This is a genomic window from Acinetobacter yuyunsongii (assembly GCF_041021915.1).
Taxonomy (GTDB): Bacteria; Pseudomonadota; Gammaproteobacteria; order Pseudomonadales; family Moraxellaceae; genus Acinetobacter.
The window spans coordinates 576715-634385 of sequence record NZ_CP157435.1 but is presented as its reverse complement, the minus strand read 5'-3'; the positions used below and the strand labels follow the sequence as shown (position 1 = coordinate 634385).

51 protein-coding genes, 4 tRNA genes and 2 pseudogenes (1 of these 57 running past the window's edge) are annotated in these 57671 nt (G+C 39.9%); 12 read left to right on the top strand and 45 right to left on the bottom strand.

Annotation, left to right across the window (positions count from 1 at the left end; all coding sequences use genetic code 11):
- From nuoM to ndhC, 12 genes are all read right to left on the bottom strand, one after another.
- A protein-coding gene (gene nuoM / locus ABLB98_RS03040) for an NADH-quinone oxidoreductase subunit M (protein ID WP_348882827.1) crosses the window boundary here: on the bottom strand, nucleotides 1–831 show its 5' portion. Its footprint begins 768 nt before the window's first position; the window shows 831 of its 1599 coding nt (coding positions 1–831); its start codon is at nucleotides 829–831; its stop codon lies off the left edge, out of view.
- Between the two features lies 1 nt (nucleotide 832).
- Nucleotides 833–2728 carry an NADH-quinone oxidoreductase subunit L gene (gene nuoL, locus ABLB98_RS03035; RefSeq protein WP_348882828.1) on the bottom strand — a complete coding sequence of 632 codons (1896 nt, stop codon included), beginning with the start codon at nucleotides 2726–2728 and terminating at the stop codon, nucleotides 833–835.
- Nucleotides 2725–3033, bottom strand: a complete 309-nt coding sequence (gene nuoK / locus ABLB98_RS03030; protein ID WP_004638057.1) for an NADH-quinone oxidoreductase subunit NuoK — start codon at nucleotides 3031–3033, stop codon at nucleotides 2725–2727. Before nuoK ends, nuoL begins: the two co-directional genes overlap by 4 nt.
- Nucleotides 3033–3551, bottom strand: a complete 519-nt coding sequence (gene nuoJ, locus ABLB98_RS03025) for an NADH-quinone oxidoreductase subunit J (protein WP_171063546.1) — start codon at nucleotides 3549–3551, stop codon at nucleotides 3033–3035. Before nuoJ ends, nuoK begins: the two co-directional genes overlap by 1 nt.
- On the bottom strand, nucleotides 3551–4093 hold the full coding sequence (nuoI, locus tag ABLB98_RS03020) for an NADH-quinone oxidoreductase subunit NuoI (protein ID WP_004663751.1): 543 nt from the start codon (nucleotides 4091–4093) through the stop codon (nucleotides 3551–3553). The genes nuoJ and nuoI overlap by 1 nt, the downstream gene beginning before the upstream one ends.
- Before the next feature lie 18 nt (nucleotides 4094–4111).
- Complete coding sequence (nuoH, locus tag ABLB98_RS03015) at nucleotides 4112–5128, bottom strand: NADH-quinone oxidoreductase subunit NuoH (RefSeq protein ID WP_004663752.1); 1017 nt, start codon at nucleotides 5126–5128, stop codon at nucleotides 4112–4114.
- A gap of 3 nt (nucleotides 5129–5131) precedes the next feature.
- Entirely contained in the window at nucleotides 5132–7816 is a 2685-nt protein-coding gene (gene nuoG, locus ABLB98_RS03010; protein ID WP_348882829.1) for an NADH-quinone oxidoreductase subunit NuoG, read from the bottom strand.
- An 11-nt stretch (nucleotides 7817–7827) separates the two neighbouring features.
- A complete protein-coding gene (gene nuoF / locus ABLB98_RS03005; RefSeq protein WP_348882830.1) occupies nucleotides 7828–9156 on the bottom strand; it encodes an NADH-quinone oxidoreductase subunit NuoF in 1329 nt (442 codons plus the stop codon).
- A complete protein-coding gene (nuoE, locus tag ABLB98_RS03000; protein ID WP_004675093.1) occupies nucleotides 9153–9662 on the bottom strand; it encodes an NADH-quinone oxidoreductase subunit NuoE in 510 nt (169 codons plus the stop codon). The genes nuoF and nuoE overlap by 4 nt, the downstream gene beginning before the upstream one ends.
- A 12-nt stretch (nucleotides 9663–9674) precedes the next feature.
- On the bottom strand, nucleotides 9675–11462 hold the full coding sequence (gene nuoC, locus ABLB98_RS02995; protein ID WP_348882831.1) for an NADH-quinone oxidoreductase subunit C/D: 1788 nt from the start codon (nucleotides 11460–11462) through the stop codon (nucleotides 9675–9677).
- Between the two features lie 85 nt (nucleotides 11463–11547).
- Nucleotides 11548–12225 carry an NADH-quinone oxidoreductase subunit B family protein gene (locus ABLB98_RS02990; protein ID WP_004638049.1) on the bottom strand — a complete coding sequence of 226 codons (678 nt, stop codon included), beginning with the start codon at nucleotides 12223–12225 and terminating at the stop codon, nucleotides 11548–11550.
- A gap of 6 nt (nucleotides 12226–12231) precedes the next feature.
- Complete coding sequence (gene ndhC / locus ABLB98_RS02985) at nucleotides 12232–12783, bottom strand: NADH-quinone oxidoreductase subunit A (protein ID WP_004663758.1); 552 nt, start codon at nucleotides 12781–12783, stop codon at nucleotides 12232–12234.
- A 410-nt stretch (nucleotides 12784–13193) separates the two neighbouring features.
- On the opposite strand from ndhC, the pseudogene ABLB98_RS02980 reads away from it, so the two are divergent.
- Both ABLB98_RS02980 and ABLB98_RS02975 read left to right on the top strand, forming a co-directional pair.
- Nucleotides 13194–13373: pseudogene (locus ABLB98_RS02980) on the top strand (GGDEF domain-containing protein); the annotation flags it as partial.
- A 122-nt stretch (nucleotides 13374–13495) separates the two neighbouring features.
- Entirely contained in the window at nucleotides 13496–13852 is a 357-nt protein-coding gene (locus ABLB98_RS02975; protein WP_005158632.1) for a hypothetical protein, read from the top strand.
- A gap of 88 nt (nucleotides 13853–13940) precedes the next feature.
- Here ABLB98_RS02975 and bfmS read toward each other — a convergent pair whose 3' ends face one another.
- Complete coding sequence (gene bfmS / locus ABLB98_RS02970) at nucleotides 13941–15581, bottom strand: sensor histidine kinase BfmS (protein WP_005158651.1); 1641 nt, start codon at nucleotides 15579–15581, stop codon at nucleotides 13941–13943.
- A gap of 40 nt (nucleotides 15582–15621) precedes the next feature.
- Nucleotides 15622–16338, bottom strand: coding sequence for a response regulator transcription factor BfmR (gene bfmR, locus ABLB98_RS02965; RefSeq protein WP_004655457.1), 717 nt, complete (start codon nucleotides 16336–16338; stop codon nucleotides 15622–15624).
- Nucleotides 16339–16883: 545 nt separating this feature from the next.
- Here bfmR and ABLB98_RS02960 point away from each other — a divergent pair.
- The 7 genes from ABLB98_RS02960 (at nucleotide 16884) to ABLB98_RS02930 (ending at nucleotide 25534) form a co-directional block, all read left to right on the top strand.
- Complete coding sequence (locus tag ABLB98_RS02960; protein ID WP_348882832.1) at nucleotides 16884–19718, top strand: ribonucleoside-diphosphate reductase subunit alpha; 2835 nt, start codon at nucleotides 16884–16886, stop codon at nucleotides 19716–19718.
- 71 nt (nucleotides 19719–19789) lie between these two features.
- Nucleotides 19790–19918, top strand: a complete 129-nt coding sequence (locus ABLB98_RS02955; protein ID WP_005158656.1) for a hypothetical protein — start codon at nucleotides 19790–19792, stop codon at nucleotides 19916–19918.
- A gap of 24 nt (nucleotides 19919–19942) precedes the next feature.
- The gene (locus ABLB98_RS02950; RefSeq protein ID WP_004682967.1) at nucleotides 19943–20407 is read left to right on the top strand and encodes a hypothetical protein; all 465 of its coding nucleotides are present in this window, start codon (nucleotides 19943–19945) and stop codon (nucleotides 20405–20407) included.
- A 41-nt stretch (nucleotides 20408–20448) separates the two neighbouring features.
- Nucleotides 20449–21732, top strand: a complete 1284-nt coding sequence (locus ABLB98_RS02945) for a ribonucleotide-diphosphate reductase subunit beta (protein ID WP_348882833.1) — start codon at nucleotides 20449–20451, stop codon at nucleotides 21730–21732.
- Nucleotides 21733–22082: 350 nt separating this feature from the next.
- The gene (gene mqo / locus ABLB98_RS02940) at nucleotides 22083–23723 is read left to right on the top strand and encodes a malate dehydrogenase (quinone) (RefSeq protein WP_348882834.1); all 1641 of its coding nucleotides are present in this window, start codon (nucleotides 22083–22085) and stop codon (nucleotides 23721–23723) included.
- 75 nt (nucleotides 23724–23798) lie between these two features.
- Complete coding sequence (locus ABLB98_RS02935; RefSeq protein WP_348882835.1) at nucleotides 23799–25040, top strand: MFS transporter; 1242 nt, start codon at nucleotides 23799–23801, stop codon at nucleotides 25038–25040.
- Between the two features lie 38 nt (nucleotides 25041–25078).
- Entirely contained in the window at nucleotides 25079–25534 is a 456-nt protein-coding gene (locus tag ABLB98_RS02930; protein WP_348882836.1) for a hypothetical protein, read from the top strand.
- A gap of 196 nt (nucleotides 25535–25730) precedes the next feature.
- Here the strand turns inward: ABLB98_RS02930 and ABLB98_RS02925 are convergent, their stop codons facing one another.
- The 15 genes from ABLB98_RS02925 to rpe all read right to left on the bottom strand — a co-directional run bounded on the left by ABLB98_RS02925 (nucleotide 25731) and on the right by rpe (nucleotide 36383).
- A complete protein-coding gene (locus tag ABLB98_RS02925) occupies nucleotides 25731–26366 on the bottom strand; it encodes a nuclease-related domain-containing protein (RefSeq protein WP_087547903.1) in 636 nt (211 codons plus the stop codon).
- A 140-nt stretch (nucleotides 26367–26506) separates the two neighbouring features.
- Nucleotides 26507–26583, bottom strand: a tRNA-Pro gene (locus ABLB98_RS02920).
- A 4-nt stretch (nucleotides 26584–26587) separates the two neighbouring features.
- Nucleotides 26588–26663, bottom strand: a tRNA-His gene (locus ABLB98_RS02915).
- Nucleotides 26664–26699: 36 nt separating this feature from the next.
- Nucleotides 26700–26776, bottom strand: a tRNA-Arg gene (locus ABLB98_RS02910).
- A gap of 68 nt (nucleotides 26777–26844) precedes the next feature.
- Nucleotides 26845–26921: transfer RNA gene (locus ABLB98_RS02905), tRNA-Pro, on the bottom strand.
- Between the two features lie 143 nt (nucleotides 26922–27064).
- Nucleotides 27065–28129, bottom strand: a complete 1065-nt coding sequence (gene nadA / locus ABLB98_RS02900) for a quinolinate synthase NadA (RefSeq protein WP_348882837.1) — start codon at nucleotides 28127–28129, stop codon at nucleotides 27065–27067.
- A gap of 143 nt (nucleotides 28130–28272) precedes the next feature.
- Nucleotides 28273–29493 carry a bifunctional glutamate N-acetyltransferase/amino-acid acetyltransferase ArgJ gene (argJ, locus tag ABLB98_RS02895; RefSeq protein WP_348882838.1) on the bottom strand — a complete coding sequence of 407 codons (1221 nt, stop codon included), beginning with the start codon at nucleotides 29491–29493 and terminating at the stop codon, nucleotides 28273–28275.
- A gap of 349 nt (nucleotides 29494–29842) precedes the next feature.
- Nucleotides 29843–30331, bottom strand: a complete 489-nt coding sequence (locus ABLB98_RS02890; protein WP_125271985.1) for a methylated-DNA--[protein]-cysteine S-methyltransferase — start codon at nucleotides 30329–30331, stop codon at nucleotides 29843–29845.
- Nucleotides 30332–30394: 63 nt separating this feature from the next.
- Nucleotides 30395–30712, bottom strand: a complete 318-nt coding sequence (locus tag ABLB98_RS02885) for a multidrug efflux SMR transporter (RefSeq protein WP_004952367.1) — start codon at nucleotides 30710–30712, stop codon at nucleotides 30395–30397.
- 167 nt (nucleotides 30713–30879) lie between these two features.
- Nucleotides 30880–31425 (bottom strand): hypothetical protein, encoded by a 546-nt coding sequence (locus ABLB98_RS02880; RefSeq protein WP_348882839.1) that lies wholly within the window; start codon nucleotides 31423–31425, stop codon nucleotides 30880–30882.
- Between the two features lie 86 nt (nucleotides 31426–31511).
- Complete coding sequence (locus ABLB98_RS02875) at nucleotides 31512–31934, bottom strand: cobalt transporter (protein ID WP_348882840.1); 423 nt, start codon at nucleotides 31932–31934, stop codon at nucleotides 31512–31514.
- 82 nt (nucleotides 31935–32016) lie between these two features.
- Complete coding sequence (locus ABLB98_RS02870; RefSeq protein ID WP_348882841.1) at nucleotides 32017–32916, bottom strand: copper resistance protein B; 900 nt, start codon at nucleotides 32914–32916, stop codon at nucleotides 32017–32019.
- Entirely contained in the window at nucleotides 32903–34843 is a 1941-nt protein-coding gene (locus ABLB98_RS02865; protein ID WP_348882843.1) for a copper resistance system multicopper oxidase, read from the bottom strand. Before ABLB98_RS02865 ends, ABLB98_RS02870 begins: the two co-directional genes overlap by 14 nt.
- 68 nt (nucleotides 34844–34911) lie before the next feature.
- Nucleotides 34912–35331, bottom strand: coding sequence for a hypothetical protein (locus ABLB98_RS02860; RefSeq protein WP_348882844.1), 420 nt, complete (start codon nucleotides 35329–35331; stop codon nucleotides 34912–34914).
- Between the two features lie 365 nt (nucleotides 35332–35696).
- Nucleotides 35697–36383, bottom strand: coding sequence for a ribulose-phosphate 3-epimerase (gene rpe, locus ABLB98_RS02855; RefSeq protein WP_005158714.1), 687 nt, complete (start codon nucleotides 36381–36383; stop codon nucleotides 35697–35699).
- 178 nt (nucleotides 36384–36561) lie between these two features.
- On the opposite strand from rpe, the gene ABLB98_RS02850 reads away from it, so the two are divergent.
- Complete coding sequence (locus tag ABLB98_RS02850) at nucleotides 36562–36864, top strand: DUF2218 domain-containing protein (protein ID WP_348882845.1); 303 nt, start codon at nucleotides 36562–36564, stop codon at nucleotides 36862–36864.
- 11 nt (nucleotides 36865–36875) lie between these two features.
- Here the strand turns inward: ABLB98_RS02850 and ABLB98_RS02845 are convergent.
- The 8 genes and pseudogenes from ABLB98_RS02845 to ABLB98_RS02810 form a co-directional block, all read right to left on the bottom strand.
- Nucleotides 36876–37808: pseudogene (locus ABLB98_RS02845) on the bottom strand (IS5 family transposase).
- Between the two features lie 103 nt (nucleotides 37809–37911).
- Nucleotides 37912–38757, bottom strand: a complete 846-nt coding sequence (gene fghA / locus ABLB98_RS02840) for an S-formylglutathione hydrolase (protein WP_348882846.1) — start codon at nucleotides 38755–38757, stop codon at nucleotides 37912–37914.
- On the bottom strand, nucleotides 38726–40171 hold the full coding sequence (locus tag ABLB98_RS02835; protein WP_249571080.1) for a C13 family peptidase: 1446 nt from the start codon (nucleotides 40169–40171) through the stop codon (nucleotides 38726–38728). Before ABLB98_RS02835 ends, fghA begins: the two co-directional genes overlap by 32 nt.
- A gap of 202 nt (nucleotides 40172–40373) precedes the next feature.
- Nucleotides 40374–41183: a class I SAM-dependent methyltransferase gene (locus ABLB98_RS02830; protein ID WP_348882854.1), complete on the bottom strand. Its 810-nt coding sequence runs from the start codon at nucleotides 41181–41183 to the stop codon at nucleotides 40374–40376.
- Nucleotides 41183–42004 (bottom strand): undecaprenyl-diphosphate phosphatase, encoded by an 822-nt coding sequence (locus tag ABLB98_RS02825; RefSeq protein WP_348882847.1) that lies wholly within the window; start codon nucleotides 42002–42004, stop codon nucleotides 41183–41185. Before ABLB98_RS02825 ends, ABLB98_RS02830 begins: the two co-directional genes overlap by 1 nt.
- Before the next feature lie 8 nt (nucleotides 42005–42012).
- Entirely contained in the window at nucleotides 42013–42711 is a 699-nt protein-coding gene (tsaB, locus tag ABLB98_RS02820; RefSeq protein WP_249571077.1) for a tRNA (adenosine(37)-N6)-threonylcarbamoyltransferase complex dimerization subunit type 1 TsaB, read from the bottom strand.
- A 145-nt stretch (nucleotides 42712–42856) separates the two neighbouring features.
- Nucleotides 42857–43384, bottom strand: coding sequence for a gamma carbonic anhydrase family protein (locus tag ABLB98_RS02815; protein ID WP_249571108.1), 528 nt, complete (start codon nucleotides 43382–43384; stop codon nucleotides 42857–42859).
- A gap of 36 nt (nucleotides 43385–43420) precedes the next feature.
- Nucleotides 43421–44035, bottom strand: coding sequence for a CoA pyrophosphatase (locus ABLB98_RS02810; RefSeq protein WP_005158738.1), 615 nt, complete (start codon nucleotides 44033–44035; stop codon nucleotides 43421–43423).
- A gap of 120 nt (nucleotides 44036–44155) precedes the next feature.
- Here ABLB98_RS02810 and ABLB98_RS02805 point away from each other — a divergent pair, with 120 nt between their 5' ends.
- A complete protein-coding gene (locus ABLB98_RS02805; protein WP_005158740.1) occupies nucleotides 44156–44704 on the top strand; it encodes an NUDIX hydrolase in 549 nt (182 codons plus the stop codon).
- 38 nt (nucleotides 44705–44742) lie between these two features.
- Here ABLB98_RS02805 and ABLB98_RS02800 read toward each other — a convergent pair whose 3' ends face one another.
- The 6 genes from ABLB98_RS02800 to ABLB98_RS02775 all read right to left on the bottom strand — a co-directional run bounded on the left by ABLB98_RS02800 (nucleotide 44743) and on the right by ABLB98_RS02775 (nucleotide 53321).
- The gene (locus tag ABLB98_RS02800; RefSeq protein WP_348882849.1) at nucleotides 44743–46755 is read right to left on the bottom strand and encodes a hypothetical protein; all 2013 of its coding nucleotides are present in this window, start codon (nucleotides 46753–46755) and stop codon (nucleotides 44743–44745) included.
- Between the two features lie 19 nt (nucleotides 46756–46774).
- The gene (gene filE, locus ABLB98_RS02795; protein ID WP_369028922.1) at nucleotides 46775–48088 is read right to left on the bottom strand and encodes a putative pilus assembly protein FilE; all 1314 of its coding nucleotides are present in this window, start codon (nucleotides 48086–48088) and stop codon (nucleotides 46775–46777) included.
- An 11-nt stretch (nucleotides 48089–48099) separates the two neighbouring features.
- Nucleotides 48100–49764 carry an outer membrane protein transport protein gene (locus ABLB98_RS02790; protein ID WP_348883638.1) on the bottom strand — a complete coding sequence of 555 codons (1665 nt, stop codon included), beginning with the start codon at nucleotides 49762–49764 and terminating at the stop codon, nucleotides 48100–48102.
- Between the two features lie 12 nt (nucleotides 49765–49776).
- Nucleotides 49777–50892, bottom strand: coding sequence for a hypothetical protein (locus tag ABLB98_RS02785; RefSeq protein ID WP_249571074.1), 1116 nt, complete (start codon nucleotides 50890–50892; stop codon nucleotides 49777–49779).
- 45 nt (nucleotides 50893–50937) lie between these two features.
- On the bottom strand, nucleotides 50938–51771 hold the full coding sequence (locus ABLB98_RS02780; RefSeq protein WP_249571073.1) for a C39 family peptidase: 834 nt from the start codon (nucleotides 51769–51771) through the stop codon (nucleotides 50938–50940).
- Nucleotides 51772–52124: 353 nt separating this feature from the next.
- The gene (locus ABLB98_RS02775) at nucleotides 52125–53321 is read right to left on the bottom strand and encodes a DUF6160 family protein (RefSeq protein WP_249571072.1); all 1197 of its coding nucleotides are present in this window, start codon (nucleotides 53319–53321) and stop codon (nucleotides 52125–52127) included.
- A gap of 518 nt (nucleotides 53322–53839) precedes the next feature.
- On the opposite strand from ABLB98_RS02775, the gene ABLB98_RS02770 reads away from it, so the two are divergent.
- Nucleotides 53840–55189 (top strand): anthranilate synthase component I family protein, encoded by a 1350-nt coding sequence (locus ABLB98_RS02770; RefSeq protein WP_249571071.1) that lies wholly within the window; start codon nucleotides 53840–53842, stop codon nucleotides 55187–55189.
- Between the two features lie 13 nt (nucleotides 55190–55202).
- On the opposite strand, the gene hisC is transcribed toward ABLB98_RS02770, so the two are convergent.
- Nucleotides 55203–56288 (bottom strand): histidinol-phosphate transaminase, encoded by a 1086-nt coding sequence (hisC, locus tag ABLB98_RS02765; protein WP_348883633.1) that lies wholly within the window; start codon nucleotides 56286–56288, stop codon nucleotides 55203–55205.
- A 64-nt stretch (nucleotides 56289–56352) separates the two neighbouring features.
- Nucleotides 56353–57642 carry a histidinol dehydrogenase gene (gene hisD / locus ABLB98_RS02760; RefSeq protein ID WP_348883634.1) on the bottom strand — a complete coding sequence of 430 codons (1290 nt, stop codon included), beginning with the start codon at nucleotides 57640–57642 and terminating at the stop codon, nucleotides 56353–56355.
- Between the last annotated feature and the right edge of the window lie 29 nt (nucleotides 57643–57671).

Below are 57671 nucleotides of genomic sequence, written 5' to 3'. Positions count from 1 at the left end.
TAGACCGTACGCTGCTGTCTTAATCAAAATACCAGCCAAGTCCACAGAACCCGCTGTTGGTGCTTGTGCATGCGCATCAGGTAACCAACCGTGTAATGGGAATACAGGTAATTTAACTGCAAAACCAACAAAGAAACACAACATAAATGCATATGCAACTTCTGGAGGTAAGTGGTTTGCAACAGCCAATAAGTAGCTGTAATCAAAACCAATCATACCTGTCATCATATATCCATAGACCACTAAGCCTAAGATACCGATTAACATGATTAAACCAGCGATTTGTGTATATAAGAAGAATTTAGTTGCAGCATAAACACGTGAACGACCATTTGATCCTGAGTGTCCCCATAACGCAATCAAGAAATAGACTGGTACAAGCATCATCTCCCAGAAGAAGAAGAACAAGAATAAGTCAATTGCAAGGAATACACCGATGACCCCACCTAAACTCCAAAGGAGGTTTAAGTGGAAGAAACCAACATTCTTTTGAATTTCACCCCATGAACAACCAACAGCAAGCACACCCAGTAACGCTGTAAGTAAAACCATGAGTAGAGATAAACCATCCACAGCCAAGTGAATGCTAATCCCTAAAGTCTGAATCCACGGGAGATGGAATTCAGCAGCCCAAGTTGGGACTTTACCGCCCAACTCGTAGCTATATGTACCAGTTTGCCATAGTGCAATACCCAAACCAAAGGTAATGAGCATACCAATCAAGGCAATCCAGCGTGGCAAATGTTGGTCAAATTTATCAACCAACCAACAAATAAAACCAGCAATGAAAGGAACTAAAATCAGTGCGGGTAAAATTAAATTGTTTTCCATTTTATTTCCCCACAACCTGAATCACGATCAAGATTATCAATAACACCACTACACCGAGTGACATGCTTGATGCGTATTCACGCAATGAACCTGTTTGACGCGAACTTGTAAAGCTATTACCACCTTTCACAAGTGCAGGTAGCACTAACCATAAACCATCAATTGGATCACGACCTAAGATTTTCGCAATCAATAAATATGGTTTTACAAAAACGATGTCATACAAAGCATCAAAACCAAATGCGGTACGGCAAATGTGCGCTAAACCAGAACCCAAAGACGTTTGAGCAAATGATTTAACCGCACCATACGCAAAGGCAAATAAGAAAATACCAACAACCAAACCAACAAGGGCAACACCACTTGCTAAATGTTCTGCATGTGCAACGGCTTCTTCTAAAGTTTCAGGAACAACAAAGCTTGGAATACTTGCAGCGGTCAATAATTTTGCAACAGGTGCTTGTAAGAAATAACCAATACCTGTTGATAAGGTCGCAAGAATTGCAAGCGGTGCCCAGTAAGTCACGCCATGAATGGCATGTGCATGGGTTTTTTCTTCGCCAAAGAATACCACCCAGATTAAACGGAAGGTATAGATAGACGTTAAGAATGCACCCACAACACCAACCCAGTACAACGTATTATAAAGTGGAAGGTTTGCAATCGTAGACTGTGCATATACTGCACCTAAAATCGCATCTTTAGAGAAGAAGCCAACTGTTACGATTGGAAGTGCAGCTAATGCGCCACCACCGATGACGAAACACCAGAATACGAATGGAATCTTTTTACGTAATCCACCCATTTTGAAAATGTTTTGTTCGTGATGACATGCAAGAATTACGGCACCCGAAGAAAGGAACAATAACGCTTTGAAGAATGCGTGAGCAAGCATATGGAATAAACCAGCTTGATACGCCTCAGCACCCACCGCCATAAACATATAACCGAGCTGACTCATGGTTGAGTAAGCCAAGATACGTTTGATGTCGGTTTGAACTAGCGCTGCAAAACCAGCTACAAGCAATGTCACAGCACCTGTAATCGAGATGAACTGCATCACTTCTGGTGCCATTTCCATCACGGAGAACATACGGCAGCATAAGTACACACCTGCTGTAACCATTGTCGCAGCATGGATCAATGCAGATACTGGTGTCGGACCTGCCATCGCATCAGCTAACCATGTTTGTAATGGAATTTGCGCTGATTTACCTGCTGCACCCAAGAACAACATTAATGCTGTCCAAATTGACAATGATGAGCTTTGCGTCATCACAGTCGCTGCATGTTCAACAATGTACTGTGTATTCAACGTACCAAACTGTTGATAAAGCAAGAACAATGCGATGAGTAAGAAAACATCACCCACACGTGTTACGGTGAATGCTTTGATTGCTGCCCAACCATTTGCAGGGTTTGAGTAGTAGAAACCAATCAAGAGGTATGAACACAGACCTACGCCTTCCCAACCTAAGAACAATAACGCCAAGTTATCGCCGAGTACCAACAACAACATGCTGGCAACGAACAGGTTGAAATAAGAGAAGAAACGTGCGTAATCTTCTTCACCACGCATATACCATGATGCAAAGATGTGAATCAGGAAACCAACACCTGTAATCATACCTGTCATCAATAATGACAAACCATCAAGGTGCAAGCTGATGCCTGGCTCAAAACCGCCAACACTGAACCACGTCCATAAGTGTTGAACAAAAACAGTTTGGCCACTGCTGGTAAATGCAAGGCCAGCGATTAAAGCAAATAAGGCAGATAAACCAACTGAACCGACACCAATAATGGCAGCGACATTTTCAGACAGTTTGTTACGCCCTGCCGCTAACAGGATAAAACCAATGAGCGGGAATAAAACGGTTAAATATAATGTACTCATCCGCGCATCTCACTAGCAGCATCCACATCCAAGTGATGGAAGCGATGATAAAACTGAAGGACGATCGCAAGACCAATACACGCCTCGGCAGCAGCAAGCGTTAGGATCAAAATGAACATCACTTGTCCATCTGGTTGAGCCCAAACACTACCTGCCAAAACAAATGCCAATGCAGCAGCATTCATCATCACTTCAAGGCTCATTAGCATAAATAATAGGTTGCGTCGCACCATTACACCGTAAAAACCGAGTGCAAAAAGGATGGTTGCAACAATCAAACCATGTTCTAAAGGGATGTGTCCCATTATTCTTTATCCTCTTCTGCACTTGGTTCACGTTTGCCAAGGTGATATGCAGCAACTAAGGCTGCAAGCAATAACATCGCGGCAACTTCTACCAATAATAGATAGTGAGTAAATAATGCTTGACCGACTGCTTTAGGACCTACAATTTCTGTACCTAATGGTGCAGAAATTGTGGTGTATTCTCCACCCAACATCCAAACCAAAACCAAGCCCAATAAGAAACTCATTAATGCAGGATATGCCCATGCATCAGAAGTTAACCATTTACGTTCTTGTTCAACCGTATCTTGTCCAAGGTTCAACATCATGACCACGAAGACGAACAACACCATGATTGCACCAGCATAAACAATAATCTCAAGTGCACCAGCAAAAGGCGCACCCACGATCATGAAAATACCAGCAACAGCAAGTAAAGAAACGATTAAACTTAAAAGAGCATGTACGGGATTCGTATTTGTCACAACACGTATTGTCGATACGATGGCCACAAGTGCCATCAAATAAAATGGCCACATCATGGTAATAAGCTCCGTACATCAACTGGTGCACTTTCTTTTTGTGCCTGACCTTTTTCCTTACCATTTACTGCCATACCAGTGACACGGTAGAAGTTATAGTCAGGATATTTGCCTGGGCCAGAAATCAATAAGTTTTCTTTTTCATAAACCAAGTCTTGGCGTACATATTCAGCAAGTTCAAAATCAGGCGTCATCTGAATTGCAGTTGTAGGACAAGCTTCTTCACACATACCGCAGAAAATGCAGCGTGAAAAGTTGATACGGAAAAATTCTGGATACCAACGTCCATCTTCTTTTTCCGCTTTTTGTAATGAAATACAGCCAACAGGACATGCAACCGCACACAGGTTACATGCCACACAACGCTCTTCCCCATCTGGATCACGCGTCAAGATGATACGACCACGAAAGCGTGGAGGCACAATTTGTTCAGCTGGTACTTCTGGATATAAAATCGTATCACGTTTACGTGTTACATGGCTAAACACCATCCACAACGAACGGACAATCGATCCAAATCCAGCTAGAATTTTATACATTTTGTACTCCTTGCTGTCCTAGGCCTGATTCATCAGAATCACAGCACCAGTCACTAACAAGTTGACCAACGCCAATGGCAAACAAACTTTCCAACCAAAATTCATCACTTGGTCATAACGTGGACGCATCAAAGAACCACGCGCCAATACAAACATCATTACAAAGAATGCTGTTTTAATCACGAACCAAAAAACTGGTGGAACAAATGGAATTTCTAAATTAAATGGTGCAAGCCATCCGCCGAAGAATAACGTTACGATCAGTGCAGAGATTAAAACCACGTTCACATATTCCGCAACGAAGAACATCCCCCACTTCATCCCACCATATTCAACGTGATAACCTTCCGCCAATTCTTGCTCAGCTTCTGGTTGGTCAAATGGATGACGATGCGTCACTGCAACACCAGCAATAACAAAGATAATGAAACCAATGAATTGTGGAATAACAAACCAAACATCACGTTGAGCTTCAACGATTTCACGTAGGTTGAATGAGCCTGCAATCGCAACCACACCCATCAATGAAATACCCAAGAACACTTCATAAGAAATAGTTTGAGCAGCAGAACGAAGACCACCGAGTAACGAGTATTTGTTGTTAGACGCCCAACCACCAAATAGCACTGCATAAACTGCGATACCCGCCATTGCCATAAAGAACAATAGACCGATACTCATATCCGCAACGCCCAGTGTAGGACTTACTGGGATCACCATAAACGAAAGTACCGCAGTTGCCATCGCAACTGCTGGTGCTAAACGAAAAGTCAGCTTGTCAGCAAACTTTGGTGTCCAGTCTTCTTTGAACATGATCTTGAGCATGTCGGCAACGATCTGGAACATACCACCCGGACCAACACGGTTTGGACCATAACGGTCTTGCCATAATGCCAAGAGACGACGCTCAATAAATGACATTAATGCAGCAACTAAAACCACCACCAACAGGATCACAACTGCTTGAATCACTGAATAAGCGATTGGCCAGTTCTCAGCCCAAAGTGGCGTTTGACGTATAATTTCTTGATTCATGAATTACACTCCTACTGCCACAGACACAGGCTCTGCCAATGAAACGGTTGGTGCTAGACCAATTGGATAACCAATATAGCCTGTTGGTAAATATTCGATGACCTGTACAGGTAAGCTGATGCTCGTTTCGCCTGCTTTCACTGTAATACGTTGACCATCTTGAACATTTAAGCGCGTCGCATCTTGTTCACCCATGGCAAACATCGCTTCAGGAATACGTGATTCCATTGCTGGTGTTTTAATGGTGAATTCACCTGAACCAAAGATATGGTGCATTGGCACAAGACGGAAGCTTTCAGGATTCACAACCACGGCAGTCGGTGCAACATAGCTACGTGCAGGACGTTTAGCTAAACGATCAAATAGACGCACACCTGAATCACCGCCTTTTAAGTGACCACCCACTTCATCTTGGTATTTATTCCAAGCTTGTGGCGAGTTCCAACCGGCAGCCCATGCGAAAGGTACTAGCGAAGAAGCTGTCTGATTACCGACATAACCTTCCATCGAGAACGTTAATGCTGAATCTAGATCAGTTGGCTGTTTAGGTTCATGAACAGATAATGGTGCACGCATTGCAGTACGACCTGAGTAACGACGTGGCTCACGTGCAATTTTCAAACCATGAACACGATAACCTGCATCTGGTGCAACATCTTGAATCGCTTCAAGTACTGGTACATTCTTCACGATGTCATCAATTACATCATCAAGCAATGTCCAATCGACTGCTTTACCTTTAAGACCTGTCTCAACAGCATGTAACCAACGCCATGATTCTTTGATCGCATATTCAGGTTTGTAGTAGCTTGGGTCATACACTTGATAGAAACGTTGTGCACGACCTTCTTGACTCACTACAGTGCCATCACCTTCAGCAAAACTTGCTGCTGAAAGAACGATGTCTGCAAGCTTCACAGTCTCAGTTTCGCTGTGATCCAATACAATCACAGTCTCAGCCTTGTCAAATGCAGCTTTGATTTGAGCAGCAGGTAAACGACGGAACAAGTCATTTTCAACAATAACCAGTGTGTCGTAGTCTTGGGCAAAAGCTTGTTCTAAACTTAAACCACCGAATAATGCTAAGCCCATTGAGTTCACTTCAGGAACAGTCAACGACAGCCCTGCATTTTCGCCGAGATTTAAAGCGACTTGAGCCGCAGCTTCCATGATCGCAGGATCTTGTAAACTCGTACCAGAAATAATCAAAGGCTTTTTCGCTGCTTTCAAGTTATCTGCAATGGTTTGCGCAAATGCTTTTGCATCATCAGCCAAACCAGAAAGCGCTTCGCCTTTAACAGCAGCCGCAACCGCGAAACCTAAACGTGCGATGTCATTTGGCGATGCAACTACTTCACCCGTTGCCACATCCGCTAAACGTGTTTGCGTTGCAGCAAGAATATAGATTGGAGATTTAGCATCTTGACCAATACGTTGTACAGGCTCTGCCAACCAATCGGGTGTACGTGTTTTAGCTGCCATTTCTTTGGCTTTATTTTTCGCTGCTTGGCGAACCGATAAAGCCATACGTGGCGCAGTTTGAGTTAAGTCTTCACCCAAGATCAACACCGCATCGTAACTTTCAATTTCACGCATATTCGGGTTGTAAATACCCTGTGTTTGCATGATTGAAGCAGCTAATTCAACCAGATTTTGCTCTTTTTGAGACATACCTGTTGAATAGTTGGCTTGACCAACAAGTTGGCGAAGTGCGTAGTTTGATTCCAAGCTTGCACGAGGAGAACCGATACCCAAGACTTTTTGGCCTTTCAACTCAACAATTACTTGATCTAATGCAGCATCGACACTCAAAGTTGTAATGTTATCTTTAAGCTGTAGTCGTGGTTGACGTGGACGATCTTCACGATTCACATAACCTGTACCGAAACGACCTTTATCACACAAGAAGTATTGATTTATTGAACCATTGAAACGGTTTTCAACACGACGGATTTCGCCATAACGCTCACCCGGTGAGATGTTACAGCCCGAAGAACAGCCATGACATACGCTTGGAGCATACTGCATATCCCATTTACGGTTATAACGTGCTGAATGCGTCTTATCGGTAAATACACCAGTTGGGCAGACTTCAGTCAAGTTACCAGAAAATTCAGATTCCAAAGTACCTGATTCTGGACGACCGAAATAAACACGTGATGCATTGGCATAGACACCAAAGTCTGTACCACCCGCATAATCTTTGTAATAGCGTACACAACGATAGCACGCGATACAGCGGTTCATTTCATGTGCAATAAACGAACCCAACTCTTGGTTATGATGGGTACGCTTCGTGAAGCGATAGCGACGACGGTCATGTTGCGTCATCACCGTCATATCTTGTAAATGACAGTGACCACCTTCTTCACAGACTGGACAGTCATGTGGGTGGTTGGTCATTAAGAATTCGACGATTGATGCACGAAAATCTGTTGCTTCTTTGTCTTCAATAGAAATAAAGGTATTGTCGGCAGCTGGTGTCATGCAAGACATGACTAAGCGCCCACGTGTATCTTCCGCATTATTATATTGCGTAACAGCACATTGACGACAAGAACCAACAGAACCTAAGGATGGGTGCCAACAAAAATACGGGATGTCGATACCAAGGCTGAGACATGCTTGTAGCAAGTTTTCAGAGCCATTGACTTCATACGATTTTCCATCGACATGAATTGTAGCCATAGTCGAATTCCTTAAGCTTGTTCTACGTCAAGAGCAGGAGCATGGGTTTTAACCTTTGCTTCAAACTCATGGCGGAAATATTTTAATGCGCCCATAAGCGGCTCCATCGCACCCGGTGCATGAGCACAGAAAGTTTTACCGATCCATAATTTACGAGTCAGTTCTTGTAAATGATCGATATCTTCTTTCTTACCTGTACCTGTTTCGAGTGCTTTCAGCGCTTTGACTGCCCAAGGTAAACCATCACGGCACGGTGTACAGAAACCACATGATTCACGTGCAAAGAACTCTTCTAAATTACGCGTTGCAGAGACCATACACTGGGTTTCATCAACCACCATCAACAAACATGTTCCTAAACGTGAACCTGCTTTCATGATGCTTTCAGCGTCCATTGGCAAGTCAATGTGCTCAGCTGCTAAAAAGTCAGTCGAAGCACCACCTGGCAACCATGCTTTCAAAGTGAGACCATCACGCATACCACCCGCATGATCTTCAATCACTTCGCGCGCAGTTGTACCAAAAGGAAGTTCCCAAAGTCCTGGGAATTTCACCTTACCTGATGCACCATAGATCTTCGTACCTGGATCTTTAGACTTATGTGCAGAAAGGTTGATATACCATTCTGGACCACGCAACATAATCGCTGGCAAGTTATTATAGGTTTCAACGTTATTGACAATCGTTGGACGACCCCATGCACCAGCAACTTGTGGGAATGGTGGTTTAGTACGCGGATTGGCACGACGACCTTCAAGCGAGTTAATCAATGCAGTTTCTTCACCACAGATATAACGCCCTGCACCCGTGTGCACATGCATCTCAAAGTTCCAACCAGTACCGAGGATGTTTTCACCCAAGTAACCTTTGGCACGAACTTGCTCTAATGCTTCATTTAAGTATTGAGCTGCTTCGATGTATTCACCACGAATGAAGATATAACCATGCGTTGCTTCAAGGGTATAACCTGCGATCAACATACCTTCGATCAATTGATGTGGAAGTTTTTCCATCAACAAACGGTCTTTAAAGGTACCTGGTTCCATTTCATCAGCATTACAGATCAGGTAACGTGGACCTGAATTGTCGTTTGGCGCCATCAGTGACCATTTGATCCCTGCTGGGAAGCCTGCACCGCCACGACCTTTAACTGTCGCAGCTTTAATCACGTCAAGTACATCTTTTGGTGGCATGCTGAGCGCTTTTTTGAAGCCTGCATAACCTTCTAAAGCTTCGTATTCATCAGCATTACGTACAGCATCTTGCTTACTCAAACGCCAAGTGAGTGGATGAGTTTCTGGATTACCGTCGCCATAAATTGGTTTTGGTTCAGTATTCATACATACTTCTCCAATAACTGTTTAACTGATGACACATCCACTAAACCGTGAGTATCTTCATCAATCATTAACGTTGGACCTTTATCACAGTTGCCTAAACAGCAAATTGGGAGCAAGGTGAAACGACCATCTGCTGTGGTTTGTCCATACTGAATGCCTAACTCTCGCTGAAATGCTTCTGCTAAAGTTTCTGCACCCATCAAGAAGCATGCAATTGAGTCACATAACAAAATCACATGACGACCTACAGGTTGGCGATAAATACGGTTATAGAACGTTGCTACACCCTCTAAATCTGCCACACTGATTGTCAACAATTGCGCAATCGCATTCATTTGAGCGTCATCTACCCAGCCATTACGACGTTGTACGCATTTTAATGCATCCAATGATGCCGCACGTGGATATGGATAGTGATCAATATGGTGTTCAATGTCATGGATTTCTTCAGCAGTCAAAATCCCTTCAACATTCACACGAGGTTTTTTATCAGTCAAAATCATCATAATCGTTTACCCCTAGCGATCCACGTCAGCCATAACCACGTCAATGGTCGCCAAATAAATGATCAAGTCAGAAACCAAACTGCCATTAATCACAGAAGGCATTTGCTGCAAATGTGTGAAGGTCGGTGTACGAATACGAGTACGGTAACTCATGGTTGACTTGTCTGAAGTCAAATAATAAGTGCTCGCACCTTTCACCACTTCAGTCATAAATGATGACTCACCTGCAGGCATGACAGGACCCCAAGATACGCTCAAGAAGTGCGTAATCAAGGTTTCAATATCTTGTAATGTCTTATCTTTTGGTGGTGGAACAGCCAGTGGATGATCCGCTTTATAAGGACCAGATGGCATGTTGTCCAAGCACTGTTGAATAATTTTCAACGACTCAGTAATTTCACGGAAGTGAACCAAGACACGTGCATATGCATCGCCTTCATATTCCACTGGAATATCAAAGTCGAAGTTTTCATAACCACTGTATGGACGATATTTACGAACGTCAAAGTCAATACCCGTTGCACGTAAACCAGTACCCGTTACACCCCAAGCCAACGCAGATTTAGCGTCGTATTGAGCAACATTGCGGGTACGACCAATAAATACTGAGTTTTTAAGTGCCGCAGTGTAGTACTCGTTCAAACGTTTTGGCATCCACTCTAGCAATTCTTTAACAAGTTTTTGCCAATTGTTTGGAAGGTCATGCGCCGTACCACCAATACGGAACCATGCTGGATGCATACGGTAACCCGTGATCGCTTCAACGATGTCATAGACTTTTTGACGGTCTGCGAACATATAGAACACAGGGGTCATACCACCCGCATCCTGAATCGCTGTACCACAGAATAATAAGTGGTTATTGATACGGAATAATTCGTTTAACATCACACGAATGACTTGCGCACGCTCAGGTACTTTAATACCAGCAAGCTGCTCAACTGCCATCACATAAGGCATGTTTTGCGCACAACCGCCCAAGTAGTCAACACGATCGGTATAAGGAATAAATGAATGCCATGTCTGACGTTCAGCCATCTTTTCCACACCACGGTGGTGATAACCAATATCAGGTACGCAATCTTTCACTTCTTCACCGTCCAACTGCAATACCACACGGAACGCACCGTGCGCAGATGGATGGTTAGGACCTAAGTTGAGGAACATGAAGTCTTCATCAGCGTTACCGCGTTTTAGACCCCAGTCTTCTGGTACGAAACGTAAGTGTTCTTGTTCGAAATCTTGTTTCGCTTGATCTTGCATATATGGCGTATATTCTGTCGCACGCGCAGAATATTCTTTACGCAACGGATGACCTTCCCAATAGGTTGGCAACAAGATACGACGGAGCATAGGATGCTCTGCGAAATCGATGCCAAACATATCGTAAGCTTCACGCTCGTACCAGTTGGCATTTGGCCAAATATTGGTTGCGGTTGGGATGCTTAAATCATTTTCATTTAATGCAACTTTAATACGAATATCACTATTACGCTCAAGCGATAACAAATGATAAAACACAGTAAAATCTGATGCTGGTAAACCATCACGGTGAACACGTAAACGCTCATCAACCGCAGATAAGTCAAACAGCATTACATAAGGACGTTCCACTTTACGGAGGAACATAAGGACTTCTTGCACGCGTGCGCGCTCAACCCAGACTGTTGGAAACTCTTCAAAAGTCGCCTGCACATAGAAGTTCTCACCAAATTTGGTTTTGAGCTCTTCTACGATTGCAAATGCTGGGCGTGAATCAACTTGCGTTGACTCTGGCATAGCAATGTCAGTTTCAGCCATTGGCTTGGCTTCCTATTTAATACAAATTCTGGCAATTTTCCCGATGATCATGTCTCTTCAGACATGTCACAATTCATCGTTCAAATTATTTAATTTCATCCATAGAGCGTAAGTTTTTCACCGCAATACGTTCCGCATTTTTACGATCGCGTTCTGGCATCATCTTTGGCTTATACACAGGCTGAAGATCATCACCAATCACCGCTGAAAGTGGACGGCGCTCTAGTTGAATTTGGTCTTGAAGTAACATCAATGCTTGGATCAATGCTTCTGGACGAGGTGGGCAACCTGGGATGTACACATCAACAGGAATAATTTTATCGACACCTTGTACTACAGAATAGATGTCGTACATACCACCAGAGTTCGCACAAGCACCCATAGAGATGACCCATTTAGGCTCAAGCATTTGTTCATACAAACGTTGAATTACAGGTGCCATTTTGACAAAGCAGGTTCCTGCAACAATCATTAAATCTGCTTGACGTGGTGAAGCACGAATAACCTCAGCACCAAAACGAGACAAGTCATGTACACCAGTTAAAGTCGTCGCATATTCAACATAACAGCATGATGTACCGAAGTTAAAAGGCCATAAAGAGTTTTTACGTCCCCAGTTCACTGCGGTATGCAACACATCTTCAAGACGTGTCATCATCACACTTTTATTCACTTCTTCCTCAAGAGGATCAGTTACGATTTGACGATCTTGTAATGGATACTGATCGGCATCTGGATTCGCACGGGTTAAAGTATATTTCATCCCGACTTACTCCTGTTCAAATGATGATGTAGTCGGTGTTTTAGACTTAACACGACCAGAAGACTGTGCTGGAATATGACCAGTAGGATCGACAACAAGCTCTTCAATATTATTGAATCGAGTAATGTCAGCAATATTCATATTCGGTGAACCAATTTTTGTTGTCACACCGGCAGATTTACGACGATCTACAGGTGCCCAATTCAGCGCGCCTACAGAAATTGCATAAACCAAAGCGATCAAAAGATCGACAACAAAAATAACGACCGTGGTAAATCCAAACCAACCTACTTCACGAACTGATGTCGACCATGCGTAGAGGTAAAGAGCTTCCAAGTCAAAGACAACGAAGAAAATTGCAACTAAATAGAATTTGGCTGACAAGCGGATACGAGCACCGCCCGCACCAACTACACCTGATTCAAACTGCTCTTGCTTCGCACGCCCCCATGCTTTACCCCCGAGGAGTAAGGGAACTGTAAGCATAAAAACGCAAAGAAATGTAACGCCGATCACGAAGGCGATAATCGCCCAATCGTATGGAGTAATGGCACTCATGCGGGGATAACTCCTGGCAGGCCTATTTTTAACAAAGAATGTATGTATTGGCCTTCAAATACACCAAACACAAAATTAATCCCGCCAATTGTACCTGATTTCTAATTTCTCATGCTAGTTGAAGCGCTTTAGTCTTTAGGATGATTTTGTTGATTAATTTCCTGATACGACCTAGATCGCTACAAATTCACCCTTAAAAATCGAATTATCAAATCGACTAACCAATGTTAATCATTTTTTTCTTTATTCTTGCGCCAAAAATATCCGCAACTTGTCATCAATGCTCAAAAATATTGCAGCATGAACTAAATCATTGCATTGATACAAATTTGTGCTGAAAATTTAAACAAAATTTATATAATAGCCCGACCTAATTTACCCCAAAGAAAAGTGTCAGCATTGAGGCTGTTCATACCTGTGCCGAACAGATTCGCCGACACATGAGCCAAACTCCTATTTCAATTGATCAATAGCAGCATTTTTTCATTCAGCTTAGCATTGGCCTGTGCATTTGCACGCCCGAAAATCACCAGCCGATTGAGCATTTATTCAAGCAGGCGGACAATGCGCTTTACCACGCAAAAAGATAGGGCCGAAATCAGGTTGTCATTTCGACATAATATGTTGCAATTCAGCTACATGCTTTAATTAACTTTATACACTATTTGGCCGAGAGATCGATATTCTAAAAGTAGCAAACAAGGAGAAAAATATGCATTTAGAATATACACATGACTCAGATTATTTCTTTTTTTCACAGCTGCTGATGCGGCACATTGAAAGTTATATTCAAAAACACCCTGATGCTGATAATGCAATTTTCGACCTAAGAGATATCTATGAAGTCTTTAGAGAAGACTTTGCGGCAACAACAACCAATCTTGAAAGTATTCTAAACATTGCTGATAGCTATAAAGTTGAAACATTAAATGGAGATCAACCATTGATTAAAAGTTATAAAATAGACGTAAAAAATAATTCATTACTTCTAGATTTTAATATAGATGCACTGAATGGCTTAAGGTCTGGTCATCCATTAATCGAGCCTGATTCATCTATTCATGAATAAGCAATATTTATGCTTCATAAAAAATTAAAGCCAAAGCTTGATGCTTTGGCTTTCTTATATTCTTCATACAAGCTTAAATGAATTAAAACTATTTTTTTATGTTTTGTTTATAACGCTTCGCTGGCCATGTCATGGTAAAACGTGCGCCACCTAAGTTAGGGCTTTGGTCTACCATAATATCTCCACCGAACCAATACGCGATACGACTCACGATTGATAAACCCAAACCATACCCACCTGATGCGCGTGTACGACTATCATCCAAACGAGCAAAGGCTTCAAAAATACGTGCGCGCTCTTGCTCTGGAATGCCCGGCCCATCGTCCTCTACACAGACATATGCCTTACCATCAGCACGAACACCACCACTAATTCGAACTTTATGATCGCAATAACGAACGGCATTTCCAACCAAGTTTTGTACCACACGATGCAAATAGCGACGTTCAGCATCTACAGATAATGACAACGGCGGTGCAATTAACTCAATTTCTTTTTGAGTCTTCAGTGCTTCAGTTTCCATTGCAACCTGATCAAGTACTTCGACCAGCACAAGGTCCTCAAAGTCCAAAGATGGTGTACCCTGCTCCAGTTTCGCATAGGTCATGATTTCATCAATCAGGGTATTGAGTGCCTCAATATCCTTATCAATCATCTCCACCTGCTGAATACGGTAACTATAGTCATCCTCTTCTGCCAGCATCTCCATACCAAAGCGGATACGCGCCACAGGCGTTCTGAGTTCATGCGACACTGCGCGCATTAATTCCCGTTGCGCCTCAATCAGGCGCTGGATATGGTCTGACATATTGTTATAACTTGATGCCAAATTTGCCATTTCATCTGTGCCTTCAATCGGAACACGTAATGACAGGTCACCCGATTTCATTTTATTCAGGGCATGACGAACCTGACGAATTTTCCGCTCAAGCGGTAGAATTAAACCGTAAACACCTAGACTTAATAAGAATAAGCTAAATAAGGTAATACCTGCTGAAAGCTGAAAAGGCATCCAATTAAACATTGGAACTGGACCTAAGATAAGAACTTGTGCAGGATGGTTTGGCATTGGAGAAACAATTGAAATCGTTGTACCACGTACAGTTGCACTATCCTTATATAACAGAATACTTTGGTCTTGACGTAAACGACCGATTTGCTCTGAATCTAGATTAATATCTTTAATATTGGCAATCGTAATCGGATAGTAAAAATGCTTTTTAATTCTTTCTAAATATTCACGCTCTTGCCCCGGATAAAAAATCAAATAATCCAGTACAAAAATTGGCAACGCCTTCATTTGGCGCTCGCCGAGCTTATCCACTTTGATATAAAGATAATGTTTCGCATCATCTTTCAGACCAATAATGATATAACCCACACCATTATTGGCATCATAACGAACCACTGATTTCTGCTCAGCAATCCGCTTTTTCTCAGTACGAGAAAGCTCTACACGTGCTGCATCAACATAGTAGATTGGAAGTTCTAGTAAATCGGAAGCATCAGAAATCCAATCTAGCTTTTGTTGTTTTTGAGGTTGTCGAGATACCCCCTCACTGATGACATATGAAATACCATCCGTCAGATATTCACGATATTCTTGCGCGCGTTGATAGTTGATGACCTGTACCAGCAAATAACAAAATGCGGCAACAACAACAACTAAAACCACTAATCCAGCATAAATTCGCAAGAAAATGCTGTTTTTTAGTACTCGACTTACCATAAGGGAAATAAATCCAAGCTAATTTAAAGCAAGATGCAAATTATATCCCGTTAGTTTCTTTAACGAATAAATAACCTTTGCTACGCACAGTTTTGATACGTTTTGGATTTTCTGGATCATCACCAATTTTTGGACGAATACGTGAAATACGCACATCGATCGAACGGTCTTGACCATCGTATTCAATACCACGGAGACGCTCAAAAATATCTTCACGAGATAAGATGCGCCCTGCGTTTGAAGCTAGCAACCACAATAAGTCATATTCAGCGCTCGTAAAATCAACCAGCTCACCGTTTAAAGTCACTGAACGGCCACCGTTATCAATCACGAGATCATCGAACTCGATACGTTGAGCAACTTCGTCTTCAACTGTTTTATCAGTACGACGTAATAAAGCACGAATACGAGCCAATAACACACGTGGTTGAACGGGTTTAGCAACATAGTCATCTGCACCCATTTCTAAACCAAGTACCTGATCCATATCTTCTGTACGCGCGGTTAACATCAAGATCGGTTGATGGTAATGTGGACGAACTTCTCGACAAACGGTTAAACCATCTGCACCTGGTAACATCACATCCAAGACAACTAAATCTGGTTGCTCACTGATAATACGGCGAATCGCACGATTACCATCTGTTTCGACCCCAACTTCTAAACCGTTACGAATCAAATACTCTTGTGTTAAGCGAGCTAAACGTTCGTCATCTTCAACGATCAAAATTTTTGGTAACTTTTCTTCTTGGCTCATTTGTATGCCCCTACAATTAGAGTGAATCTATCTATAAAAATCTGACAGATACATTGGTTTATGTTTTGCAATATACACACGTTTACATTGTAAACAAGTAGGCGTTCACCAAACTGATACACGTCCACCCAGTTTTGTTATATTTTTATTAATATGATGAATTTTAATGTCTTTTCCAGAATTACATGCTTGTTACAAACAACATGGATATTGAGTATAAATTTTGTACCAGTATTAAACAATTTGTTTCTTTGCGCTTCCGAAATAATTTAAGTGTCTGTTTTTTGAGTTATCCACAGAGTTATCTATACGTCTTTTTAAAGCCCTTTGCTATGCTATGTGCCTGTGAATACAGCAGTTAAAACACAAAAAAAACTTTAGTAAAATGTCAAGATTGATCTGCTGTTAAAAATCCCGTATCTTGTGTTGAAAATAAACTTTAACCACTAAGTATTGTGTTTATCCCTCAAACATCGTGACATATTCTGTGCACGGTTCAAACGGTCTATGAACATAAAAATAGATGATAATGGAGCTATGCTGACATGAGCATCATCACTTCCGCACCTGGCCAAATTCAGGTTATTAAGCGCACTGGAGAAATTGCGACATTTAATGCCGAAAAGATTTCTGTTGCGATCGGGAAAGCCTTTTTAGCTGTTGAAGGTCAACAAGGTGCTGACTCTAGTCGCATCCATGACCGTATCACTCAATTAACAGAGATGGTACTCAATACGTTTAATCGTCGTTTACCTTCTGGCGGTACGATTCATATCGAAGAAATTCAAGACCAAGTTGAATTGGCCCTGATGCGTACAGGTGAGCAAAAAGTTGCACGTGCCTACGTTATTTATCGTGAACAACGTGCCACTGCCCGTCAGCAAGCAGGTGCGAACCATCATCCTACCCTTCAAATCACTGATGCTCATGGACAGCTCCAACCATTAGACCTCGGTGCACTTACAGCGACAATCGAAACAGCAAGTGAAGGTTTGGAAGGGATTGATGTTCAAGCGATCGTCGATGAAACCGTTAAAAACTTATACAACGGTGTAAAAGAAAGCGACATCGCAACGACCATGATGATGGCAACACGTACTCGTATCGAGCAAGAGCCAAACTACACGTATGTAACTGCACGCTTATTACGTAATGAGCTAGTGAGCACAGGTTTAGAGTTCTTAGGTCTATCTACAGACACATTAGAAAATGATGCTTTAGAAACTTTCTTGAAGAAAGGGATCGAGCTTGATCTTCTTTCTGCTGATCTTCTTGATTTTGACCTTGCAAAATTGGCAGCAGCGATCCAACCAGAACGTTCAAACCAGTTTACTTATTTAGGTCTACAAACTTTATTTGACCGTTACTTCATTCACTCAAATGGCGTACGTTTCGAATTACCGCAATTATTCTTTATGCGCGTATCGATGGGTCTATCGCTCAATGAAGAAAATAAAGAAGAACGTGCAATTGAGTTCTATAACTTATTGTCTAGCTTCGACTATATGGCTTCTACGCCAACCCTGTTTAACTCTGGTACATTACGTCCACAATTATCAAGCTGTTATTTAACAACAATTGGTGATGACCTATATGACATTTATGGTGCAATGCGTGACAACGCGATGCTATCTAAATGGGCAGGTGGTTTAGGTAATGACTGGACGCCAGTTCGTGCCTTGAACTCATATATCAAAGGGACTAACGGTAAGTCACAAGGTGTCGTTCCATTCCTTAAAGTGGCGAACGATACTGCTGTTGCGGTAAACCAAGGTGGCAAGCGTAAAGGTGCAGTCTGTGCATACCTTGAAACTTGGCACCTGGACATCGAAGAATTTCTGGAACTGCGTAAGAACACTGGTGATGACCGTCGTCGTACCCACGATATGAACACTGCGAACTGGGTTCCTGACCTGTTTATGCAACGTGTATTCGAAGATGCAGAATGGACACTCTTCACACCTTCTGAAACCCCTGATCTACATGACTTAACAGGCGCAGAATTCGCTGAGCGTTATGCTTACTACGAAAGCATTGCCAAAGAAACAAACATGCTGCACAAGAAAATCCGTGCAAAAGATTTGTGGCGCAAAATGCTGTCGATGCTGTTTGAAACTGGTCACCCGTGGATCACATTCAAAGACGTATGTAACCTGCGTTCACCACAGCAACACGTAGGCGTGGTTCACTCTTCTAACTTGTGTACAGAAATCACATTAAACACAAGCAAAGATGAAATTGCGGTATGTAACTTAGGTTCGATCAACCTTGTACAACACGTTCAAGGTGGTGTGTTAGACCGTGAAAAGCTTGCACGTACAGTAAAAACAGCAGTTCGTATGCTCGACAACGTGATCGACATCAACTACTACGCGGTACCACAAGCACGCAATTCAAACTTGAAACATCGTCCTGTAGGTATGGGCATCATGGGCTTCCAAGATGCACTTTATGAAATGAACTTGGCTTATGGTTCAGATGCTGCAGTTGAATTTGCCGATGAATCTATGGAAGTGATTAGCTACTACGCGATTCAAACGTCTAGTGACTTGGCGGTTGAGCGTGGTACTTACGAAACATTTAAAGGTTCATTGTGGGATCAAGGTATCTTGCCAATCGACTCTTTAGAAATTGTTGCGAAATCTCGTCCAGAGCGTATGTTCGAAGTTGATCGTACACAACGTTTAGATTGGGATAGCTTACGTGCCAAAGTTCAAAAAGACGGTATGCGTAACTCGAATGTGATGGCAATTGCACCTACAGCAACCATTTCAAACATTTGTGGCGTGTCTCAATCAATTGAGCCAACATTCCAGAACTTGTATGTGAAATCTAACCTTTCTGGTGAATTCACCGTGATCAACCCTTACCTTGTTCGTGCATTAAAAGAACGTGGTCTGTGGGACACTGTGATGGTGAATGACCTGAAACACTTCGAAGGTTCAGTACAAAAGATTGCACGCATTCCTGAAGAGTTAAAAGCGATCTTCGCAACTGCGTTTGAAGTGGATACACGTTGGATCGTAGATGCTGCATCTCGTCGTCAAAAGTGGATCGATCAAGCACAGTCATTGAACCTTTACATCGCTGGGGCGAATGGTAAGAAACTGGACATCACGTATAAGATGGCATGGTTACGTGGTCTTAAAACCACGTATTACCTCCGAGCTTTAGGTGCAACATCTGCTGAGAAATCAACAATTAACACTGGTGCACTGAATGCAGTAAAACCAGCGACAATTGAAGCACCTATCGTTGCGGCTCAAGCAGTTGAAGAGAAAAAACCTGAAGTTCAAGTTGAAGAAGATGGTTTCACAACAGCAGCTCCAGTACCAATGGCTTGTTCAATCGACAATCCAGATTGTGAAGCTTGTCAGTAATTAGATCTTGGAGAAACCCTTCTTAAATAAAGTAGGGTTTATTTAAGATTTAAAGGAAAGAGGCAAGGATTATGTTCAATATTAGCCATAACTATATGTTAGGACTAGCTGTTTTAATCTTTGCCTTTATTTTCTTTTATGTACCAATGGTCTATGCATTTTTAGCCATTCGGAAACAACAGCGTAAGCAAGATCAATAAAGTGCTTTATTGGGAAGTAGAACTATGCTTCAAACTGATTTAGAACGATATGCTAATGCTCCTGCTGTTTTAGTACAGATTTATGTCGATCGGATAGTACTTCATTATCCATCTTCTACAGAATATCTAACTGAATGTGCACAGTTTTCACATCCACGTTCGTTATTAGGTGATTTTAGTATCGCTGAAACTACATTAACGCAGTTACTCAAACGTGGTGGTGGCGGTTTTAAGTATTTAGCTCCTTATATGTTTATTCAAGCAATGGAGCGAATGGAATTTGGTTTAACACAAGTAGAAATACGAGCATTACAAGAGCTAGGGCTAAGTAGCGGGGCAAGAGCGATTGCCATTTATGATGAAACAGGCAAATTATTAACGCCAAACTCACTTCCCGCAACTATCAATCTCAAACGTTTAGCGATGATGGGATTGATTATTACCCTTTTTGTTTTGCTGTGTTTCTTATGCGCCATTTTCATTTTTTAAAACTGCAATGTAAATAAATTAAGATTATAGTGAGATTAAATATGTCTATCCTTAGCTGGGACGATTTTGAAGATGATACGCAAAAACCGACTGCACCTGAACACAAGTCTGCGTCCCTCGACTCGCAAAAAACGCTTAATACGCAAGTGGTATCTGATTCAGAGCAACCATCGCCGCGCGTGGCAGTTGCACAACCCACTGGAACCAGTGCCAACCGAGCAACAAATCCAACCGATTCGTTGGCTAGAGCATCTGCAGCCCTAGAAAACCTTGATGTTGCATCAGGCTTAGAAGAGCTTGAAATGGGTGCACAGCGCGTACAAGTTGATGATAAAGCCATGATCAACTGTCGCGCAGACTTGAACCAACTTGTTCCATTTAAATACGAGTGGGCTTGGCAAAAGTATCTTGACGGGTGTGCAAACCACTGGATGCCGCAAGAAGTGAACATGAACCATGACATCGCGCTTTGGAAGTCTGAAAATGGCTTAACAGAAGATGAGCGTACCATTGTCATGCGTTCTTTAGGTTTCTTCTCAACTGCAGATTCGTTGGTTGCAAATAACTTGGTATTAGCAATCTATCGCCATATTACAAACCCTGAATGCCGCCAATACATCTTGCGTCAAGCATTTGAAGAAGCGATTCATACACATGCGTATCAGTACTGTATTGAATCTTTAGGTATGGATGAAGGCGAAGTCTTTAACATGTACCGTGAGATTCCAAGTGTTGCACGTAAAGCATCATGGGGCTTGAAATATACACAATCTTTAAGTGATCCTACATTCCACACAGGAACACCTGAAAACGACCAACGCTTACTTCGTAACTTGATCGCATTCTACTGTGTACTTGAAGGAATCTTCTTCTACTGTGGCTTCACTCAAATCTTGAGTATGGGCCGTCGTAACAAGATGAACGGTGTTGCTGAACAGTTCCAATACATCCTACGTGATGAATCTATGCACTTGAACTTTGGTATTGATATGATCAACCAAATCAAGATTGAGAACCCTCACCTTTGGACTGCCGAATTCCAACAAGAAGTCATTCAAATGATTCTTGAAGGTACCATGCTTGAGATCGAATACGCACGTGATACGATGCCACGTGGTGTATTGGGTATGAATGCAAGCATGATGGAAGAATACTTGAAATTCATCTGTAACCGTCGTTTATCGCAACTTGGTTTACCAGAGCAATTCGCTGGTGTAACAAACCCATTTGCATGGATGTCTGAGATGATGGACTTGCGTAAAGAGAAGAATTTCTTTGAAACGCGCGTTACGGATTACCAAACTGGTGGTGCTTTGAGCTGGTAAGTATTTGCTCACCAAGTCACCCATATAAGAAAGCTGTCTCAAAGACGGCTTTTTTATAGCTATTAAAATGCCATGCCAGTTCTTATCAAATAAAATTAAACAAAGTAAATATAATTTCTTTTTTAACAATAAGCTAAATAAACCACTATCCAAGTGATCTTGAATCTTACATTTTTAAACATTTGGTAAACAAAAACACTGCCTAAATTAAAGTAAAATTCACGAACTTTTTCCTCTCGCATCAGTTGGGCAACCCCTGTGCTGATGTGCATTTGCGCTCACTCATCATTTAAATCTTTTCTCTCTATATCATCCATATAGGGGGTCATTTAATTTTTAAGGTAAATTGAATGAAAAAATTTTGGAAGTACTTATTAGTACTACTTCTAGTACTCATAGTTATTGCAATTGCCTTTCTTTTTAGACCGATTACGTCTAAGGCAATTAAAACGAAAAACGACGAACCTGTGGTTGATGTTGTACTTATCGGTGGCGGTATCATGAGTGCCACGCTCGGTACATATCTCAACGAGTTACAACCTGACTGGAACATCCGCATGTATGAACGTCTTGATGCAGTCGCACAAGAAAGTTCAAATGGCTTTAACAATGCGGGTACAGGACACTCTGGCTTTATGGAAATGAACTATACCGAAGAAAAAGACGGTAAAATGGACATTTCTAAAGCAGTTAAAGTAGCAAGCCAATTCGAAATTGCTAAGCAATTCTGGGCTTATCAAGTGAAACAAGGTGTATTAGAAACATCAAGTACATTCATTAACCCAGTACCACACATTGCATTCGTATGGGGCGATAATGTGAACTTCATGGAAAAGCGTTATGCTGCCATGATTCAAAATCCGTTATTCGCTGGCATGAAATTGAGTGAGGACAAAGCCGAAATTCAGCAGTGGGCACCATTGGTGATGGACGGTCGTGATCCTCAGCAAAAAGTGGCTGCAACTCGTATGGACGTTGGTTCTGACGTGAACTACGGTGCAATCACCAAGCAATTGATTAACAATCTCGAGAAAAGTCCAAACTTTAAACTCAGAACTTCGACTGAAGTCACTGGGATTAGTAAGAATGACGATAATACTTGGTCTGTTGCATTCAAAGATGTCAAATCTGGTGAAGTCAGTCATGTAAAAACACGTTTCGTGTTTATTGGTGCTGGCGGTGCTGCAATTAAATTATTGCAAATGACTGGTTTACCAGAAGCGCAACAATATGCGGGCTTCCCTGTGGGTGGTGAGTTCCTTGTGACTGACAATCCTGCGGTAACAGCAAAACACACGGCCAAGGTCTATGGTCGTGCTGATCTGGGTGCGCCTCCAATGTCTGTTCCACATATCGATACCCGTTATATCGACGGTAAAAAATATGTGTTGTTTGGCCCATTTGCAACCTATTCAAACAAGTTCCTAAAACATGGTTCACAGCTTGATTTGCTTGCATCGACCAACAAAAACAACGTCTTGCCTATGGCTGCAATTGGTCTACAAAATGCTGATCTTGTTCAGTATCTCGTAAGCCAAGTGTTAATGTCTGATGCAGATCGTTTCAACGAGTTGAAAAAATACTACCCTGAAGCTGACCCTAAAGACTGGCATTTACAACAAGGTGGTCAACGCGTTCAGATCATCAAAAAAGAGCCAGGCAAACCTGCCAAATTGCAATTCGGTACAGAAATCTTTGCATCTAAAGACAAGTCTGTAACTGCATTGTTGGGTGCTTCTCCGGGTGCATCTACATCACCTTACATCATGCTTAACTTGCTTGAAAAAGCATTCCCTGAGCAGACTAAAGGTGTATGGAATGACAAATTGCATGAGATCGTACGTTCTTATGGTAAAGACCTTGCAACAGATCCAGCGTTGTTAGATCAAATCCGTCAATACTCAAGTGCAACTTTGGGCTTGAATTATACGACTCCAGCAAACTTAGTTCCTGCTAAGAAAGTCGAAAAAGCGGAAGCTGTTGCTCAATAAGTAACGCTAAGTACATCAAAAAGGGAGGAGTTTTGGCTCTTCCCTTTTTCTCATTTTGTCTTTTATTTTTATACTATGCCTTCTGCTGCACCCCACTCTGCTTTTGCTGCATTTGCCAGTCGTGACTTTAAGTTATTGACTCTCAATCAATGCTGCCTGACTTTTGCGGTGCTGATTCAAGAGGTGCTGATTGCCTTTCATTTGTATCAAATCACCAAAAATCCACTTTTCCTCGGTTTACTCGGGATCATGGATTTTTTACCTTTTATGGCGCTGTCTTTATGGGGTGGTTATATTGCTGATCGTTTTAATCGGCAGCGTATTTTACAAATCAGTTTTAGCTTTGCCATCCCCTTATCGATTGCTTTGTGGATCAGTTTTGATCTTTTCCACACCCAAACCATCAGTGCAAATTTATTATTAATCTCATCCTTGAGTATTTTATTTTTATTTGGCTGTATTCGCGGCATATACAGTCCCTGCTTTAATTCTTTACGTCCTTTTGTCGTACCCGAACATTTGTATACTAATGCAGCAACATGGACCAGCATGTGTTGGCAAGCTTGCGGCATACTTGCACCCGTGGTTGGCGGTTTTCTATTGGCACATCTGGATTTGGATATTACTTTTAGCGTCATCGTGGCACTTTTTTTAAGTGGCAGTATTGCCCTCTGGTGTTTGCAAAAACGAGATTTTCCTCAAATCCAAACAGAATCGGTAACTCAAAGTCTAAAAGACGCACTACAATTTATTTTTAAAACCAAAATTATTTTTTGGGCGATGTTTCTCGATCTCGGCTCTATTTTCTTTGGCGGCATCATCGCGCTACTGCCCATTTTTGCCCAAGATATTTTGCATGTCGGTGCCGATGGTTTTGGTCTATTACGCACTGCGCCTGCATTTGGTGGCTTGGTCATGATGCTGATCTTGGTGCGTTACCTGCCCAAATCCAGACCGTGGCAGATGATGCTCATTGCGGTCACTGGCTTTGCGCTATGTACTTTGTTATTTGCTGTTACCAGACACCTCTATTTTTCCATTGCAGTTCTCATTATCATGGGGGCATGTGACAGCATCAACATAATTATTCGTCAAACGATTCTGCAACTGATTCCACCCAAGGACATGCTTGGACGTGTCGCTGCTATTAATGGCATCTTTGTCACGTCCAGTAATGAGCTGGGTGCATTGCAGTCCAGTGTGATGACACGCTTTTTTAGCGTGGTGCCCGCTATGTTGATTGGCGGTTCACTGTCTTTGTTCTGTGTGCTACTGACCAAGATCAAAACCAAAGATTTATTGAAGTTTCATTTTTAACCCCCCAAACAAACAGCTATTTAAAAAACCAATATCATATGAAACACACTTTGCCCGAATCTTCAGGCCCCTCCAAATTTATTATTTTTTCCGTTTTTGTATGGCTAGTGCTGTTGTGGCTACAGTCGACCTATATTGTCATTATCGGGGGGCAAGCCTATTTGTTCTGGACTTCTTTGGGTCTGTTGATTCTGAACGTACTCAGCTTGCGCCCCAACATCTTAAAAAATCGAATTGCTCTGGCGATTACAGCACTACTGTTGCTCTATCTGGGCTTTCACTCTTTATTTTACACCTATTTGATCATCGCTTTTTACTGTATTTTCTATTTATATGAGGGTGAATATAAACATAAACGCGCCATTAAGTTGATCAGCCTGTTTTTGATCATGATCGTTTTTGCAATCTACCAAAGCCAATCACTGCATGAACTGAAAAGCCATTATGCAAACTATGAAACGGGTGAAACATGGCAAAAATATGGTGCGCTATAAACCCTAACATTTATGTTTTTTGTGTTCTTGATCAAATCATTTTTTCTATATGTAACCATAAACTGAAGTGTATCCTGCAAAGTCAGTTGAGCAGGTTTAGTGCCCAATAGAAATTGATATTCGTGTCCTGTAGGATTAGTTTTGTGATCAAAATATCGTGATTGTGTTACTACGCCGACTTTCAGTAATTGTTTTTCTAATTCAAGTGCTTGTTATTCGTACTTTTCTGTTTGAGATATTCAACATGTTGGCGATCTGTTTTCCATGAAGATTCCAATATTTCTTTTTCTATTCTGTAATGAATTCTTTTTTGCTTCATTGAACTGATTACTTCCTCATTGAAGCTCTTTACATAATTTATCCATGCCTTTCCACGAAATACATTTTCAGGCATCTCTGTTTTGAATTCACTTCTAGGAGTAAAAACAATAACTGAATGCAAATATTTTGGTTCAAGTATATCACTTAAAATCATCTCCAAAACTTTCATGTGTTTGTAGTTTTGATGTAATGGATTTTGAAATTTATAACTTTTTTTATAAATCTTTTGCGTCCATTGTTTCTGACGAGCACTACCAAAAATCCAACCCGTATAGTTTTTCGTTTCTATAATAAAAACACCGTAAGGACTTATTAGAATGTGATCAATTTGTGTTGTTCCCTGCTCTTGGTCAGGAATCGTACAGTTATTTAACAGAATATACTCATCGCCTAATGCTTTATCGACATGTACGGCAACCATGAGTTCACCCATCTTTCCTTTAAAATGGGGCGATTTCAAATAAGTAAGAACAGCTAAAATAATAATGATAAAAATAAAATAGAAAAGCATCTCTTCCCAATCACTTATAGTTTTGAAGTTTAAAATAATAAATCTAATACGTTATAAATATTATATTAATAACATAATCAATTAATTCAGACGTAAAAAAACCGCTAACTTAGCGGTTTTTTATCTCATCTTAAAGATGATGGTCGGAGCAGTAGGATTCGAACCTACGACCCCCTGGTCCCAAACCAGGTGCACTACCAGGCTGTGCTATGCTCCGAAATTGGGGTGAATGACGGGATTCGAACCCGCGACAACCGGAATCACAATCCGGGGCTCTACCAACTGAGCTACATCCACCATCAAAACTTTGATTCTACATACCAAGCTGCCAAATGGCGCGCCTGACAGGATTCGAACCTGTGACCATCCGCTTAGAAGGCGGATGCTCTATCCAACTGAGCTACAGGCGCATAACGATGATAATACTATCACGATACTTCGCCGATATTTAAAACTATGTTTTTCAACATATTTTAAATGGTCGGAGCAGTAGGATTCGAACCTACGACCCCCTGGTCCCAAACCAGGTGCACTACCAGGCTGTGCTATGCTCCGATTTCTTTTCAGCTTTTAGCGTATCGCACATCGTGCGGTACGGTGTGCATTCTAGGCGCGACGCCCTAGAACGTCAACACCTATTTTTCAAAAAAAGAATAAATCCTTATCAAATGTATATTTAACAAGCATTTTTAGACGTTTTAGCGTTTCAAAGAAGCACTAAAGTTCAACATTCGATCTAAGGGTAATTTCGCGCGTTCAGCAAGAGCAGGATCAACGTGTATTTCTTGATCGGCATGTTGTAATACATGCAAGATTCCATCCAGTTCATTCATCGCCATCCACGGACAATGTGCGCATGAACGACAAGTTGCCCCCTCACCTGCGGTTGGTGCTTCAAATAATTCTTTATCAGGCGCTGCTTGTTGCATTTTATAGAAAATACCGCGATCCGTTGCCACGATCATTTGTTTATGTGGCAAGGTCTGAGCTGCTTTAATCAGTTGCGAGGTGCTCCCCACCGCATCAGCAATATCCACTACTGATTCAGGTGATTCAGGATGTACCAAAACCGCCGCATCGGGATAAAGTGCTTTCATTTGCGCGATACCACGGGCACGAAATTCTTCATGCACGATACAGGCACCATCCCAAAGCAGCATATCTGCACCAGTTTTCTTCTGGATATAGCGACCTAAATGTTGGTCAGGTGCCCAAATAATTTTTTCGCCCAAACTATCTAAATGTTCAATGATCTCAACCGCACAACTTGAAGTCACAACCCAATCGGCACGTGCTTTTACAGCCGCCGAGGTATTGGCATACACCACCACGGTATGATCAGGATGCTGATCACAGAATGCGGTAAACTCATCTACAGGACAACCCAAATCCAGTGAACAGGTGGCTTCCAAAGTTGGCATCAACACTGTTTTTTCTGGTGAGAGAATCTTGGAGGTTTCGCCCATAAATTTCACCCCTGCCACCACAAGGGTTGTTGCAGGATGATCACGACCAAAACGTGCCATTTCCAATGAATCAGAAACACAGCCCCCTGTCAGTTCAGCAAGCTCTTGTACTTCAGGATCACAGTAATAGTGAGCCACAAGCACTGCATTTCGCTTTTTCAACTCAGCTGCAATTTGGGCAAACTTTTCTTGTTTCACTTCTGGGCTAAGACTATTGTCCTTTGGCTCGCCCAAACGATCTAAATGCGCCTGCACAATATTTTTGGCTTCGTTCGCAATTAAATTCGCATCATTCATAAAGCGTCTTCTCTATCCTGCGTGCTTGCATCGCTGCAAACTTATAACGTGGGTATCTTGGTGAGCATTTAGTTAATATCACACTATCCACATACCAGCTTATAAAAAAAGCCTCACTGTGGAGGCTTTATTATAACGCAAATTTATGAACGATAATCGGCATTAATTTTGACATAGTCATAAGAAAAGTCACAGGTATAAACCGTGTCTTTAGCTGTACCACGACCGAGGTCAATACGAATGCTAATTTCCTTTTCAGCCATGACGGCTGCACCTGCTTCTTCAGTATAATCTGGGTTTGCACCACCATCTAAGCAAATCTGTAGATCACCTAACCAAACTTGTACTTTACTACTATCTAGGTTGGGTACACCTGCCTTACCAATCGCCATCACAATTCGCCCCCAGTTTGGATCTGAAGCGAATAAAGCTGTTTTAATTAACGGCGACTCGGCAACACTATAGGCAACATCACAACATTCTTGAGTATTTTCTCCACCATCAACCTGTACCGTAATGAATTTAGTTGCACCTTCACCATCACGAACAATCAATTGTGCTAAACGATTCATAATACGCGCAAGTACATCCAGCACTTGTTGGTAACGAGGGTCATCTTGTGACTCAATTTCTGCGCCACCAGCTAGACCTGTTGCTACAAAAATACATGAGTCATTGGTTGAAGTGTCGCCATCGATTGTGATGCGGTTAAACGAATGTTCGACAGTCGTTTGTAACAGTTGCTGAACAAGTACTTTTGATATTGGTGCATCTGTTGCAACAAAGCTCAACATGGTTGCCATGTTCGGGCGAATCATACCCGCACCTTTACTGATTCCAGTCATGGTGTATGTCACACCATCAAGCTCAAACTGTTCAGATGCACCTTTCGGAGTAGTATCTGTGGTCATAATGCCAGAAGCAGCTTCAGCCCAACGATCCGCATTTAAATCATTTAATGCAGGCTGAATACCTTGAACTAAACGCTCAATCGGAAGTTGCTCACCAATTACACCTGTTGAAAATGGTAGAATCTGATTCGCTTGGACACCTGCTAATTCCGCTAATTTGGCACAAGTTGTTTCTGCATTTTTATAACCTACAGTTCCTGTTGCCGCATTTGCATTACCAGTGTTAATAATCAAATAACGTGGTGTATTTTCTACCAAGTGTTTTTTACTAAGCAAAACTGGCGCAGCAGCAAATGCACTTTGAGTAAATACACCTGCTACATTTGAACCTTCAGCAAATTCAAAAATGACTAGATCTCGTCGATTTGGATAACGTACATACGCCTCAGTTGAGCCAATTTTTACACCCTGCACCACATGCATAAGTGGCATTGTTACGTCACCAACAGCCATTTTTAAACTTCCATTCAATTTGTTATGAAAAAGAAAATGAATACATACCCTATATATGAGACTCGGAAAGTTCATCTACAACCTGCGTGGTATTTGTAATATCCCGTTTCTGCGATAGATAAAACAAATGCAGCAAGTGAACAGGTTTTGTAGATGACAATGCCTTTGGTTACTTTGGGCGAAACCAAAGTAACTCGAACCGAAGGTTATTCCTAATATTGGATTACGCTAAGCAAGACACTGCCTCGCCAATAACTGAGTTACGGTTCAAGTCATAAAATATGTGGATTCATATCTGTTAAGTAGCTTATTCCAAAAAGCAATGAAAATCGAGTATTAACAATACAGATTATGGAATTTGACTTTGCTCTAAACTGAGTAAAATCTGCTTCTTATCCAACCCACCAGCGAAACCAACTAATGCCCCACTCGATCCAATCACTCGATGACACGGCGCAATAATCGAAATCGGATTCTTACCATTCGCAGCACCCACTGCACGTACAGCTTTTTCATTACCAATCTGGAGTGCAATCTCTTTATAACTACGTGTTTCCCCGTAAGGAATCGTCAATAAAGCCTTCCAAACCTGCTGCTGAAAATCAGTGCCATGAAAATCAAGAGGTAAATCAAATTGTTGGCGCTGCCCTACAAAGTATTCTTCTAATTGTTTTTTAACTCGCTGTAACATCGGATGTTGATGATCTTCTAAGGGCTTTGCTAAACGAACTCTTTTATGATCTTCATTATCCCACATGACTGCAACTAAAGCCTGGTCATGTGCAACCAGTTTTAATGCACCTACAGGAGAATCCATATACATATAAACCAATTGCATTAAAAATTCCCCATAGGCTTTGTTCTATTCAGCTTACTCAATCCGATAAGATGCTGAATTTTCTTAATTTGAAGACAATTTCATTAAAATCAGACCAGATACGATCAACACTGCTGCAATCATTCGCATTGCGGTCATCGGCTCATTCAAAATGAGAATACCCACCACGAAAGAGCCAATCGCTCCAATCCCTGTCCACACCGTATATGCTGTACCTAAAGGAAGTGAACGCATTGAAATCGATAATAAAACAACACTTAAAATCATGAAAACAATGGTCACGATGCTTGGCGTTAACTTTGTAAAACCTTCAGACATTTTCATAGAATATGCCCAAATAATTTCAAAAATACCCGCCAAGATTAAAATTGCCCAAGCCATTTTTAACCGTCTACTTTATCAATAGTCGGGTCGTCCCAACGTGATTCTTTGCAAGGAGGTCGTCCACCTTAGTTGAACAGTTTACTGTAAAATGCGCAATTGTGCGAATTGTTGTGTATCTAGATAATTTAAACATTTGAAATAATTAAAATTTCTTAACACAACTATTACTGCCAAACGATACTTTCAACTTTCATGAGTTCACAAGCACCATTCCCTGTATCTTCTCGAGATAGAGAGCTTTTCCATCGCCAGCCATCTGAAGCCTGAATCTCAATCAATGAACCTTTTAAATAGACCAAATCATCTTTTTTTATCTTCTTCATTTGCGATGCCACAGAAGGATTTGCTGGGACTAAATGCATGTTGGTACTATGTGTTGCAATCTCTCTTAATGAAATAGGCGGCTCATTTTTAACTTTCCAATAATACCAACGATTACTTTGAGAAATATCAATGTGCTCATACACTTGCGGTTTCGCCATCTCTCCCCAACCGACTGCAATGTCGATCGGTGAAAATTCAGCTTCTCTTCCCCAATGATAATCTTCTTTGGATAAGACACGGAAAGAACCTTCATACTTTTCTAATTCGATGATTTGAACATTCTGTTGTTTCTTGAGTTGATCTAAATCAGGAACAGGTTTTAAAAAATTTGTCCAAATTAACCATGCGATAGCCAATCCTAGTAGGCCATACATCCATCTTGGCATGCTTAATTATCCTTCTTTCCTTGTAAGCATTTTATCCATTGCTTTAAATGATTGAAGCATGAAATTAAAAAATGACTTAAAGCACTTCAATAACTATCCTGTGACTCATTTTTATGCTCCTGTAAAGTTGCAGTATCTGTATTCAAAGTATTCATTTCTAAAGGTTCATAATGTGACAAAGTTTGTTGTAACTCAGCTCCCAAGCTCAAGCGAATTAGAGCAATTGTCACTTCATCAATTGCATAATAATGATATAAAGTTAGATGACGTGTATCTAAATCAATACTATGTTCAACTAAGATTTCAGCAAATGGCAATAATGCTTTTCGAATACGTTGTACTTCCACCAAACTACTCATGTGTGGAATATAATAAAAACTGACTTTCATACTGCCGCCATCACGTGGAACAGTGTCAAATTGAGTTATCAAATTTTGTGATTTTTCTCTCCGACTTAGAGATTCATTTGCTTTATCAGTTATTAAATTGTCTTGTTGTTCTAAAGCCATTTATGCACCATGAATGACTCAAAAAAGATACTGCTAGTATAAACCAACAGTATCTCAAGATAGTGACATTTTAGACAAAGGATCAGAACTTTAACGTAAGTCCCAAACCATATAGCCAACCTTTTTTACTGTCTGTAGCCGACTGTAATTCGGTTTGTTTCAAACCTTTGTTGTATGCATAAGCGACATCAATAAATGGCATTATTTTTTTACTGATTTCATAACGCGTTTGCAGGCCTATCTGAAGTTTAAATAATCCAGATTTACTTGCATAACTTGACTCATCATTGAATATTACATCTGCATTCAAATAAGGTTGAGCAATCAACTTTTGCGTAAATAATACATCGCGTGTTGTTTCTAAACTCAATTGCCAGCGTTGGTTTTGTCCTGCATAAATATAGGCTTCGGTTTCAAAAAAATACGGCGCTAGACCATGTAATCCCAATACCGCGTCCCATTGATTTTTATCATGCTTTTGCTCAGGCTGATATTGATAACGAACACCTGTTTGTACATCCCAAAAGTCAGCAACATTGCGGCTGTATAACAGCTTTGTTTCGGTTTGAGTTTTTTCCGATTCTGCTTTTTCAACATGTGCTTGAATGAATATTTTATTTTTATCACTTCCCACCCATGTTTTTAGCTCAGTACTGGCACTGCCTCGACCATCGTCATCAACGATCCATGCATTTTTAATCGCTGTGGCTTGATAAATTTGTCCACCATGTTCACGATGATGATCATGTGTATCATGTTGAATATCAGATGGTACTTGCTTTAATTCAGGTTGATGTTCTGAATGATCAACAGGAGATGATGTCTCCATCAATATATTCTGTTGTACCGACTGATCCATTTGCATCATTTGATCATGCCCCTCATGTGCAGATGCAAATACACTCAAACAAGAAACCATGCCACCAATTGCCAATAATTGTGTATAGCGTTTCATCGTAGAAGCTTGCTTAGTGATGTGCATGGCTCACTCCTTGAGTAGGTTGAACAGACATAGTTTGTGAAACGTTGCTGCCATCGACATTTGCGACAATCAATTTACTCATCATGCCAGCACTCATGTGGTATAACAGGTGACAATGAATCGCCCATTCACCGAGCTCATCCGCAGTCAGTAGAGCTGTAACAGTTTTGCCCGGCGGCACGATCACCGTATGTTTATTTGGCATATCCTGCGGTGCCTGACCATTCTCCAACTGCATAAACATGCCATGTAAATGCATTGGATGCGCCATCATACTTTCATTCACAAATTTGAGACGGATACGCTCGCCATAACGCACGGTTAAAGGTTTGAAGTCAGGATCACTAAATTTCTTACCATCAATCGTCCAGATGTAACGCTCCATCGTGCCCCCAAGACGAATCACCAATTCTCGCTCTGCTGGACGACTATAACGCTCAGGTTGTGATTGCAACGACTTCAAATCTGCATAAGTTAAGGCTTTCTGACCGATTGGTGTTGCTGCATTCGCCCAGCCCTGAACGATATCTGAAGTTGTTTTTTCAGAAGATACCACCATCTGGTGTTGGCTATGATCTGAGGGCGTTGCTGAAGCTGACATATCCATCTGACCGTGTGCACTATGATCCATACCCGACATGTTCATCTGATCATGTCCACTATGATCCATTTTCGACATGTCCATTTTTTCATGTGAGCGATGATCCATCGCTGTTTTTTGCATCGGTGTAACTGGTGCTTTACCTTGAGGCATCTGATGCTGACTATGATTCATATTGGCCATATTCACTGGCTGATCTGAACCATAGTCTATTTTGCTCATATCCATCTGACCATGCGAACCATGATCCATGCCCATATCTTCCATCGTCAATAATGCACGTGGGCGCGCTTTAGGAATATGAACCTTTTGCGTATTCGGTGTCATGCTATTGTGCAATGAAGCAATTGCAAAACCAGAACGGTCGATTGATTCAGCTTCAATTTGATAATGTGCCTGCTTAGGTTCCACTAACACATCATAAGTTTCTGCTGTGCCAATACGAAACTCATCCACAGGAAAGGGTTTCACTGGCTGACCATCGGCACTAACCACAGTCATTTTTAAGTTTGGAATACGTACATCAAAAAAAGACATCGCTGAAGCATTAATAAATCGCAAACGAATCTTTTCATCGGTGTTAAAAATAGCAGTCCAATTTTGTTGTGGTGTTTGTCCATTCACCAAGAAAGTGTAACCAGTGACATCAGATAAATCAGTTTTAAGCATCCTCATCTGATTCCACATCGAACGATCTTTCCAAGTTGCTTTTAAACCGTCTTGTTTCACCTGCTTCCAGACATCACCCACTGTTTCACGTTGGTTTTGATAATACTCAGCCGACTTCTTCAAATTTGCCATGATCTTGTCACTTTCTGTTTCATGGAAATCAGACAACATCACCACATAATCACGCTCAGCTTTCTCATGTGCAGCGACAGGTTGTTTGCCTTTCGGATAAATTACCAAAGGGCCATATAGGCCATCTTGTTCCTGTCCTTTACTATGCGCGTGATACCAATAAGTTCCGTTTTGACGAACTTTAAAACGATACTCAAAACTGCCATTCGGCTTAATACTTTTAAAGCCATTAAAACCAGGCACACCGTCCATCAATCCTGGCAAAAGCAATCCATGCCAATGTAATGACGTATCTTGATCTTTGAGTTGATTATGCACATGAATGACCGCTTCATCCCCTTCTTCAAACTCTAATAACGGCGCAATAAATTTGCCATTTACCGTAATACGTTTGACAGGTTTTCCAGTAACATTGACCATTCCTTGATTAATGTTCAGATGATATTCTTTTATTGCAGCCAAACTATAAGGCGCAAAAATTAGACTTAAGCCAGCAATGACACCAGCATATATTTTTGAGGACATAATATTTTCCTAATCTGTGAACTATTTTTAAATCGCTCGTTGAAGCGAAAAAGAGCTTCTAAGACAGATTAGGTTCTAGGAGGACGTAAAATTTCTTGCCAATGCCCTGCAAGATGACGAGCTTGATACTCAGTATTTTTATAAGTGTTTAGCTCAAAAAAAGGTGAAACAGACAGGCTTGGAATTTGTTGATCGAGTGCAAAATTAATCGTTTGGCAATGTGAAATATTATTACAATCGGGGCAATGTTGCTGATCTTGCATTTGCCCATCATGGCATTTAACCACATTGGTTACATCATGCGACATATCCATTTGATGATGCGGACGTGTCATCTGTTGATCATGACATGGTATCACTTTCGCTGTAGGCATCTTTTGATCAAGTTGAATCTTTTGGACTGCTGCAATAGACGCACCACTTCCCCCGATGAAAAATATCATCAGGAATACAAACCATAGATGCTTGTATTTTTTATGAAGTTGCACTAAATATCCTTAGATCAATCATCAAATGAATGCGATTTACTTAGCATAATTTCTTTCTATCTTATGCACAATCTACTTTATGTTCAATTATGCTAATTCCTTGCATTTAAGCAACAAGATTGCCGATTTATCAAGCGAAAAATAATAAAATACGTTATGAACAAAAATAAAGCAAAATAAAGGACTTGACGTACAAAAAAAGGACAAAAATTTGTCCTTTTTTGATATTTTTGTTGAGAATATAAACAACTGAAATCATTTTGTTTATTTTAACAACATCTTATCCACTTGCTTATCAACACGGTTATCCACCCAGTTATAAACAAAGTTATCCACAACCTTATGTGAGAAATAGGATGAAAACACTAAATGTCTTTTGCACCAACTTGAGCTAATTCTGCACGCATTTGATCAATTACAGTTTTATAGTCAGGTTGACCAAAAATTGCCGAACCAGCTACAAACATATCCGCACCCGCTTCAGCAATTTCACGAATATTTGCTGGGCCAACACCACCATCAACCTCTAAACGAATATCAAGACCGCTGGCATCAATGATTTTGCGTGCTTGGCGAAGTTTCTCCAATGTCATTGGAATAAATTTTTGCCCACCAAAACCAGGGTTCACACTCATCAATAAAATTTGATCTACTTTATCGAGAACATAATCAAGGTAATGTAAAGGGGTTGCTGGATTGAAAACTAAACCTGCTTTAGCACCACCCGCCTTGATCAGTTGTAAAGAACGATCAATATGATCCGTTGCTTCTGGATGGAAAGTAATAATATCTGCGCCTGCCTCCAAAAAATCACCGATCATACGATCAACAGGTGAAACCATCAGATGCACATCAATTGGCGCCTTAATTCCATAATTTTTCAATGCCTTACAAATACCTGCACCAAAAGTTAAGTTTGGTACATAATGGTTATCCATGACATCAAAATGCACAACGTCTGCACCCGCAGCTAAAACTTTTTCTACATCTTCACCTAAACGTGCAAAATCAGCAGATAAAATCGAAGGAGCAATTAAATAAGGCTTGGACATGAATGACCTGGCAAACTTTGAAAAATGATAATTGAATTATAACAAATTCATCGGCTTTAGGCTGTTACAAAGATACGATTACGACATTGCAAACTTGCAACAACACGTTGCATGAATACTGTTTTTGACTGCATACGATTTTGCTATTTTTAATGGTGAAATCATATGCAGTTAAAAAATGAATAGTACGACACAAATTACAACTCACGATGGTAAACGTATCAGTAAACGTTTATTGAATCACTGGAAGCACAAATTTGAAGTATCAGAGACTGAGCTGTATTCAAAAATTTTTATGCCGACAGCAACAGTGACGCTTACACCACAAGAACAGCTTTTAGATGTATTGATTGAAAATCAGCAAGAAGATGTTGCTCGTCTAGAACAGGTGGTTATTGATCATTTAAATCGTATGGCACAACAAGATTTTATTGTTGAGTGGCTTTGTTGCATAAAGCCTTTGACGGCAGAGTTTTCCTAAGTTGCTAAAATTTAGGTTACAACTTGGGTATGAGGTCTGCCTAATTCTGTAAATTTATTTAATACGGCTACGCGTGCATGGATCTCATTCACTTGGCTGTCAAAATTCCTAGCACTGAGTTTATCGCCTAATAACTTGATGCAATGCATCTTAGTTTCAACCAAACTTCGCCGATGATAGCCTGACCATTTTTTCCATAGTGTGCTGCCTAAACGTTTAACTGTTCGAAGTAATTCATTTCGCTCTAGCGAGCTGATCTTTGTATCTTTCCATGGTTTCGCATTTTTTCTAGGTGGAATCACCGCATGCGCTTGCCTATCTGCAATGACCTGACGGCATTTCTTGGTGTCATAAGCTCCATCGGTATAAACAGAGTCAATCTGCTCATCTTGTGGAATCTGATTAAGTAAATCACCAAGTACCTGTGAATCACTGACATTATTGGTTGTGAGCTGAATAGCGCGTATTTGCAGGGTTTTAGCATCTATACCAATATGTAATTTACGCCATTGGCGACGATATTTCGGCTAATGCTTTTTACGTTTCCATTCACCTTCACCTAAAAACTTCAAGCCCGTGGAATCGACGAGTAGATGCAGTCCATTACAACTCTTCTCATAGCTAATTTGAATATCAATCTGCTTTTGTCTTCTACAAAGCGTACTGTAATCTGGTGCTGCCCAATTTAATCCGCAAAGGTTAATCAGACTTTGAACAAAACCTGTGACCATACGTAAAGAGAGTCTGAATAAAGATTTGATCATTAAACAGCATTGAATAGCGGTGTCAGAGTAAGTTTGATTTCGACCATGCTTGCCTTGTGATTGTGTATACCACTGGGTCTTTGGATCGAACCAAATGGCAATATTCCCACGATTAATGAGAGCTCGGTTATATGCGGGCCAATTGGTTGTGCGGTAGATTTTTTGTGTAGGCTTCTTCATTTGAAAATTATATTGCTGAAGAAGCCCTTAAGAACAGCTTTGTGCAACAAAGCCTTGTTGAGTGGCAACATCATTAATAAGAAGCTCAATCGAGCTTCTTTTTTTAAGCCATTCCCTTTTCTAACTGAATCGCATGAAATTGCAGATGATCATCAATAAAACTTTGAATAAAGTAATAACCATGATCGTAGCCTTTGTGCTGGCGTAAAGTTAAATGTTGCCCTGCTTCTAGACAAGCTTGCTTAAACTTTTCAGGATTTAATTGAGCATAAAACTGATCTTCTAGACCTTGATCAATTAAAATTTCCTCAAAAATTCCACCCTTTTGCTGAACTAAAGCGGTTGCATCATGTGCTAACCATTGCTGTTGATCCGCACCTAAATATTGGCTAAATGCCTTTTCACCCCATGGGCAAATACTCGGCGCACAAATCGGAGCAAAAGCTGAAACTGATTTAAATTGTTCTGGGTATTTAAATGCCAAGGTTAATGCACCATGCCCACCCATTGAATGTCCAAAAATCCCAATCTGACTTTCGATAATTGGAAATGTTTGTAAAACGTGTGCGTAGAGTTCATCAACCAAATAAGACTCCATTTGGTAATGTTCAGCCCAAGGTTGTTGAATAGCATTGATATAAAAGCCTGCACCCTGACCAATATCCCAATGATCACCCTGTGTAACTCCCTCTCCACGCGGAGAGGTATCAGGGCTAATTAGAATCAGACTCAGCCGAGCTGCCATACGTTGTGCATGTGCTTTAATTGCAAAGGTGTCTTCAGTACAAGTTAAACCCGCAAGATAAAATAATGCTGAACAAGGCTTTCCTTCTAAAGCAGCAGGAGGTAAATACACTCCAACTTTGGTTAAACCTTTAAGATGCTGTGATTCCAGTTGATAAATACGCTGTTCACCTTCAAAACAACGATTTTTTTGCAGTAGCTGCATGTTGATTATCCTGTGTTTTTGTAATGTCTGTTGTTGTGATATTTTGCGTTGGGAATAAATACGGCTCAAGTTGTGGCAACATCAATTCCATGTTACGACCGATAGCCCATTGCGGCTCGGATGGTTCAAATCCTTGAGCTGTTTCCCACTGTGTCACAGTTTGTTTAGACTGATCAAATGCTTTTTTCATTGAGAATTGTTCACGCATCGCCAAATCGAAGAAAGCACGACCAAAATAAGTGTAATCCGCTTCATTATTACAACCAAAAGAGGTTTTATCTGCGGCTGAAGCAGTAATAATTAAGGTTTCAGGTGACTGTAATGCTGGAATAAAACTTCCTGAATAACACGCTGAAATTACAATCACTCGCCAACGAATACCTGATTTATCGAGCGTTTCACGTAGCCATTTCGGGTCGACTTGCCCTAATTCTAATGGTGCATTTTCGAGTTCAAAATGATTACGCTCACCGTGGGATGTCATATAAAGAAATAATACATCGCTATCACGGTTCATCTGCTGACCAATCCGACGCAACGCTAACTCAATACTGGTTTTAGACGCAATTGGAACATCTAAACGTGTCGCAGGATTATTAATCAACATAATGGAACGTCCAAACGTTCCAAAACGAGTATCAAATTGCTCTCTAATGCGCTCAATTTCAGATTTGAAAACATCAGCGTAGCTATCCCCAGCTACGCCCATAAAATACCAATGGCTTTTCGCAATATCACCATATTGGATTTGATCTAAAGCTTTGTCCAACAGATGACTTTGCGCATAAAAAGCATCTTCAGCAAAACTTGGTGGTGTTTCTTCAACTTTCCAAATCGGTTGATCTTTTACCGAAAGTTGCCAAACCACCATGGTTGCAATAGTCGCAATAAAAACTAAAGCACGCTCCCACCACGGCCAATTTAATGCCCGTGAAAACACCCAAATCACAGCCAGACTTTGCCAAACAAATAGTCCAACAAATAATGGTGGTAAGAAACCATTATAGATTGTATCGGGAATGAAATTTAGATAGCCATTTGAACCTAAATATTGGATCAAACACTGTAATAATAAGATATTGGTATCAAGCACTAACCATAATAATGCAGGTACAAGCATTAAACGGGCTTGGTTCATGCGTTGCGAAAGGAAAATCCCCACAATTAAGGCAATAAAAGGCCACAGTGCGTAACCAATCAAACCTTGAGGGTTGAACTCACCAATTTGCCCTGCCACCAACCAGCTATAAAGTGAGTTGGTACAACCACCTAAAATACCCCAAATAATGAGCTGGGTAATTGATGGATGAACAATCTGTAAGGAACGTCGAGACCCAAGGAACAACCACATTCCAGCAATTTGGTTACTTTTAAAATCATGCCAGATATTAATGGAAGGTTTGAGGTCGATCATAAAGTTCTTCAGATATTTCTCTTTTCAAGCTTAGATTGAGAATATGTCTATCTTTTATAAAATGAATATGACTTTTCCTAAAAGGAACAACGTCTTTCCTTCATTTAAGCTCGACAAGAATTTTTTATCAATCATGCTTTTGCACTATATCACAAATCTTTACCGAGCATTCACCTAAGCTAAACAATCACTTGGATAAAAGTTAAGTTGAACTTTTGGGAAAATATGCATCAAAACGACAAGCATCACCTAGCCATTGATGATCTGGAGGTTGATCAGCCAAATAAACAGCATGTCGTGGTCGTTTTACAATAACGCGTTTAGCGATTTTACTGGCAAGATGCAGTAATTCATCACCTAAATCCATTTCACCATCTTCAGGTAATAACATATGCAATAATTGCATTTGCTTTTTGACCTGTGCCTGTTTCTTTTGTGCTTGGTGGTTTTGATCTCGCTGTGGGAACATCGGATCTAAATAAATGACATCGATCTGTTCATCTCGCTGCTTTAATCCATGTAAATAATCAGTTGAATCAGCATAAATGAGTTGAATCCGTGGCATAACAGATTGCAGAAAAGGATCTCGTTCTGCTTGGGCTTTGGTATATTCTAATAATACAAATAGGATGGGATGACGTTCAATTAAACGCACATCAGCACCCAAATAAGCCATCAATAAACTATCATGACCTAAGCCAGCTGTTGCATCAATTAAGCTAGGTTTTTCACCTAATTGACATGCTCTTGCGATCATTTCGGATTTCAGACTGGCTCGTTTTAAACGAGGAATTTCAGCACGCCAATCCGGTTGCATTTTCATCCCATTGGCAGCCAGACTCAGTCCATCTTCATCTAAAACCAAGGCCATATCTGGATTCAGACGAAGGAAACGTGCATTCACTTTTTCAACGATTTGACCTTTTAGTTCGACATCCAAACTCGCTAAACGGGTTTGAAGTTGTTGAAATTGCTCCGCGTACTCCGTCTGATACCAACAGATCATCTGCATTACCAATGCACCCAACCTGTCCACCATGTCGCCAAAATAAATAAACCAAACACTATACGGTAGTAAGCAAAAGCGGTGAAATCATGCTTAGAGACATAACGAATTAATGCACGAATCACAATTAAAGCTGAAACAAAAGCAACAATAATTCCAACTGCTAAAATAGCCATATCATTACTATGTAATTCATGACGCATTTTATACATATCCAGTAAGCCTGCCCCCATCAATACAGGAATACCGAGGAAGAATGAAAATTCAGCCGCTGCTTTACGTGAAATACCTAAGAATAATGAACCAATAATGGTTGAACCAGAACGTGATGTCCCAGGAATTAATGCAAGACATTGAATCAAACCAATCAATGTGGCTTGCTTGAATGTTAGATCTTCGACTTCTTGACTCACGATTTGATGCTGACGGCGTTCAGCCCATAAAATAATGAAACCACCGACAATGAGCGCAATTGCAACCGTGACCGCATTAAATAAATAAGCCTTTACCACATCACCAAAGCTCAAGCCAATAATCACAATTGGAACAGAAGCGATGATTAAATTCAGGCTTAAACGACGACCTTGCTCTTGTCCTGTGAGTGCGCCAATTAATGCGCCCCACAGTTTGCCCCAATACTCATAAATTACTGCTGCAATCGCACCAATTTGTACAGCAACCGCAAACATATCTCGTTTTTCAACAGTCCAAAAATCTAGCAACTGCCCTGCTAGAATCAAGTGCCCTGTACTTGAGATCGGTAGAAATTCAGTAATCCCTTCCACCAAACCCATAATTGCTGCTTTAAATAGCAATAAAAGATCCATAATTAACCTTAATTCGCTTTACTTTGTTCTGGAATTTTTTTCCATGCATCATCACGTAAATACACAGGTAGTGCATGTTCAGCATCAACCCATTTTTTTTGTACAGCATAAATTCGCGCAATGGTTGCAATATCCTGCGCAGTTGCTCGAATTTCTGTTGCAGACGTTTTTAGAATGGAAACCTCTTGCAAGTCTATTTGACTTGGCTTAATCAATTCTGAACCTGAGCCAATCGCCGTAAATTTACGATATGCGGTCGCTTGTTCATAAGTTAATAATTTTTCTTCATCGACAGCATGCATAATCCCATCTTCATCTAGACTAAAATTAGCAATATAAACTTCTTGCATACGCGCATCTAAAACAGCTGTAACCTGCTGTAATCCTGTCAAACGATATGCAGCTTGCGCCAATGCTTGCAAGCTTGATACAGGAATAACAGGCAAATCTTGTGACCATGCCAGAGCTTGAGCAACCGCAGCATTAATACGTACACCACTAAATGAACCTGGCCCACGACTAAATGCAATTGCAGCTAAATCAGCCAATTGAGTTTGAGTCTGTAATAGCGCCTGTTCAGTTAATGGCAAAATGGTTTGCGTTTGTGCTTTTGGTCGCTCATCTAATTGAAAATAGAGTTCTTGAACATCATCAATTAATGAAACTGAACAGTGCTCATTTGCAGTTTCCAATGCAAGCAACTTCATGCAAAAACCTTAGCTTAAAAGAGATAAAAAACGTCGAGTATCATACCCCACTCAAGCGCCCTAAGCGAGTTATTGACTTTTTATAGATACAAAAAAGCCAAGGATATACTTGGCTCAAGAAACACACTATATCAATTCGTAATTATTAGAAATTAAACTCTTCCAATACTAAAAAATTCTTATAATATTCAGCATAATGTAAAGCACTCAAGCGTAACCGTGCAGCGCCTTGCTCATCTAAAGTTTTGATCACTTTTCCTGGGGATCCCATGACTACAGAATTATCAGGGATAACTTTACCTTCAGGAATCAATGCATTTGCACCAATAATACAATTTTTACCAATCACCGCATTATTTAAAACTACAGCATTGATACCAATTAAAGAATTCTCTCCAATCGTACAGCCATGCAACATGGCTTGATGACCGACTGTCACATAATCCCCAATATTCAGTTCAATACCTGCATCAGTATGTAAAACTGCATTCTCTTGAATATTCGAGAAATTTCCAATCCGAATTTTACAATTATCAGCTCTTACAACCGCACCAAACCAAATACTAACTTGGCGACCTAACTCAGCTTGACCAATCACCGTTGCATTCGGTGCAATCCAGCCATCCCAAGGTTCATGTAATGCTTTAGGGCTCAATCCTTGATATGTGTACATCATGACAAAATACTACTCTATTTTAATAAGACGTGATTAGAATTTAGATAATCCAAAATGAGGAGGATTAACTAAAAAAGGCCATTTTTTTTGATGTCCTAGCCCATACTGAAATAATGATACTAACATTCGAGCGGTTAAACCCCATACGATCTCATTTTCAACCTGCATACTCGGAAAATAAATTGATTGTCGAGCTAAACGCACTTCATACGGTAAAGGTGGTGCATCAATTAACTGCTGCAATGGTGCAAAAAAAATACGATCTATCTCTGTAGGTTGGGCAATTAGATCTACTTGTGCGGGAATTAATCCTACAATCGGTTTCACAGATAAACCACTACGCGCACGTTGTATCGGTAAATCTCCTAACAGCTTGACATCGAAGGGATTAAGCGCTGTTTCTTCTTGTGCTTCACGCAAAGCAACTACAATATTACTGGTATCACTCGGATCACGCTTTCCTCCTGGAAAAGACACCTCACCTGCATGTTGAGATAAATGGATTGAACGACGTGTGAGTAAGACCTTAGGTTGCTGTTCTTGTGTAATTGCAATTAAAACCGCTGCATCAGCTTGTTGGATTCGTTTGGAAAAACGCAACCGTTGTTGTAAAAGCTGTATTAACGATGGTTCTTCCATATGACTCATCTCTTTTTCTCATTTTCCTTACAAATCATCATAACTGAAATTTCAATCACAATCATAGATCATGATGCGAAGTGATCAAAATTCAGTTATGCTGAGTTATCTCTGTAGCTGATGATAATTATGAGCTTTTGCGTTGCGTGTGGACATCAAACTGAAGCAAAAATCCCGCTAGGTGATCATAAAACACGGCTCGTCTGTACACACTGTGGCAATATCCACTATGAAAATCCGAAAGTTATTTGCGGTGCATTAGCCATTTGGGATAATAAAGTTTTATTGTGTCGACGTGCCATCGAACCACGTTATGGGCTATGGACACTTCCTGCTGGGTACATGGAATTATTTGAAACCATGGAACAAGGTGCTGCTCGTGAAACACGAGAAGAAGCTGAAGCCGAAGTTGATATTGAACAACTATACTGTATGTATAATATTCCACGTATCGGGCAAATTTATGTTCTATTTAAAGCACAATTGAAAGATGGTGTTTTTGGAGCTGGAGAAGAAAGTCTCGAATGCCGTTTATTTGAAGAACATGATATCCCATGGGCAGAACTCGCATTTCCGAGTGTAGAGCAAACTTTAAAACATTATTTTGCAGATCGTAAACTAGGATTATTTCCATCTCATTTAGAAACATTAGGTACACGTTTAGATCATACAGGTTAAATAAAAAGACCGCTTATCGCGGTCTTTTTATTTAACTCTTACTTTATTTTAACAGCTTTACATGCGTTTAAATTTTGATCCGCTAGTTGAATAGTCACTGGACCAGTCCAGCGTTTAGCCATTTTACGATCTTCATCTGTAGGTTTAACATAATTATTTTTATCCGTGTCTTTTAAATTATCGTATAGATTTACATACACACCCTGATAATAAGCGTAAGTGTTTGACCAATATACTGTACTATTTGTCTCAGTAAAGTCAGTTAATGTTATTTCCTTTTGTGGGGCATCACTTAATAAATTGTGAATATTAATTTTAGCGCCACCAATAGCTGTAATCGTTTCATTATAATTAACACGAACATTCAATCCAAACATCGCACCATTTAATACACCAAATTTTGGATTAGATAAAATTGCTCGGACAGATACTGATTTACTTGTAGGTGTAAAAGAGGTTGCTCCTGTAGAGCCTATACGATATTGAGTCTCTCCAAACTCATCAGTGATCGTCCCATCTGAATTAATAGATTGGATTTTTGCACACTCTCCGGACATATCACTAGATGTAGAATTTTTACGAATATCAGTTCGGATATCACCATTCTCGTCAATTACAATCCCTAACTTAATTTTTTCTGAGTCAGGAATACTATTATCAGAGAAACCAAAAATTAAAGTCGCATATAAAGGGAAAATATATTTCTGATTTGTTTTTACATTTGTACTAGTTTTAAAAACATCTTTACCTAAGTAACTTGGTGGGTTTGCTTTATAGATTTCTAAACTTCCATTATAAGCTTGACCACCTATAGTTTGCTCCCATTGCCCCAAATGTGCTGTATTTACAGGGTCAGTATCTTTAGCATTTAATAAAACTCTATAAATATATTCTGTCCCAGGGATTGTATGATCATTAATCAACTTACCTTGCTTAAATTTTAAGTCCTCTGATGGGTTGGTTGTCAAAGCAAAACGCAGCGGTTGGTTAGAGTTTATTTCACGATTAATAGGATTCAACCACGTATTTTGAGGATTAATTTGTACTTTTTGAGCTTTGACTTTAGTAATTAATACAAGTGGTGGATAAAGTTTACCCTCTATAAAACTTGCAGGACCTCGCCATTGTTGACCTGTTCCTATTGTATATCCTTGTCGATCTGTAAGTAAAAAGACCTCCCCCATCGAATGTATAAGGTCATTACCTTTATCAGGATTTACACAATCATTATAATTTGATTGATTACAACCAAAAAAGCCATCTGGAGTCTTAATTGAAGGTGTAATTGTACCCGCCTTTAAGAAAGGTACTGTTGTTTGCCATACACCTGCATTCGATAAATTTAAGAGACGCTGAAGCAGCACCATCGCTTGTTCATCTGTTACATTACTAACACTTAACCATGGCTTTAATATATCAACGTAAGAACCATTACTCAGTTCAGCAACACCAATATCTTTAGTTAATTGAGATAATAGATCTTTCTTTTCGTTAGTAATCTGAGTAGGTTGAATATCCCCCAAAGCGTTATCTTCTTGCTCAAGACCAATACTATGGAAAATTTTTATTAATGCTATCGCTACACGAATAGTCTCATCATTTGGATCAAGTGCTGTTGGCATTTTTCCTGTCAATGCGCTTGCTAAATCAATTACTCGAAGCCGTGGTACTGGATACCTTGAGTCATTAATCTTAGAAATATCATCTAATTTCACAATACCAAGGTTAATTTTCTTAGCATCTTTACCTTGTATATAAAAAGTTGCTGTGTCGCCTAATTTACAAGCTCCACCAACAACATTTGAATCAAGTTTAGTTGCAAAGTGATTTGCCTTATCACTACTACAATCAAAATTTAAACCAGAAATAGGATAATCCATGGCAAAGGGTAGACAGTCGCTACTTGTAGGCGTACAACTCGTACTAGTTGTTACGCCACTAACCCCTTTATTTGGATCTTCATTAATTTTTGTACTCTCGCCTCCACAGCCTTGTAATAATGCTACTAATGTCGTTAAAGCAAAGGGTAAGAAAATTTTGTTATTTGTCATGGGTTCATCCTATTAATGCTTACTGTAAAGCAGCAATCTTAATCTGTCCTTGATTTGAAAGTTCCTGCTCTGGAACATCCACGGCTGATGCTAATGGAGTCATCATCATATAATAACTTTTAGGCGGTATCTTAATTACACCTTGAAGGGCTGCATGTTGTAATAATGTTGCTGGAATCTTCTGATTCTTAAATCCACTCACGCCTTCTAATATACAACCAGACTTATCTAAAAAAATCACTAAAGGCCAATAATATGTCGGTTTATCAGTATTAGATGCATAAGAATCAAATTGCATATATTGAATATTTTGATCAAGCTTGACCAATTCATATTCAAATTTTTCTTTTATAGGTTTCCGAGGCCATAAGCCAATTTCTTTTTCGGGAACTAAACTCTTGATTGTTTTATTTTTGCTATAACTTTCTAAGAAACAACGATCATTCTCAAATGCCAGAGATAAATCTTGTGCAGATAAACGAACATAATTATTAGATAAAGTAATTGAATTTAGACTCTGGTTTGATTTGTTTAATATTTTATCCAAAATTGATCGACTTACGCCTTTTTTACGCTCTATCGTCTCTAAACGTCCTGTACCATCAGGCATAGTATAAAAGCGCTTTTTACCCTCTAAATTAAATTCCTGATCTTCTAAATATTCATTATTCACATATTCAATACCATCTACTTGTATGAATGCAGATGAAGCAGATGAAGCAGATGAAGCAGATGAAGCAGATGAAGCAGATGAAGCAGATGAAGCAGATGAAGCAGATGAAGCAGATGAAGCAGATGAAGCAGATGAAGCAGATGAAGCAGATGAAGCAGATGAAGCAGATGAAGCAGATGAAGCAGATGAAGCAGATGAAGCAGATGATTCTGCCTCAATATTGGTTAGACTTTTACTAGCAACATTTAATTTTGGTGTTATCTTTTTATTCGTATTTGCATCAATTATTTCTTTTGAAGTATTTTGAGATTTTGGTTGATGGACTACTTCTGCGTCAGAAGCTAATTTTGATTCTGAAGATGATTGCATTTTAACTGCATTCTTAACAGCATCTTGCTTAGACATTAATATTGTTGGTAAATTTAATTTAACATTATTTCTAACAGGTAGATTTTTTTCTGATGCTGCTGGAGAATCAACATCATTAGAACGTATAACCTTATCTGTTCTATTCTCATTTTCTGTTGGTTTTTTAGGAATAATCATTGGTCTTCCATCAGGGCCAATAATTGTATAAAAACCATCTGCATATACAACCGAAGTACTTGCAATAACAGTAAAAATTACAGATATTGCAAGCTTAGATTGTTTTATTATCATAGTCGTTAACATTACCATTTTGTTCTATAGCTGATACCAAGCAAAGTTACCTTAGTATTGGTTTTAATATCTAGGCCTGCATACGGGTTTAATAAAATATTATCAACCCCTGTTTTATTTGCAAGGCTACTAGTATCTGCAGGAATATCATCACGACTCCGTAAGAAGCCAATTGAAAGATCCAAATCTGTATCTTGATCAAATCGATAACCAGCACCTAAACCAAATAATTGAGCATTATTAATAGGTACCATCGTATTTCGTTTATCGTCAGGAATCGAACTCGTGCGAGGCTCATAACCCATGCGTAACTTCAATCGATCAGTTGCAGAATATTCAAAACCAATTCCCCAGCGCCAAGATGATTGGAACTTTAAAGGTAAGGCTAAAGAACGATCCGTCACTTCAGCAGACAAAAGTTTAGCAACCTTTAATAATGATATTTGTCGATCAAATTCAAACTTAAACTTATCCCATGCAGCGAAGTCGGTCCAACCAAGATCAAAGTTCATTTGCAAGTCGGGAAATATTTTATATTTTATACCCGCTTTAAAATGTTGTGGATATTTAAAATCCATAGCTACTAAACCAGATTCCACATTAGGAATATACCCAGGGAAGCCAAGAATTGCCGCAAGAATTTGACCAGTCGCTGACGAATTTAAACCAGCTATGAGTTGTTGCGGAGCTGTCGCATTATTAATTAAATATTTACCTCGCAATCGCATTTTAGCTTCACTTTGATAAACCATACCAAAACTAAAATCATCGGTTGGCTCCCATAATACGCCCAAATTATAACTTGGACTTAATGATTGCTCTAAAGATACATCCATTGCCCCCACTTTACTAAACGGGTTCATACCTTCTTTGGCGTTACAAATACCAAATAATAGTAAATCGGTGATAATATCCCCATTATCCTTAAATGGAGTACATACCACTTCATCTACCATTCGCAATACACCAATCATTTCATTTGGAAAGCGTAGATCCGTTTTAAGTGCGATCGCTTGGTAAGACATACCAAATGATGCACCAACTGATAAATGATCATTCACTTGATAGCCAAAAGAGGGCGATAAATAGGTAATACGCTCTAATGCAACTTGTTGGCCCATATAATTACTTGGATTACCATCTTCTGCGCCAAAACCTGCAACTAATGGTGCGTACATAGCTGTCGCATAGGTTACTTTGGAACCAGGTGGCTTATAAGCAATCGCTGCAGTTGGTGCAGCTAATGGAGCATTAGGTCCTAAATCTACGATTTTTTTAAGAATCGGTACATAAATACTTGCGTATTCAACGTCCCCGTGAACTGTTCCTTTGAAATCTGTACAAATTCCAGTTCTAACTTCTGGTCCGTCATTACAAACCAATGGATCATCGGAATAACCAAAAACGTTATAATTAGCTGGTGCTGAATACTCACGTTGAATAGCAAAGTTAGCTAAAATACCTTGCACATCAGTTTGCAACCCATCAATCTTAGCTAATGCTGCTGGATTAAAATGTACCGCACTAATCCCTGGTGGATCAGCAGTAACTGCATTTCCTAATGATAATGAACGTAAATCTACAGATAAGTCCTGTCCTAATTGTGCGTTAGCAATATTAGATAAGCTAGCTAAAAAAATTGCTGCCGTTAAAGGACATAATTTTAGGTATTTCACCATTACATCTCCTTAACGAACTTTTTTGCCGAAACCTATAATATCGAGTGGGAATGACAAGCCCAAGGACACATCTGGCGCATCTTCCGTTAACCCAATAGCAACCGTGCCATTTACAATTGTCTCTGGTGATACCCTTACGCCCAATGCAAATGACAACATGGCACTACTTTGATCGGCCGATTGATAACTTTCATCATTCTTGAAGTAAAATTTTGCACCAGTGTTAAAACTTTGCTGATAGGACATTGTGAGTGATACGTCGTAGTTAAACGAATATGCAAATCCGAATGAAAACCCACCACTTAAACCTGGATCGAAACTATCCAACACTCTGCTTCCGCGTAATTGGTTAAGTCCAGATTCTTTCAGACCATAGCTCGCCGATACTGAGCTAAAAAGCACAACAGGATCGATGTATTTGCGAGTACTTGCACCAAAACCAACAGAATAATAACCTTTACCAGTTGACAGCTCATCAATACCAATTTCATAAGGGCTATCACCAGTTTTCGTTGATAAACTACCAAAAAGTACTAATGGGAGACGACCTTGCTTTAATGGAAATGGCTCCCAACGAGCACCAAAAGAAACATCACCCAAACCCGCAGCAGTTTTTTGTTGCAATAAATCTTTTTTTGCTATAAGAGGAATAGATGCTGATAAGGTCAAGTTATCAAGTAAACCATATTGGGTAGTAAATGTATTTGTAAGTGTATGGTTTGCATCTTCTTCAACACGTAAGCGTTGTAAAGCACTTGTACTATCGCCCGTAGCAAGATCTAGTCTACTATCTCGATAGTATGTGTAATCAATGTCATAATAAGAAGAAATAACACCTTTTTTTATCAATGAATATTGACGTTCGTTAGATGTAAATACTTCTTGTAAATTTGTTTCTTTAGTCGCATCACCTTCTTGCTTTTGTAATGCATTTGCTGCTTGTGTTGCTTGACTATCACCAGCTTTTACATTGGACTCATCTTTCACTGCATCTGTAGCTTGATCTACTTGCGCTGTTTGTTCGGTCTGAACTTCCGTTGATTTCTGTTCTTCAGCATAAAGTGTTGTTGTTACTGCACTCATACTTAATGCCAACACACTGATGTTCATCCATGGACTTTTCATTTTGCGTTACATCCTATTAATACATTAATTTTAATGATTTATAAATTACTTCCGCTTGTAATATAAGCGCATAAAAGTCGTAATTGGTTGATTGTAAGTAGCAGAGGTCGGATCTGCATCTAATACTTTACGCATCGTTGATGCCTTATCAGCCATACGTTCAAACTTTTGTGTCGGAAACTGAATTTCCGCAAGCGCGTATTTATTAACAGTTGCATCTTCTACATGGCGCATATCCGAGTCTTGCAGCGCTAATAGGTTTTTACGGTACTGCTCAGGAATATCAACGATGAAAAGCGTATTATTATCCCAAATTTGTTTAAAGCGAATTTCATCAAAACTAATATTGCCTAATGATGGATCTGCAACATACACTCGCCCATTCTTATATGCTTTATACACAACAAAATGTTTAAAGCCAGCATAGGTAATAGGAACAATTGCTGGCTGCTTCAATGAAGTTAAGTCAGAGAACTCTCCACGATAACCACCACTATTTATCCCCAATGCAGAGACAAAACGTTTCATGTCCAGTAATGAAAAACTACGGCGTTCAATAATTCGCTGATATTCCCCATATTGCAATAAACCACTCATGGTTTGCTGTTCGGTCAGACGCAAACCACCATAACCGTTTAGAAGTGTCGTTAATGCGGCTGATCCACAACTGTAGTCATAGGCCTGACGAACAATCCCCCGAAACTGGTCTTCTATAGCGGGTTTAATTGTGACCGCTTCACGATGGTTGCGAGTAAATGAAGGGTTACGAGAATCTAACGTTTCTGTGTAATACACAGTCCCCTCTGGCTTTTTTTCTATTTCGAAGGCTTGCGTTGTAAAGTAATACATCAATGCTGAGCCTAAAGCGATCTCTAACATAAGTCTCTTTTTCTAACCATGGCACAACTTGCCTTATTCGTTTTATTGTTAGTGTTCGTAAACACCCCATCCTTGTTTGTTGAAGATACCTTTTTTTATAAAAAAAAACAGCTTTTTTTTAGTTTTTTTTGACGAAATGTTGTCTTTTTTTATACTTTAGACTCATTTTTATAGTTTAATATGATAAACATTACAATATAGAAACAATATTCTTTATTTAATTCTTTTTTACTTCCTATTGCATAACATTTTCATCTGAATTTTATATTAATTAAATCCCCCCTATCAATAAAAAAGCATTAGTGTAAAAACAAAAAAAGCGCATAATGCGCTTTTTTTGCTTGGCAACTAAATTAGTGACCAGAGATTGTGATCATAGCACCAGCGCGTTCGTTCGCATTGGTAGCGCTGAAACCAGCACCATTGTTATAATAAGTTGTCATGCCTTGGATTTCAACATCACCAATTGAACCAGCATCTTTACTACCTAACTTAACAGTTGAGATGTACATATCTTGGCTATCACCAGCTTTCAAAGCTTGACCGTAAGTTGTACCAGAACCTGTTGTAATGCGTAAGAAGCCGTTATTTACCGCGCTCTTACCAAATACATTTACTTTTGCGTTCATAGTTAAGCCACCAGTCGTACCAGAATTAGCATCTTTAATTTTGATACTACCTAGATTGATTTCACCAGCAGCTGTTGTATTAACTGGAGTACCACTTACGATTGCAACAGTTTTCCCTTTGGTTGAATTATCTAAAATACCAAGGTTTGAAATTTCAAGACCACCTGACATTGTAGTATTCAATACAATCATTGCACCTTGTGGAGCAGCACCTAGCTGAATATTTGCATCCATTTTACCAGTTTTTAAAGTTAAACCTGATAAGATTGCATTATAGTTACCAGAATTATTGCCGCGTCGAACATCACCCACAACTGAAGCATTTGAAGCAGACACACCAATTTCACCGATATAGATATCTAAACCAGATACTTTAGCAGCTACGTTAAGGAATGCAGAGTTACCACCATTATCAGTACCATTACCTGCATCTGTATCGATTACAAGTTCAGCTAAAAGACCTGAAGTTAATTTACGAGTTGTGTCATAAGCGTTACCAGCAGCATTTACAGGCGCTTCAATTACGATACCTTTATTTTCAGTTTTACTACCGCTCTTACCATCAGATTTAATAACGATTGCACCCGCATTTCCTGTACCACCCAAGCTACCTGCAACTACTGTAGTAGGGTTAATATCAGTAAGAGTAAGAGTCGTGCCGTTAGCTAAGTTATAAGCGTCTACCGCTGCTTGGTCAGCAAAAACAGTACCAGCGCTACCGCCATTTAATAATGAATCCAAACCATTATTATCGTGGATTAAAACTTTATCAATTTCAATTTTAGAGATACCGATACCAATATTGATACCGTCTTGACCTGTTGCAGCGCTTAGTGCAGCATCATCCATTGACTGCATAGCCATTGCATTCGCGCTAATCGCCATTGAAGAAACTAAAGCTAGTTTAGTAAACATTTTCATTGAGCACTCTCCCAAGAGCATTTATTTTTTGACTTTCACTACTCTAAACTGTCCACGGTCGTTTTTTTCTTAATGACAACTTGAACTTCCAATCCTTGAGTAGTTCGTTTAGCAAGTACTAAATTACAGGTTTGTTATTTTATGTTCAACTACTGTTAATCGATTTTTATAAACAACCCGACAAACGGCATAATACTTTTTTCGTGCACCACTTTAATTTATATGCTCTAACATATGGAAAGCACTATAGTTTTTTAATCAGCATTTTTAGAAAATCATAGTCAAATATCCTATTTAAACCTTTTATCATCCGCCCAAATCACTGCAAAATGTAAACAATTGTGCTTTCTTAAACCAATTCATGAAAATTGCAACTTGTTTTACAATTTCAGTAGACAGAATCACAATACATTTCAGAAATATTTTTCAACTTTTATCTATAGGATAAATATCAGTAGAGTTTAGATGATTGTAGTACAATTATATTTTCCAAATGTATATGAATGTATTTTTGTTATATGTCTCATTTTCAGCAAAAACTTGACACGCAACTCACCTCTGCATTTGACCTTCTTATACAACTGAATGAACTCACTGGTTTAGTTTATTTATATGACAATCACACTCCGACAATTGGTTTTTTGCCTCAAGAATTTTTAGTATTAGAACAGTCAGAACTCAAAAAATTTTGTAAAACTCAATTTAATAAATATAAGAATGTACAAGCAACCTTACCTATTAGCGATTTTTTAAATTTTCAACCCCATTCACAAAGTTCAATGAAAACTACTTTTGGTGGTGGATATATTGGCTTTTTTAGCTATGACTATAGCGCAAATCAATTTATAAACATGGTCTCACGAAATCAACCCAGTTTTTTCTTAGGTCTATATTCGACTTTTTTAAAGTTTCAGGATGATGCTTGGTATTTTTATAGTGATGAAAATGAAGCGGAAAGTATCTATCAAAATGTCATAAATCTAATCAATCAATCAATCAATATTCAAAAAACACCTTTCTCATTATTAGAAAAATGCTATCCGCGCTGGTCTAAGCAACAATACCTACATGCATTTAATCAAGTGCAGGAATATATCAAAGCTGGTGACTGCTACCAGATTAATTTAACTCAAGAGTTTATTGCAAAAACAGAAGGCTCATTATTAGATCGAGCACAGGATTTATGGGCGCTCACCCATGCACCTTATGCTGCCTATCTCAAGATACATGATTTTGAGCTACTCAGCTGTTCTCCAGAATTGTTTGTCGAGTTTCAAACAAATCGAAAAATTAAAACACGACCAATTAAAGGTACAATGCCTCGTTTTGATGATGCCGAGCAAGACCAACAATCTAAAGATCAGCTCAGCCGCTCTGAAAAAGATCAGTCTGAAAATGTGATGATTGTTGATTTACTTCGTAATGATTTAAGTGTTTATGCAGAAACAGGATCTGTAGAAACTACAAAACTTTTCGAAATTGAAAGCTTCAACCAAGTCCATCATATGGTCAGTGAAATCACTGCAACCTTAAAAAAAGAAGTAAACCCCATGCAGATGTTATTGTCCGCCCTTCCGGGTGGTTCAATTACAGGGGCACCGAAAATTCGCGCTATGCAAATTATTAATGAATTAGAGGGTGCTCCACGTGGCGCATATTGTGGAAGTTTGGGTTATTTTAATTTTGATGGAACAGGTTGCTGGAATATCTTAATCCGCAGTATTCAAAAATATCAGGATCAATTATCGATGTGGGCAGGTGGCGGCATTACGGTTGCTTCTGATGCCGAAGCCGAGTACCAAGAATGCTTTGATAAAATTTCTGCCATGCTTGATTTGCTCAATACATGGCAAAAATCTGAGAACTAAATTTTTGTACAAATTATAAAATTTGCGTTTTAAGTGTATCGACTAGACGTTGATTTTGTTCATCGGTACCAATTGTGATACGTAAAAATTGATTAATTCTTGGTTTATTGAAATAACGCACAATAATACCATGCTCACGTAATTGTTGAGCCAGTTGAGCAGCATCGTATTGAGGATGCGTGACAAAGATAAAATTGGCTTTCGATGGTAATACATCAAAACCTAAAGCCACGAGATCACCAACTAATTTTTCTCGACTCTCAATCACTTTGGCACATTGCGCTTCAAAATAAGCTTGATCGTCAAATGAGGCTACCGCTGCGGCAATCGCAAAACGATCGATTGGGTATGAATTAAAGCTATTCTTTACAGCTTCAAGTGCAGCAATCAAATGCGCTTGTGCAATCGCAAAGCCGACACGTAATCCTGCCAATGAACGCGATTTCGATGTGGTTTGGCAAACGACTAAATTTTCGTAACGATTGACCAATTGCACTGCTGACTCTGCACCAAAATCGACATAGGCTTCATCAATCACCACGACTCGATCAGGATTTGTTTTAAGTACTTGCTCAATCTGCGCTAATCCTAATGCAATGCTGGTTGGCGCATTTGGATTAGTAATGATAATACCGCCATTTTCCTGTTCATAATCCGACACATCAATTTCGAATTTTTCATTCAATGGAATCTGCTTGGTCTGAGTTCCAAAAAACTGGCTATAAACAGGATAAAAACTATAGGTAATATCTGGGTAGAGAATTGGCTTTTTCTGAATAAAAAAAGCCTTAAAAATATGCGCTAAAACTTCATCCGAACCATTACCGACAAAGACTTGAGCAATATCAACATGCTGCTGTTTAGCAATTGCCTGCTTTAAAGCGGTCGCATCTGGATCTGGATACAAGCGCAAAGCATCGGCTTGGTGAGTTAAAACTGCTTGAACAGCTTCCACAACTTTAGGTGATGGTGGATATGGGTTTTCATTGGTATTAAGTTTTAGTAAGTTCTGAATCTTAGGCTGCTCACCTGGTACATATGGCTCAAGTTCACGAACTTCTGGACTCCAAAAACGCATTTGTTCAGTTGTAAACGTCATTGTTCTACTCTCATATATCTCAAAAAAGGGGCTTCTATCAGCCCCTATATATTCTTCGAATCGGTTATTGATAACGATAGCGTGCCGAGCGTGCATGGGCATCAAGATTTTCTTCAACTGCCAACACATCTGCTGTTTTAGCCAAAGTTTTAACGCCCTCTTGCGAGCACATAATTAAACTTGAACGCTTTTGGAAATCATAAACGCCGAGCGGTGAAGAAAAACGCGCTGTCCCCGAAGTCGGTAAAACATGATTTGGACCTGCACAATAATCACCGATCGCTTCAGGCGTATAACGCCCCATAAAGATCGCACCTGCATGACGAATCTCTTGGCTCATTAATTCAGCATCATCAAGACATAATTCTAAATGCTCTGGAGCAACCTGATTAATCAGTTTAATCGCTTCCGCACGATCCTTTACCAGTACCAACGCACCACGATTTTGAATCGAAGTTCGAGCAATTTCTGCTTTTGGCAATTCACTTAAATGCTTTTCAATGGCTGTTTCGACAGCATTTAAAAGTGCTTCATCTGGCGTAATAAAAATGGCTTGTGCAACCGTATCATGCTCAGCTTGAGACAATACATCCATAGCCAACCATTCAGCATTATTTTTCCCTTCGGCATACACCAAAATTTCCGAAGGCCCCGCGATCATATCAATACCCACCTGACCAAAGACTGCACGTTTGGCTGCTGCTACAAAACGGTTTCCCGGTCCTGTAATTTTATCGACAGCTGGAATGGTTTGCGTTCCATAAGCTAACGCTGCAACGGCTTGAGCACCGCCAATAGTAAATACACGGCTTACCCCTGCTAAATATGCAGCTGCTAAAACCAATGGATTCAATTCACCATTCGGCGCTGGAACCACCATGATAATTTCAGGAACCCCTGCTACATGTGCTGGTAAAGCATTCATAAGTACAGATGATGGATAAGATGCTAATCCACCAGGAACATAAATCCCGACGCGATCAAGTGGCGTGACTTTCTGACCTAAGGTATTCCCCAGATCATCAACATAAGTCCAACCTTCCTGCTTTTGTGCCTGATGGAAAGAACGAATACGTTTTGCAGCCAATTCTAAGGCTTCACGAATTTCTGTGCTTAAGCCTTCAAATGCAGTTTTAAGTTGAGCTTGGGTCAGTTCCAAATCCGAGAATTGATGCGCTGGATGTCGATCGAACTGTTGTGTTAATTTAAGTACATGTTCATCACCATACTGACGAACATCAGCAATGATTTGGTCTACAGTTTGTACTAATTGAGGATCATTCACAGTTTCAAATGCTAAAAGTTCAGCAAATGCCTGTTTAAAATTTTGATCCTGAGTCGATAAACGTCGCATCAATTTACCCACAAGGCGAATAAGAGAAA

Excerpts from the sequence above, each read along its gene's own strand:
- nuoL (WP_348882828.1), bottom strand. The coding sequence starts at position 2,728 with ATGAGTACATTATATTTAACCGTTTTATTCCCGCTCATTGGTTTTATC.
- nuoK (WP_004638057.1), bottom strand. The coding sequence starts at position 3,033 with ATGGGACACATCCCTTTAGAACATGGTTTGATTGTTGCAACCATCCTT.
- nuoJ (WP_171063546.1), bottom strand. The coding sequence starts at position 3,551 with ATGTGGCCATTTTATTTGATGGCACTTGTGGCCATCGTATCGACAATA.
- nuoI (WP_004663751.1), bottom strand. The coding sequence starts at position 4,093 with ATGTATAAAATTCTAGCTGGATTTGGATCGATTGTCCGTTCGTTGTGG.
- nuoH (WP_004663752.1), bottom strand. The coding sequence starts at position 5,128 with ATGAATCAAGAAATTATACGTCAAACGCCACTTTGGGCTGAGAACTGG.
- nuoG (WP_348882829.1), bottom strand. The coding sequence starts at position 7,816 with ATGGCTACAATTCATGTCGATGGAAAATCGTATGAAGTCAATGGCTCT.
- nuoF (WP_348882830.1), bottom strand. The coding sequence starts at position 9,156 with ATGAATACTGAACCAAAACCAATTTATGGCGACGGTAATCCAGAAACT.
- nuoE (WP_004675093.1), bottom strand. The coding sequence starts at position 9,662 with ATGATGATTTTGACTGATAAAAAACCTCGTGTGAATGTTGAAGGGATT.
- nuoC (WP_348882831.1), bottom strand. The coding sequence starts at position 11,462 with ATGGCTGAAACTGACATTGCTATGCCAGAGTCAACGCAAGTTGATTCA.
- ABLB98_RS02990 (WP_004638049.1), bottom strand. The coding sequence starts at position 12,225 with ATGAAATATACTTTAACCCGTGCGAATCCAGATGCCGATCAGTATCCA.
- ndhC (WP_004663758.1), bottom strand. The coding sequence starts at position 12,783 with ATGAGTGCCATTACTCCATACGATTGGGCGATTATCGCCTTCGTGATC.
- ABLB98_RS02975 (WP_005158632.1), top strand. The coding sequence starts at position 13,496 with ATGCATTTAGAATATACACATGACTCAGATTATTTCTTTTTTTCACAG.
- bfmS (WP_005158651.1), bottom strand. The coding sequence starts at position 15,581 with ATGGTAAGTCGAGTACTAAAAAACAGCATTTTCTTGCGAATTTATGCT.
- bfmR (WP_004655457.1), bottom strand. The coding sequence starts at position 16,338 with ATGAGCCAAGAAGAAAAGTTACCAAAAATTTTGATCGTTGAAGATGAC.
- ABLB98_RS02960 (WP_348882832.1), top strand. The coding sequence starts at position 16,884 with ATGAGCATCATCACTTCCGCACCTGGCCAAATTCAGGTTATTAAGCGC.
- ABLB98_RS02955 (WP_005158656.1), top strand. The coding sequence starts at position 19,790 with ATGTTCAATATTAGCCATAACTATATGTTAGGACTAGCTGTTTTAATC.
- ABLB98_RS02950 (WP_004682967.1), top strand. The coding sequence starts at position 19,943 with ATGCTTCAAACTGATTTAGAACGATATGCTAATGCTCCTGCTGTTTTA.
- ABLB98_RS02945 (WP_348882833.1), top strand. The coding sequence starts at position 20,449 with ATGTCTATCCTTAGCTGGGACGATTTTGAAGATGATACGCAAAAACCG.
- mqo (WP_348882834.1), top strand. The coding sequence starts at position 22,083 with ATGAAAAAATTTTGGAAGTACTTATTAGTACTACTTCTAGTACTCATA.
- ABLB98_RS02935 (WP_348882835.1), top strand. The coding sequence starts at position 23,799 with ATGCCTTCTGCTGCACCCCACTCTGCTTTTGCTGCATTTGCCAGTCGT.
- ABLB98_RS02930 (WP_348882836.1), top strand. The coding sequence starts at position 25,079 with ATGAAACACACTTTGCCCGAATCTTCAGGCCCCTCCAAATTTATTATT.
- ABLB98_RS02925 (WP_087547903.1), bottom strand. The coding sequence starts at position 26,366 with ATGCTTTTCTATTTTATTTTTATCATTATTATTTTAGCTGTTCTTACT.
- nadA (WP_348882837.1), bottom strand. The coding sequence starts at position 28,129 with ATGAATGATGCGAATTTAATTGCGAACGAAGCCAAAAATATTGTGCAG.
- argJ (WP_348882838.1), bottom strand. The coding sequence starts at position 29,493 with ATGGCTGTTGGTGACGTAACAATGCCACTTATGCATGTGGTGCAGGGT.
- ABLB98_RS02890 (WP_125271985.1), bottom strand. The coding sequence starts at position 30,331 with ATGCAATTGGTTTATATGTATATGGATTCTCCTGTAGGTGCATTAAAA.
- ABLB98_RS02885 (WP_004952367.1), bottom strand. The coding sequence starts at position 30,712 with ATGGCTTGGGCAATTTTAATCTTGGCGGGTATTTTTGAAATTATTTGG.
- ABLB98_RS02880 (WP_348882839.1), bottom strand. The coding sequence starts at position 31,425 with ATGCCAAGATGGATGTATGGCCTACTAGGATTGGCTATCGCATGGTTA.
- ABLB98_RS02875 (WP_348882840.1), bottom strand. The coding sequence starts at position 31,934 with ATGGCTTTAGAACAACAAGACAATTTAATAACTGATAAAGCAAATGAA.
- ABLB98_RS02870 (WP_348882841.1), bottom strand. The coding sequence starts at position 32,916 with ATGCACATCACTAAGCAAGCTTCTACGATGAAACGCTATACACAATTA.
- ABLB98_RS02865 (WP_348882843.1), bottom strand. The coding sequence starts at position 34,843 with ATGTCCTCAAAAATATATGCTGGTGTCATTGCTGGCTTAAGTCTAATT.
- rpe (WP_005158714.1), bottom strand. The coding sequence starts at position 36,383 with ATGTCCAAGCCTTATTTAATTGCTCCTTCGATTTTATCTGCTGATTTT.
- ABLB98_RS02850 (WP_348882845.1), top strand. The coding sequence starts at position 36,562 with ATGAATAGTACGACACAAATTACAACTCACGATGGTAAACGTATCAGT.
- fghA (WP_348882846.1), bottom strand. The coding sequence starts at position 38,757 with ATGCAGCTACTGCAAAAAAATCGTTGTTTTGAAGGTGAACAGCGTATT.
- ABLB98_RS02835 (WP_249571080.1), bottom strand. The coding sequence starts at position 40,171 with ATGATCGACCTCAAACCTTCCATTAATATCTGGCATGATTTTAAAAGT.
- ABLB98_RS02830 (WP_348882854.1), bottom strand. The coding sequence starts at position 41,183 with ATGCAGATGATCTGTTGGTATCAGACGGAGTACGCGGAGCAATTTCAA.
- ABLB98_RS02825 (WP_348882847.1), bottom strand. The coding sequence starts at position 42,004 with ATGGATCTTTTATTGCTATTTAAAGCAGCAATTATGGGTTTGGTGGAA.
- tsaB (WP_249571077.1), bottom strand. The coding sequence starts at position 42,711 with ATGAAGTTGCTTGCATTGGAAACTGCAAATGAGCACTGTTCAGTTTCA.
- ABLB98_RS02815 (WP_249571108.1), bottom strand. The coding sequence starts at position 43,384 with ATGTACACATATCAAGGATTGAGCCCTAAAGCATTACATGAACCTTGG.
- ABLB98_RS02810 (WP_005158738.1), bottom strand. The coding sequence starts at position 44,035 with ATGAGTCATATGGAAGAACCATCGTTAATACAGCTTTTACAACAACGG.
- ABLB98_RS02805 (WP_005158740.1), top strand. The coding sequence starts at position 44,156 with ATGAGCTTTTGCGTTGCGTGTGGACATCAAACTGAAGCAAAAATCCCG.
- ABLB98_RS02800 (WP_348882849.1), bottom strand. The coding sequence starts at position 46,755 with ATGACAAATAACAAAATTTTCTTACCCTTTGCTTTAACGACATTAGTA.
- filE (WP_369028922.1), bottom strand. The coding sequence starts at position 48,088 with ATGATAATAAAACAATCTAAGCTTGCAATATCTGTAATTTTTACTGTT.
- ABLB98_RS02785 (WP_249571074.1), bottom strand. The coding sequence starts at position 50,892 with ATGAAAAGTCCATGGATGAACATCAGTGTGTTGGCATTAAGTATGAGT.
- ABLB98_RS02780 (WP_249571073.1), bottom strand. The coding sequence starts at position 51,771 with ATGTTAGAGATCGCTTTAGGCTCAGCATTGATGTATTACTTTACAACG.
- ABLB98_RS02775 (WP_249571072.1), bottom strand. The coding sequence starts at position 53,321 with ATGAAAATGTTTACTAAACTAGCTTTAGTTTCTTCAATGGCGATTAGC.
- ABLB98_RS02770 (WP_249571071.1), top strand. The coding sequence starts at position 53,840 with ATGTCTCATTTTCAGCAAAAACTTGACACGCAACTCACCTCTGCATTT.
- hisC (WP_348883633.1), bottom strand. The coding sequence starts at position 56,288 with ATGACGTTTACAACTGAACAAATGCGTTTTTGGAGTCCAGAAGTTCGT.
- hisD (WP_348883634.1), bottom strand. The coding sequence starts at position 57,642 with ATGCGACGTTTATCGACTCAGGATCAAAATTTTAAACAGGCATTTGCT.